Annotated in this window: 47 protein-coding genes, 10 tRNA genes, 1 other RNA gene and 1 riboswitch (2 of these 59 only partly in view); of the genes, 32 read left to right on the forward strand and 26 right to left on the reverse strand. The window is 71.4% G+C overall.

What is annotated here, in order from left to right; translation table 11 throughout:
* The 5 genes from ACWIGU_RS11000 to ACWIGU_RS11020 form a co-directional block, all read left to right on the forward strand.
* Positions 1–49 carry the 3' end of a cupin domain-containing protein gene (locus ACWIGU_RS11000; protein ID WP_356277426.1) on the forward strand. It extends 278 nt beyond the left edge of the window, so only the last 49 of its 327 coding nucleotides appear in the window; the start codon falls outside the window, past its left edge; it ends in the stop codon at positions 47–49.
* A 65-nt stretch (positions 50–114) separates the two neighbouring features.
* Positions 115–273, forward strand: coding sequence for a hypothetical protein (locus ACWIGU_RS11005; RefSeq protein WP_454399543.1), 159 nt, complete (start codon positions 115–117; stop codon positions 271–273).
* Positions 270–1,094, forward strand: a complete 825-nt coding sequence (locus tag ACWIGU_RS11010; protein WP_454399545.1) for an isocitrate lyase/PEP mutase family protein — start codon at positions 270–272, stop codon at positions 1,092–1,094. Before ACWIGU_RS11005 ends, ACWIGU_RS11010 begins: the two co-directional genes overlap by 4 nt.
* Positions 1,095–1,127: 33 nt before the next feature.
* Positions 1,128–1,961: a PP2C family protein-serine/threonine phosphatase gene (locus tag ACWIGU_RS11015; RefSeq protein WP_454399547.1), complete on the forward strand. Its 834-nt coding sequence runs from the start codon at positions 1,128–1,130 to the stop codon at positions 1,959–1,961.
* A gap of 62 nt (positions 1,962–2,023) precedes the next feature.
* Complete coding sequence (locus ACWIGU_RS11020; protein WP_454399549.1) at positions 2,024–2,974, forward strand: MASE1 domain-containing protein; 951 nt, start codon at positions 2,024–2,026, stop codon at positions 2,972–2,974.
* A gap of 19 nt (positions 2,975–2,993) precedes the next feature.
* Here ACWIGU_RS11020 and ACWIGU_RS11025 read toward each other — a convergent pair whose 3' ends face one another.
* Positions 2,994–3,194, reverse strand: coding sequence for a hypothetical protein (locus ACWIGU_RS11025; protein WP_454399551.1), 201 nt, complete (start codon positions 3,192–3,194; stop codon positions 2,994–2,996).
* A gap of 197 nt (positions 3,195–3,391) precedes the next feature.
* Here ACWIGU_RS11025 and ACWIGU_RS11030 point away from each other — a divergent pair, with 197 nt between their 5' ends.
* A complete protein-coding gene (locus ACWIGU_RS11030; RefSeq protein ID WP_454399553.1) occupies positions 3,392–3,865 on the forward strand; it encodes a DUF5994 family protein in 474 nt (157 codons plus the stop codon).
* Between the two features lie 26 nt (positions 3,866–3,891).
* Here ACWIGU_RS11030 and ACWIGU_RS11035 read toward each other — a convergent pair whose 3' ends face one another.
* A complete protein-coding gene (locus ACWIGU_RS11035) occupies positions 3,892–4,278 on the reverse strand; it encodes a VOC family protein (RefSeq protein ID WP_454399555.1) in 387 nt (128 codons plus the stop codon).
* A gap of 102 nt (positions 4,279–4,380) precedes the next feature.
* Positions 4,381–4,468 (reverse strand) — tRNA-Ser (locus tag ACWIGU_RS11040).
* A gap of 109 nt (positions 4,469–4,577) precedes the next feature.
* Between ACWIGU_RS11040 and ffs the strand changes: the two genes are divergently transcribed.
* The 6 genes from ffs (at position 4,578) to ACWIGU_RS11070 (ending at position 13,428) form a co-directional block, all read left to right on the forward strand.
* Positions 4,578–4,672: signal recognition particle sRNA small type (gene ffs, locus ACWIGU_RS11045), an RNA gene on the forward strand.
* A gap of 101 nt (positions 4,673–4,773) precedes the next feature.
* Entirely contained in the window at positions 4,774–7,041 is a 2,268-nt protein-coding gene (locus ACWIGU_RS11050) for a DNA polymerase III subunit gamma and tau (RefSeq protein WP_454399557.1), read from the forward strand.
* A 192-nt stretch (positions 7,042–7,233) separates the two neighbouring features.
* Positions 7,234–8,487, forward strand: coding sequence for a phosphoribosylamine--glycine ligase (gene purD, locus ACWIGU_RS11055; RefSeq protein WP_454399559.1), 1,254 nt, complete (start codon positions 7,234–7,236; stop codon positions 8,485–8,487).
* Positions 8,488–8,761: 274 nt separating this feature from the next.
* Positions 8,762–10,663 carry a hypothetical protein gene (locus tag ACWIGU_RS11060; protein ID WP_454399681.1) on the forward strand — a complete coding sequence of 634 codons (1,902 nt, stop codon included), beginning with the start codon at positions 8,762–8,764 and terminating at the stop codon, positions 10,661–10,663.
* 213 nt (positions 10,664–10,876) lie between these two features.
* Positions 10,877–12,418: a N,N-dimethylformamidase beta subunit family domain-containing protein gene (locus tag ACWIGU_RS11065; protein ID WP_454399561.1), complete on the forward strand. Its 1,542-nt coding sequence runs from the start codon at positions 10,877–10,879 to the stop codon at positions 12,416–12,418.
* A gap of 113 nt (positions 12,419–12,531) precedes the next feature.
* Positions 12,532–13,428 (forward strand): phosphoribosylaminoimidazolesuccinocarboxamide synthase, encoded by an 897-nt coding sequence (locus tag ACWIGU_RS11070; protein ID WP_454399563.1) that lies wholly within the window; start codon positions 12,532–12,534, stop codon positions 13,426–13,428.
* Between the two features lie 57 nt (positions 13,429–13,485).
* On the opposite strand, the gene ACWIGU_RS11075 is transcribed toward ACWIGU_RS11070, so the two are convergent.
* The 8 genes from ACWIGU_RS11075 to ACWIGU_RS11110 all read right to left on the reverse strand — a co-directional run bounded on the left by ACWIGU_RS11075 (position 13,486) and on the right by ACWIGU_RS11110 (position 18,079).
* A tRNA-Gly gene (locus ACWIGU_RS11075) sits at positions 13,486–13,561 on the reverse strand.
* 23 nt (positions 13,562–13,584) lie between these two features.
* The gene (locus ACWIGU_RS11080) at positions 13,585–14,193 is read right to left on the reverse strand and encodes a response regulator (RefSeq protein ID WP_454399565.1); all 609 of its coding nucleotides are present in this window, start codon (positions 14,191–14,193) and stop codon (positions 13,585–13,587) included.
* Positions 14,190–15,449, reverse strand: coding sequence for a sensor histidine kinase (locus ACWIGU_RS11085; RefSeq protein WP_454399567.1), 1,260 nt, complete (start codon positions 15,447–15,449; stop codon positions 14,190–14,192). Before ACWIGU_RS11085 ends, ACWIGU_RS11080 begins: the two co-directional genes overlap by 4 nt.
* 17 nt (positions 15,450–15,466) lie before the next feature.
* Complete coding sequence (locus tag ACWIGU_RS11090) at positions 15,467–16,276, reverse strand: ABC transporter permease (protein ID WP_454399569.1); 810 nt, start codon at positions 16,274–16,276, stop codon at positions 15,467–15,469.
* Positions 16,273–17,244, reverse strand: a complete 972-nt coding sequence (locus ACWIGU_RS11095) for an ABC transporter ATP-binding protein (RefSeq protein WP_454399571.1) — start codon at positions 17,242–17,244, stop codon at positions 16,273–16,275. Before ACWIGU_RS11095 ends, ACWIGU_RS11090 begins: the two co-directional genes overlap by 4 nt.
* 155 nt (positions 17,245–17,399) lie before the next feature.
* Positions 17,400–17,475, reverse strand: a tRNA-Gly gene (locus ACWIGU_RS11100).
* Positions 17,476–17,554: 79 nt separating this feature from the next.
* A tRNA-Gly gene (locus tag ACWIGU_RS11105) sits at positions 17,555–17,626 on the reverse strand.
* 111 nt (positions 17,627–17,737) lie between these two features.
* Positions 17,738–18,079 carry a histone-like nucleoid-structuring protein Lsr2 gene (locus tag ACWIGU_RS11110; RefSeq protein ID WP_326775047.1) on the reverse strand — a complete coding sequence of 114 codons (342 nt, stop codon included), beginning with the start codon at positions 18,077–18,079 and terminating at the stop codon, positions 17,738–17,740.
* A gap of 329 nt (positions 18,080–18,408) precedes the next feature.
* Between ACWIGU_RS11110 and purS the strand changes: the two genes are divergently transcribed.
* From purS to purM, 8 genes are all read left to right on the forward strand, one after another.
* Positions 18,409–18,675 (forward strand): phosphoribosylformylglycinamidine synthase subunit PurS, encoded by a 267-nt coding sequence (gene purS / locus ACWIGU_RS11115; protein WP_100598945.1) that lies wholly within the window; start codon positions 18,409–18,411, stop codon positions 18,673–18,675.
* Complete coding sequence (gene purQ / locus ACWIGU_RS11120) at positions 18,672–19,355, forward strand: phosphoribosylformylglycinamidine synthase subunit PurQ (RefSeq protein WP_454399574.1); 684 nt, start codon at positions 18,672–18,674, stop codon at positions 19,353–19,355. Before purS ends, purQ begins: the two co-directional genes overlap by 4 nt.
* Positions 19,352–21,601, forward strand: a complete 2,250-nt coding sequence (purL, locus tag ACWIGU_RS11125) for a phosphoribosylformylglycinamidine synthase subunit PurL (protein WP_454399576.1) — start codon at positions 19,352–19,354, stop codon at positions 21,599–21,601. Before purQ ends, purL begins: the two co-directional genes overlap by 4 nt.
* 185 nt (positions 21,602–21,786) lie before the next feature.
* A complete protein-coding gene (locus ACWIGU_RS11130; protein WP_454399578.1) occupies positions 21,787–23,037 on the forward strand; it encodes a hypothetical protein in 1,251 nt (416 codons plus the stop codon).
* Positions 23,038–23,122: 85 nt separating this feature from the next.
* A complete protein-coding gene (locus ACWIGU_RS11135) occupies positions 23,123–23,917 on the forward strand; it encodes a sterol carrier family protein (protein ID WP_454399580.1) in 795 nt (264 codons plus the stop codon).
* A 53-nt stretch (positions 23,918–23,970) separates the two neighbouring features.
* Positions 23,971–24,762: an META domain-containing protein gene (locus tag ACWIGU_RS11140; RefSeq protein ID WP_454399581.1), complete on the forward strand. Its 792-nt coding sequence runs from the start codon at positions 23,971–23,973 to the stop codon at positions 24,760–24,762.
* A 310-nt stretch (positions 24,763–25,072) separates the two neighbouring features.
* Positions 25,073–26,599, forward strand: a complete 1,527-nt coding sequence (purF, locus tag ACWIGU_RS11145) for an amidophosphoribosyltransferase (RefSeq protein WP_454399583.1) — start codon at positions 25,073–25,075, stop codon at positions 26,597–26,599.
* 34 nt (positions 26,600–26,633) lie between these two features.
* Complete coding sequence (purM, locus tag ACWIGU_RS11150; protein ID WP_454399585.1) at positions 26,634–27,707, forward strand: phosphoribosylformylglycinamidine cyclo-ligase; 1,074 nt, start codon at positions 26,634–26,636, stop codon at positions 27,705–27,707.
* A 126-nt stretch (positions 27,708–27,833) separates the two neighbouring features.
* Here the strand turns inward: purM and ACWIGU_RS11155 are convergent, their stop codons facing one another.
* Positions 27,834–28,091: a DUF3073 domain-containing protein gene (locus tag ACWIGU_RS11155; RefSeq protein ID WP_116512208.1), complete on the reverse strand. Its 258-nt coding sequence runs from the start codon at positions 28,089–28,091 to the stop codon at positions 27,834–27,836.
* A 289-nt stretch (positions 28,092–28,380) separates the two neighbouring features.
* Positions 28,381–29,472, reverse strand: a complete 1,092-nt coding sequence (locus tag ACWIGU_RS11160) for a Leu/Phe/Val dehydrogenase (protein ID WP_454399588.1) — start codon at positions 29,470–29,472, stop codon at positions 28,381–28,383.
* Between the two features lie 222 nt (positions 29,473–29,694).
* On the opposite strand from ACWIGU_RS11160, the gene ACWIGU_RS11165 reads away from it, so the two are divergent.
* Both ACWIGU_RS11165 and bldC read left to right on the forward strand, forming a co-directional pair.
* Positions 29,695–30,549 (forward strand): hypothetical protein, encoded by an 855-nt coding sequence (locus ACWIGU_RS11165; RefSeq protein WP_454399590.1) that lies wholly within the window; start codon positions 29,695–29,697, stop codon positions 30,547–30,549.
* A gap of 468 nt (positions 30,550–31,017) precedes the next feature.
* Positions 31,018–31,224: a developmental transcriptional regulator BldC gene (bldC, locus tag ACWIGU_RS11170; protein ID WP_003949541.1), complete on the forward strand. Its 207-nt coding sequence runs from the start codon at positions 31,018–31,020 to the stop codon at positions 31,222–31,224.
* A gap of 558 nt (positions 31,225–31,782) precedes the next feature.
* Here the strand turns inward: bldC and ACWIGU_RS11175 are convergent.
* The 3 genes from ACWIGU_RS11175 to hrpA form a co-directional block, all read right to left on the reverse strand.
* The gene (locus ACWIGU_RS11175; RefSeq protein ID WP_454399592.1) at positions 31,783–31,983 is read right to left on the reverse strand and encodes a DUF6274 family protein; all 201 of its coding nucleotides are present in this window, start codon (positions 31,981–31,983) and stop codon (positions 31,783–31,785) included.
* Between the two features lie 175 nt (positions 31,984–32,158).
* A tRNA-Asp gene (locus ACWIGU_RS11180) sits at positions 32,159–32,233 on the reverse strand.
* Positions 32,234–32,327: 94 nt separating this feature from the next.
* Entirely contained in the window at positions 32,328–36,311 is a 3,984-nt protein-coding gene (gene hrpA, locus ACWIGU_RS11185) for an ATP-dependent RNA helicase HrpA (protein WP_454399593.1), read from the reverse strand.
* 121 nt (positions 36,312–36,432) lie between these two features.
* On the opposite strand from hrpA, the gene ACWIGU_RS11190 reads away from it, so the two are divergent.
* On the forward strand, positions 36,433–37,563 hold the full coding sequence (locus ACWIGU_RS11190; RefSeq protein ID WP_454399595.1) for an ABC transporter permease: 1,131 nt from the start codon (positions 36,433–36,435) through the stop codon (positions 37,561–37,563).
* A 137-nt stretch (positions 37,564–37,700) separates the two neighbouring features.
* On the opposite strand, the gene ACWIGU_RS11195 is transcribed toward ACWIGU_RS11190, so the two are convergent.
* The 4 genes from ACWIGU_RS11195 to ACWIGU_RS11210 all read right to left on the reverse strand — a co-directional run bounded on the left by ACWIGU_RS11195 (position 37,701) and on the right by ACWIGU_RS11210 (position 39,632).
* Positions 37,701–37,774 (reverse strand) — tRNA-Phe (locus ACWIGU_RS11195).
* Between the two features lie 24 nt (positions 37,775–37,798).
* A tRNA-Asp gene (locus ACWIGU_RS11200) sits at positions 37,799–37,873 on the reverse strand.
* 39 nt (positions 37,874–37,912) lie between these two features.
* Positions 37,913–37,985, reverse strand: a tRNA-Glu gene (locus ACWIGU_RS11205).
* An 81-nt stretch (positions 37,986–38,066) separates the two neighbouring features.
* Positions 38,067–39,632, reverse strand: coding sequence for a metallophosphoesterase family protein (locus ACWIGU_RS11210; protein ID WP_454399597.1), 1,566 nt, complete (start codon positions 39,630–39,632; stop codon positions 38,067–38,069).
* An 81-nt stretch (positions 39,633–39,713) separates the two neighbouring features.
* Here ACWIGU_RS11210 and ACWIGU_RS11215 point away from each other — a divergent pair, with 81 nt between their 5' ends.
* From ACWIGU_RS11215 to ACWIGU_RS11235, 5 genes are all read left to right on the forward strand, one after another.
* Complete coding sequence (locus tag ACWIGU_RS11215) at positions 39,714–40,064, forward strand: metallopeptidase family protein (RefSeq protein ID WP_454399599.1); 351 nt, start codon at positions 39,714–39,716, stop codon at positions 40,062–40,064.
* Positions 40,065–40,190: 126 nt separating this feature from the next.
* Positions 40,191–40,715: a hypothetical protein gene (locus ACWIGU_RS11220; protein ID WP_454399601.1), complete on the forward strand. Its 525-nt coding sequence runs from the start codon at positions 40,191–40,193 to the stop codon at positions 40,713–40,715.
* A gap of 226 nt (positions 40,716–40,941) precedes the next feature.
* Positions 40,942–43,194, forward strand: coding sequence for a DEAD/DEAH box helicase (locus ACWIGU_RS11225; RefSeq protein WP_454399603.1), 2,253 nt, complete (start codon positions 40,942–40,944; stop codon positions 43,192–43,194).
* A 185-nt stretch (positions 43,195–43,379) separates the two neighbouring features.
* Entirely contained in the window at positions 43,380–44,927 is a 1,548-nt protein-coding gene (locus tag ACWIGU_RS11230; RefSeq protein WP_454399605.1) for an amino acid permease, read from the forward strand.
* Between the two features lie 121 nt (positions 44,928–45,048).
* Positions 45,049–45,121 (forward strand) — tRNA-Lys (locus ACWIGU_RS11235).
* A gap of 102 nt (positions 45,122–45,223) precedes the next feature.
* Here the strand turns inward: ACWIGU_RS11235 and mgtA are convergent.
* Positions 45,224–47,782 carry a magnesium-translocating P-type ATPase gene (gene mgtA / locus ACWIGU_RS11240; protein WP_454399607.1) on the reverse strand — a complete coding sequence of 853 codons (2,559 nt, stop codon included), beginning with the start codon at positions 47,780–47,782 and terminating at the stop codon, positions 45,224–45,226.
* Positions 47,783–47,960: 178 nt separating this feature from the next.
* Between mgtA and ACWIGU_RS11245 the strand changes: the two genes are divergently transcribed.
* Positions 47,961–48,416, forward strand: coding sequence for a tellurite resistance TerB family protein (locus ACWIGU_RS11245; RefSeq protein ID WP_100598964.1), 456 nt, complete (start codon positions 47,961–47,963; stop codon positions 48,414–48,416).
* A gap of 51 nt (positions 48,417–48,467) precedes the next feature.
* Here ACWIGU_RS11245 and ACWIGU_RS11250 read toward each other — a convergent pair.
* A tRNA-Met gene (locus tag ACWIGU_RS11250) sits at positions 48,468–48,541 on the reverse strand.
* Positions 48,542–48,740: 199 nt separating this feature from the next.
* Between ACWIGU_RS11250 and ACWIGU_RS11255 the strand changes: the two genes are divergently transcribed.
* From ACWIGU_RS11255 to ACWIGU_RS11265, 3 genes are all read left to right on the forward strand, one after another.
* Positions 48,741–49,847, forward strand: a complete 1,107-nt coding sequence (locus tag ACWIGU_RS11255; RefSeq protein WP_454399609.1) for a PP2C family protein-serine/threonine phosphatase — start codon at positions 48,741–48,743, stop codon at positions 49,845–49,847.
* Positions 49,848–50,106: 259 nt separating this feature from the next.
* Positions 50,107–50,252: riboswitch (cyclic di-AMP (ydaO/yuaA leader) on the forward strand.
* 11 nt (positions 50,253–50,263) lie between these two features.
* On the forward strand, positions 50,264–51,316 hold the full coding sequence (locus tag ACWIGU_RS11260) for a M23 family metallopeptidase (protein WP_454399611.1): 1,053 nt from the start codon (positions 50,264–50,266) through the stop codon (positions 51,314–51,316).
* Positions 51,317–51,426: 110 nt separating this feature from the next.
* Entirely contained in the window at positions 51,427–52,371 is a 945-nt protein-coding gene (locus ACWIGU_RS11265) for an aldo/keto reductase (protein ID WP_454399613.1), read from the forward strand.
* A gap of 7 nt (positions 52,372–52,378) precedes the next feature.
* Here ACWIGU_RS11265 and ACWIGU_RS11270 read toward each other — a convergent pair whose 3' ends face one another.
* The 4 genes from ACWIGU_RS11270 to ACWIGU_RS11285 all read right to left on the reverse strand — a co-directional run.
* A complete protein-coding gene (locus ACWIGU_RS11270) occupies positions 52,379–53,725 on the reverse strand; it encodes a PrsW family intramembrane metalloprotease (RefSeq protein WP_454399615.1) in 1,347 nt (448 codons plus the stop codon).
* 43 nt (positions 53,726–53,768) lie between these two features.
* Positions 53,769–54,632, reverse strand: a complete 864-nt coding sequence (trmB, locus tag ACWIGU_RS11275; RefSeq protein WP_454399617.1) for a tRNA (guanosine(46)-N7)-methyltransferase TrmB — start codon at positions 54,630–54,632, stop codon at positions 53,769–53,771.
* A 42-nt stretch (positions 54,633–54,674) separates the two neighbouring features.
* The gene (gene lhgO, locus ACWIGU_RS11280; RefSeq protein ID WP_454399619.1) at positions 54,675–55,877 is read right to left on the reverse strand and encodes an L-2-hydroxyglutarate oxidase; all 1,203 of its coding nucleotides are present in this window, start codon (positions 55,875–55,877) and stop codon (positions 54,675–54,677) included.
* A 105-nt stretch (positions 55,878–55,982) separates the two neighbouring features.
* On the reverse strand, positions 55,983–57,358 hold the 3' portion of the coding sequence (locus tag ACWIGU_RS11285) for an MFS transporter (RefSeq protein WP_454399621.1). Its footprint extends 52 nt past the window's final position; 1,376 of the gene's 1,428 nt are visible here — the last part of the coding sequence; its start codon lies off the right edge, out of view; the stop codon is at positions 55,983–55,985.

The raw sequence follows: 57,358 nt of genomic DNA on the forward strand, positions 1-57,358 counted from the left end.
GCGCGCGGTCACGGACGCGGCGGTGCTCCTTACCGCGGTCAACGACTGAGGGGCGCCCGCCGCTCCCGGACGCTTCGGCCGGCACCGAACGGTTCCGCGCCTAACGTGCGCCGCATGACACAGCGATACCGGTCCAACCGGTACGAGGACGTGCGCCGGGCGCCGGCGGACCCCTGCCTCGCTCCGGTCCCGGTCCCGGCCGTCGCGCCCACGGCGCCCGCCGGAGGCACGGCCCTCGCGGCCGGCCCCCTCGAAGGGACGACCCCCCGATGAACCAGCCCGCCTGCCAAGCCTTCAAAGCCCTGCACCACGACCCCGGCGGTCCCCTCCTTCTCCCCAATGCCTGGGACCACGCCTCCGCCGCCGCGCTCGCCGGGCAGGGATTCACCGCGATCGGCACGACGAGCCTCGGCGTGGCCGCCGCGGCCGGGCTGCCCGACGGCGCCGCGGCCACCCGCGAGGAGACCCTGCGCCTGGCCCGCCGCCTGGGCGGGGGCGCGTTCCTGCTGTCCGTGGACGCGGAGGGCGGGTTCGGCGACGACCCGGCCGAGGTCGCCGGCCTCGCCCGTGAGCTGGCGCGGGCGGGCGCGGTGGGGATCAATCTGGAGGACGGCAGGGCCGACGGCACCCTCACCCCGGCCCCCGTCCACGCGGCGAAGATCGCCGCGGTGAAGGCCGCCGTACCGGACCTGTTCGTCAACGCCCGCACGGACACGTACTGGCTCCCGGACCCGCGGACCGCGCCGGAGCCGGAGACCCGCCGGCGGCTCGACGCCTACGGGCAGGCGGGCGCCGACGGAGTCTTCGTACCGGGCCTGACCGACCCGGCCGCGATCACCGCACTGGTGGCGCACCTGCGCCCGTCCGGCATCCCCCTCAACATCCTCTACTCCCCCACGGGCCCCACCGTCCCCGAGCTCGCCGCCCTGGGCGTCCGCCGCGTCAGCCTCGGCTCGCTCCTGTTCCGCGCGGCCCTGGGCGCCGCGGTCACGGCGGCGCTCGACGTAGGGGCCGGCCGGGACGTGGCCGCCGCGGTCCCGACCTACGGCGAGGTCCAGGAGCTGAGCGGCGGTGGAGGCGCCACGCAAATATGATGAAGCCGGGGTTTTCCGTATCCGGAGCGGTCCATGACGCAGCGTGGTCCCAGCCAGCCCGAGAGCGCCGACGACCTGCTGACCAGGCTCGGCCGCCTTGCCGCACAGGCACGCGCCGGGGCGGAAGTCCAGCACGCCCGGGTCGAACTGGCGGAAGCCCTCCAGCGCGAAATGCTCCCCACCTCGCTGCCCGCCCTGCCGGGACTGCGGACCGCCGCCTGCTACTCGCCCGCCCGCCACGGCCTGGACATCGGCGGGGACTGGTACGACGGGTTCGCCACCCCTGACGGCACCCTCGGGTTCTCCATCGGCGATGTCCAGGGCCACGACGTCGAGGCCGCCGCCTTCATGGGGCAGATCCGCATCGCCCTGCGCGCCGTGGCCGCCTTCGCCCCGGACCCGGGAGAGGCGCTCGCCCAGGCCAACGACCTGCTGCTGTCGATGCGCCACGAACTCTTCGCCACCTGCAGCTTCCTCCGCTTCGACCCGACGACCTGGGTCCTCGAGTCCGCCCGCGCGGGCCACGTCCCCGCCATCTGGGCCACGGTCGACGGCCGGTACGGCGTCTCGGCGGACGAGGGCGGACTGCCGCTCGGCATGCTGCCCGGGTCCGAGTACCCGGTCACCCGGCACCGCCTCTCGACGGCGGGGGCGTACGTCCTGGTCACCGACGGCGTGGTCGAAGGGCCCTCGTTCCCGATCGAGGCGGGCCTGGAGCGCGTGGCCCGGGTCGTCGCGGGCGGGGCGGGCGCCGACGCCGCGGAACTTGCCGCCGCGGTGATGGAGGTCGCCGACTGCACCGGCCACCAGGACGACTCCGCGGTACTCGTCCTGTGCCACGACCCGCCACCCGTCCTGCCCGGGTGACAGCGGGCCACCGGCAGCGCGTGTCACGCTCCGCCACCGGACGGGAGTGATTATGTGATCCAGTGGTGCGCACCGAGGAACTCCGACGCCTCTCCGAGGCCCTGCTGAGGATCCTCGCCGTCGCCGCCGCCTACTACGCGACCGGACGGCTCGGCCTGTGGCAGCGGATCGCCCTCGACGGCGCGGTCGTCACCCCGCTCTGGCTCCCGACGGGCGTCGCCGTCACCTGCCTGCTCTGGATGGGCCTGCGGATCTGGCCGGGCATCGCGCTCGGCGCCTTCTTGCTCATCGACTCGATCAACCCGTTCCGCCTGTCCGACCTCGCGATCGTCGCCGCGAACACCCTCGCCCCGATGTGCGCCTGCCTGCTGCTGCGCAAGGCGGGCTTCCGCCTCGCGCTGGACCGGCTGCGGGACGGGGTCGCCCTGGTCTTCCTGGGCGGACTGCTGCCGATACTGCTGAGCGCCACCGTGGGCACGTGCGTGCTGGTGCTCAGCGGCAGTCTGCAGTGGAGCGCGTTCTGGCCGGTGTGGGCGGCGTGGTGGGCCGGCGACGCCATGGGCGTACTCGTCGGCACCCCGCTGCTGATCGCGCTGAGCAGGGCCCGGCCCCCCTGGAACACCCGCCGGTGGCCGGAGGCGGCGGCCCTGCTGGTCACCGCCGCCGTCATCACACCCCTGGCCACGAGAAGCCCGCTCGCCCTGCTCTTCCTCGTCTTCCCGCTGCTGACGTGGGCGGCGCTGCGCTTCCAGCTCGCGGGGGCGGCGCCGTGCGTGCTGTTCGTGTCCGTACTGGGGATCTCCGCGGCCACCGACCACGTCGGCCCGTTCGCCGACCACAGCCTCTTCGAGGTCATGTTCAACCTCCAGGCACTCAACGGCTCGGCCGCGCTCACCGGCCTCCTGCTCGCGGCGATCGTCACCGAGCAGAAGAGCATCCGCCAGAAGATCGAACAGGCGGTCAGCGACCTCACCGAAGTGGTGGGACACCTGGCGCCACAGCAGGACGAATGACGGACGCGCGCCGTCCCCGTCAGCTGCGGTCGGCCGGGCCGGACGCGTCTTCGGGGATCCGCCGGTGATTCTTGCGGCTCCGTCTGCCGACACCCGGCATGGGATCGCTGAAGGTGTGCGTGGCGATGCGTGCGTCGTGCCGGGCGTTGATCCGGTGGATCAGGCGCATTCCCATGAGGGTCACGAGGACGATGGCGCCGATGAGGATGATCGCCTCCATGGCCGTCACCTCCCGCTTTCCACTGCTCCAACCGTAACTCCGGCCGCGGCAGCCCGCGGCCCGCCGCGACGAGCGTGGGCGCGGCCCCCGGGGTTACCGTAAAGCTACGACGGCATCGCGCCGGTCGACGCACCCCCCCGACATCGGCACGGCCGCTCGGCGGGCGTCGGCCGTACGACCGAGGCGGGCGAACCACCATGGCTGAATCCGACACCCCCCACCAGCCCCCAGTGCTTCTGCCGGAAGCCCCCTGTCAGGAGGCGGAACCCGCAACGGCCCTGCTGAGGCTGGAGATCACCCAGTCCCGCGAAGGGCTCCTGGACGGCGCGTGGTGGCCCCGGTCCCATGACATCACGGCCGAACTGCCCGCCCTGGTCGCGGAGCTGACCTCGCACTTCGGCCCCATCATGCGCGTCGGCCTCGACTCAGCCGCCTGGGAAGCGCTGCCGACCCGCCTGATCATCGACGACCGGGTCGTGCATCTCGACGCCCACGAGGTCGGCGACGGCACCGCCCTCGTCACCCGCGGCGACGAGGAGCTCTTCGTCCTCCTGGTCGTGCCTCCCGAATCGGAGCCCGCAGCGGCCCGCGCCGCGATGGCCCGCGCCGTACGCCAGGACGACAACGCCGACGCCGCACAACTCATCGTCGCCAACCCCGACGAAACCTGAGCCGGGGAACGACGCGCGCGCTGCGGTCAGGGGCGGCGGCCCGCAAGGACGCAGAACTCGTTCCCCTCCGGGTCGGCGAGTGGGACCCAGCTCACATCGCCCTGCCCGACGTCGACGTGCCGGGCACCCAGGCCGAGCAGGCGGCGGACCTCTTCGTCCTGCTCCCTGTCGGTCGGGTTGACGTCGATGTGGAGCCTGTTCTTGACGGCCTTGCCCTCGGGCACGCGCGCGAAGGTGAGCGCCGGCGGTACCGGGCCGAGGCGGTCCTTGCCCTCGGGCACCTCGGGGGAGCCGATGATGACAAGCCCGTCCTCCCGGTCGTGCACCTCGTAGCCGAGGACGGAACACCAGAACCGGGCGAGAGCGTCAGGATCGGCACAGTCGATCGCAAGCTCGGTGAACTTACTGGTCATGTGAGAACCTCCCAGTCGCGTAGCCGGCTACGCAATCACAGAACGTCGAAGGGCCCCACCGCAAGCGGTGGGGCCCTTCGACGTATTGCCCGGTGAGAGCAATGGCGGAGGATACGAGATTCGAACTCGTGAGGGGTTGCCCCCAACACGCTTTCCAAGCGTGCGCCCTAGGCCACTAGGCGAATCCTCCGCCGCAAACAATACAAGACGTTGGGGGGTGCTCGCGAACATGATCCGGGGCGGAGATCGGGCCGGGGACCGGGCTCGTGATTCCGGCCCGGCATCCGCTACTGTGGAGCTCAGCCCCTCACGTGGCGCTATCTGACTGAACTCCCCCAGGGCCGGAAGGCAGCAAGGGTAGGTCGGCTCTGGCGGGTGCGTGGGGGGCGTCTTGCGTTCCGGGGCGGCTCGCCCCCGGCGGCCGCGGTCGTCAGCGGCGGCCATGGTTGTCAGTGGCGGCCATGGTTGTCAGTGGGCGCCTATAACCTCGTATACGTGTCGTCTCTCGCGCTCTACCGCCGCTATCGCCCGGAGTCGTTCGCCGAGGTCATCGGGCAGGAACATGTGACCGACCCGCTGCAGCAGGCGCTGCGGAACAACCGGGTCAATCACGCGTACCTGTTCAGTGGCCCGCGCGGCTGCGGCAAGACGACGAGCGCGCGCATCCTCGCGCGGTGTCTGAACTGCGAGCAGGGGCCCACGCCGACGCCGTGCGGCGAGTGCCAGTCCTGCCGCGACCTGGCGAGGAACGGGCCGGGTTCGATCGACGTCATCGAGATCGACGCCGCTTCGCACGGTGGTGTCGACGACGCCCGTGACCTGCGAGAAAAGGCCTTCTTCGGGCCCGCGAGCAGCCGCTACAAGATCTACATCATCGACGAGGCCCACATGGTCACGTCGGCGGGGTTCAACGCCCTTCTGAAGGTCGTCGAGGAGCCCCCGGAGCACCTCAAGTTCATCTTCGCCACCACGGAGCCCGAGAAGGTCATCGGGACCATCCGGTCGCGTACGCACCACTACCCCTTCCGCCTCGTGCCGCCCGGGACGCTCCGGGACTACCTCGGAGAGGTCTGCGGCAAGGAGGACATCCCCGTCGCGGAGGGCGTCCTGCCGCTGGTCGTGCGGGCCGGCGCCGGTTCCGTGCGTGACTCCATGTCCGTCATGGACCAGCTGCTCGCCGCCGCGGCCGAGGACGGTGTGACGTATGCCATGGCGACGTCCCTCCTCGGGTACACGGACGGTTCGCTGCTCGACTCCGTCGTCGAGGCCTTCGCCTCGGGTGACGGCGCCGCCGCCTTCGAGGTCGTCGACCGCGTCATCGAGGGGGGCAACGACCCGCGCCGGTTCGTCGCCGACCTTCTGGAGCGACTGCGGGACCTGGTGATCCTGGCCGCCGTTCCGGACGCGGCCGAGAAGGGCCTCATCGACGCTCCGGTCGACGTCGTCGAGCGGATGCAGGCCCAGGCCGGAGTCTTCGGCGGCGCCGAGCTCAGCCGCGCCGCCGACCTGGTCAACGAGGGGCTCACGGAGATGCGGGGCGCCACCTCACCCCGCCTCCAGCTCGAGCTGATCTGCGCGCGCGTGCTGCTGCCCGCCGCGTACGACGACGCCCGCTCCGTGATGGCCAGGCTCGACCGCCTGGAGCGCGGCGGCCACTTCGTACCCGCGGGACAGGGCTCCGGCCCGGCCATGGGATACGTGCCGTCGCCGGACGCCCACCCCGGTGCGGCCGCGCAGGTCCCTGCGGGGGGCGGTCCCGCCGCTGCCCGGGCCGCGGTGCGGGGGCCGGGACCGGGCGGGGAAGCGGCGCCCGCGCCTGCTGCGCCGGCGCCGACTCCTGCCCCGGCTCCTGCTCCGGCACCGGCACCGGCTCCTCAGGTATCCGCGCCGCCGGCCGCCCCCGTTGCTCCGGCGGAATCCGCGCCCGCGGCGCCGCCCGCCGGGGCCGCACCCGGCGCATGGCCCACGGCCGCCCCCGCCGGTGGCGGCAGGCGCCCCGGCGGGTGGCCCACGGCCGCGCCCGCCGGCGGAGGCACCGGTGGAGGCACCGGTGGGGGCCAGCCCTCCGCCGCGGCGCCCACGCCGCCCCCCGCCCAGCCCCAGCCGCAGGCCCCCGCTCAGCCCCCCGCCGCGGCACCGCCCGCCGCCGGTGGGCTCGACCCGCGCAGTCTGTGGCCGAACATCCTCGAAGTGGTCAAGAACAAGCGGCGCTTCACCTGGATCCTGCTCAGCCAGAACGCGCAGGTGACCGGCTTCGACGGCACGACCCTCCAGCTCGGCTTCCTGAACGCCGGAGCGCGGGACAACTTCGCGAGCAGCGGCAGCGAAGAGGTCCTGCGGACGGCGCTGGCCGAGCAGTTCGGCGTCCACTGGAAGGTCGAGGCGGTCGTCGACCCCTCGGGCGGCGGCGGTGGCGGCCAGGCTCCGCCCCCCGCTCCGGGAGGCGGCTACCCGGGCCAGGGCGGTGGCTACGCGGGTCAGAGCGGCGGTGGCGCCCCCGCGGCGCCCACTCCGCCGCGCCCGCCTGCCCCGCAGGCCCCGGCCGCGCCGCGCCCCGCGGACCGGTCCGCGCCGCAGGCATCGGCCCCCGCCCCCGCCCCCGCGCCGAGACCGGCGGCCCCGGAGCCGCCCCCGGTCTCCATCGAGGACGACATCCCGGCCGACGACGACGCCGACCTCGACGAGTCGGGGATCCTCTCCGGCCACGACCTGATCGTCCGCGAGCTCGGGGCGACGGTCGTCGAGGAATTCACGAACGAGTAGACGGCCTCGTAACGGGGACCGGACAGCACGGGCCACGCAGCACAGGCCGGTGCCCAGGCGGCTCAGCCCCCGCAAAGCCCCCCGGACCGGCCCCCGGCACCCCGTTCCATGGAGAAACACACGAACCCCCGCCGCCCCCGCTCTCGGCGGCCCGTACAAGAGCACACCGGCCCGCCGCCTATGCTGGCTGGCGTGAAGGTCCTCGTCATCGGCAGCGGCGCCCGCGAACACGCCCTGTGCCGCTCACTGTCCCTCGACCCCGACGTCACCGCGCTGCACTGCGCGCCCGGCAACGCAGGAATCGCCGAGGTCGCCGAGCTGCTCCCGGTCGACGCCCTCGACGGCGCTGCCGTGGCCCGGCTGGCCGGTGAGCTGGCCGCGGACCTCGTCGTGGTCGGCCCGGAGGCACCCCTTGTCGCGGGGGTCGCCGACGCCGTACGCGCCGCGGGCATCCCCTGCTTCGGTCCCTCCGGGGAAGCCGCACAGCTGGAGGGCTCGAAGGCGTTCGCCAAGGACGTGATGGCGGGGGCCGGCGTGCCGACCGCCCGCTCGTACGTCTGCACCACCCCGGCCGAGGTCGACGAGGCGCTCGATGCCTTCGGCGCCCCGTACGTCGTCAAGGACGACGGGCTCGCGGCCGGCAAGGGAGTCGTCGTGACGGGCGACCTCGAGGCCGCCCGCGCGCATGCCAACGCCTGCGACCGCGTCGTCATCGAGGAGTTCCTCGACGGCCCCGAGGTCTCGCTCTTCGCGATCACCGACGGCGTGACCGTCGTCCCGCTCCAGCCCGCGCAGGACTTCAAGCGCGCGCTCGACGGCGACGCGGGCCCCAACACCGGTGGCATGGGAGCCTATTCGCCGCTCCCGTGGGCCGACCCGAAGCTCGTCGACGAGGTCATGGAGACGGTCCTCCAGCCGACGGTCGACGAATTGCGCCGCCGCGGCACGGCCTTCTCCGGCCTGCTGTACGCGGGGCTCGCGATCACCTCGCGCGGTGTGCGGGTCATCGAGTTCAACGCCCGGTTCGGCGACCCGGAGACCCAGGTCGTCCTGGCCCGCCTGAAGACCCCGCTCGCGGGCATCCTCCTCGCCTCGGCCAACGGCACGCTCGCGGACCTGCCGCCCCTGCGCTGGAGCGACGAGGCGGCCGTGACCGTCGTCGTGGCCTCCCACAACTATCCGGAGACGCCGCGCACCGGCGACCCCATCACCGGGCTCGCCGACGTGGCCGCGCAGGACGCGCCCCACGCGTACGTCCTGCACGCCGGGACGAAGCGGGACGGGGACGCCGTCGTCAGCGCCGGTGGCCGTGTGCTCTCCGTGACCGCGACGGGCTCGGACCTCACACAGGCCCGCGAGCGCGCCTACGCGGCGGTCTCGCGGATCGGACTCGACGGTTCGCAGCACCGCACCGACATCGCGGCGAAGGCGGCCGCGGAGGCCTGACCGTAAGCCTCACCTGCGTGAACCTCAGGCCCTTGATCCGAAGCGGATCAGGGGCCTGAATGTCATCCACCTCTACCCAAAGCCATTCCATCGAGTGACCGCTCGCCCATCCGGCTGACGATGCCCTGAGCCCCAACTAGGGTGCGGCGAAAGCGTTCCGGCACTTGGCCCACCGGCATTGCGATGTCAGTGACGGGTGCCACAGTGGGGGAGTGGACAACGCCATGGGTGCAGGAAACATAGGCAGCAGGGGGTGACATCGGTCGTGTCCGGTATGGGTGCGGAGATGGGCGCGCAGGCCGCGCGCTCCCGGGCTCTCGCGGTGCTGCGCATCCGCGGCAGAGCGCTGGCCGTCGCCCTGCTGCCGGCGGCCTTCGCGGTCGTGCTGGCCGCGGGCGCCGCCACCGGGCACATGGCCGGCGGCGGCTGGCGGACGGCGCGGTGGATCGTGACGGTCCTCGCCCTGGTCGTCCTGGCGTGCGCGGCGGGCATCGCCCTCGTGGTGGCCCGCGCCCGCCCGGCCGTCAGCCCGACGGTGCCGATCGCCGAGGAGCGGGCCCCCGATCTCTACCGGCTGGTACGCGATCTCGCCGACCGGCTCGACGTCCCGGCCCCCTCCGCCATAGCGCTCACCCCGGACTGCGACAGCTGGCTGGAGGACCGTACGCATCCCGCGCACGGACCGCCCAGACCCAAGGACGACGAGGGCCGGATCCCGCGTGACGCCGACGACCCGGGCATCCGGGGCGGCGGCGCCGGCAGAGGCCGGGTGCCGGCCGCGCCCGTCCTGGTCATCGGCTCCCCCTTCCTGTGGTGGATGCGCGTGGGCGAGCTGCGCGCCGTACTCGCCCCCGTCGTCGCCGGTACGGGGCCGTCGGCGCACCCGGACATAGCGGCCGCGCGCCGCTTCGTGCGCGGCCTGGACGCCGCGGTCGCCGTCGCGGCGGCGCCCGGCCGCGGGCCGCTGGGGCGACTGGTACTCGGCGGCGTCGGCTGGGTCGCGCGCCTGCTGCTGCGCAGTTGCCGGGGCCACGCGGGCGAGATGGAGCGCGGGGTCGCCGCGGCCGCCGCCGAGCGCGCACAGACGGTGGACTACGGCGTGCGGATCGTCGCCCAGGAGCAGGTCGGCCTGGCCTACGCGGGCTGGGACCGGCTGCTCACCCGGGTCGCGCTGCCCGCCTGGCGCATGGGGCGCTGGCCCTCCCGCCTGGACGCGGGCGTCGTCGCCGCCCTCACCGAACTGTCCCGGCGCGACCGCCTCGCCGAGGGGTTCGCCTCCCGGCTCGGGGAGCGGCCCGCCTGCGATCTGCTGGAGGAGCCGGGCACGGTGGACGAGGCGGCGTCGCTGCTCGCCGCCCGGCTGTTCCACGGAGGCCCCGCCGAGCAGAGCCCCGACTGGGCGCCGGTCGACTGGCAGGAGTATCCGGACGAGGTCGTGGACCGTAAGTGGCGCATGGACGCGGCGCGCCTGCACCGCGTTCTCGACGCCCTCGGCGTCCACGGCTCCGCGAACCCCGCGTCCCCCGACCGGGAGGGCCCGACACTCGCCCGGGTGATGGACCACCTCGCGACGGCGACGCGCGCCGGGGACTCCGCGGAGCCCGTATCCCCGGCAGACACCACAGCGCCCGTGGACTCCGCGGCCCCCGTGGACCCCGCACACTCCGTCGCCCCGGAAGACCACACCACCCCCCATGACCCCGAGGACGCCTCCGAAATCGCCGAGAACGTCTCCGAGGACTCCGAGGACTCCGGGGACGGCGAAGACCGCGAGGACACCCCCACCGCTCTGCTCGCCGCCGGCCTCAGTGCCGAGTCGGCCCGGGAGGAGAGCGAGCGTCCTGCCCCGCCCGTGCCCGCCGCCGGACAGGGGCCGGACGAAGCGCTGTGGGACGAGGGCATGCTCCCGCTCTTCCCTCTCCAACCACCCCGTACGGGACGGGAGTTGGTGGCCGACCACGTCACGGCGATGGTGTGCTGCGCCGCCGTGGACACGGCCGGAGCCGCCCCCGGCCTCGACTGGCTGGACGGCCCCTCGCTCCTCGTCGGCGGCGAGCGCGCCAAGGACCTGACCCCGCGCGTCCTGAGCCTCGTGGAGGAGGGCGACCCGGAACCCCTGCGCGCCTGGCTCACCCGCCTCGGCATCCGCCCCGAGAAGCCGGTCCGCCTGGTCTAGGGCCTGCGCCACGACGGAAATCGCGGCACACGCGCACCCCCCCCGTCCCTCGCATCCGCACCGCTCAAACCCCCCACCGCTGGAGGCTCACGTTCCGTTCACGTCAATTCGCGACGAACGGTGACGGAGTGCGTGCGTAATGTGATGTGCTGGGGTCGGTCGCTGACAGACGGAGCGTACGAGGGCTCGGGGGAGCGAGGGAGGGGAGCGGGCATGGGGCCGGAACGGGAGGGGCAGAAGGCCGGACGGCCGGAACACGTGCGGTCACCCCGCACCATCCGCCGCTGGGAGTCCGGCGCGCTCGCCCACGCCGTGAGCGACCCCTTCGGCCAGGGCCCCCTGCCGTGGCTGCGCGGCAGCGAGCACTACTTCGACGACACGGGCCAGGTCGTCCCCTGGTACGTCGACCACGCCCCCCAGCCCGGCGCGAGCACCATCGCGACCAGCATCCCCAGCCCCCGCACCGGCGGCCCCCGCATGGCCGACGACGTGCACCGCCAGATCAAGGGCTTCACGTCGACCGGAGCGGCCGCGCCCGGCGAGGCGATCGACTTCCACATCACGGTGGACCCGCCCCAGCAGTTCAGCGTCGACATCTACCGCATCGGTCACTACGGCGGCGACGGCGCCAGCAAGATCATCACCAGCCCGAGGCTCTCCGGCATCGTCCAGCCGGCCCCGCTCACCGCGGACCGTACGGTCTCCTGCCACCACTGGTGGCTGTCCTGGCGCCTGCAGATCCCGTCGTTCTGGAACGTGGGCGCGTACGTGGCCGTCCTCACCACCGTCGACGGCTACCGCTCGCACATCCCCTTCACGGTCCGCGACAGCCGGCCCGCCGATCTCCTCCTGCTCCTGCCGGACGTGACCTGGCAGGCGTACAACCTCTATCCGGAGGACGGGCACACGGGCGCGAGCCTCTACCACGCGTGGGACGAGGAGGGGCGGCTGCTCGGCGAGGGCGACGCGGCGACGACGGTCTCCTTCGACCGCCCGTACGCCGGCGCTGGCCTCCCCCTGCACGTCGGCCACGCCTACGACTTCATCCGCTGGGCCGAGCGGTACGGCTACGACCTCGCGTACGCCGACGCCCGCGACCTGCACGCGGGCCGCATCGACCCGACCCGCTACCGGGGTCTCGTCTTCCCCGGCCACGACGAGTACTGGTCGACACCGATGCGCCGCACCACCGAAGTGGCCCGCGAGCACGGCACGTCACTCGTCTTCCTCTCCGCCAACACCATGTACTGGCAGGTGGAGCTGGGTCCGTCCCCGTCCGGCGTGCCGGACCGGCTGCTCACCTGCCACAAGCGCAGGGCGCCCGGGAAGTCCGCCCTGTGGCGCGAGATCGACCGCCCCGAGCAGCAGCTCATGGGCATCCAGTACGCGGGCCGGGTCCCGGAGCCGCACCCCCTCGTCGTGCGGAACGCGGACCACTGGCTGTGGGAGGCCACCGGGGCGCACGAGGGCGACGAGATCGACGGCCTGGTCGCGGGCGAGGCCGACCGCTACTTTCCGCGCACCGCGCTGCCCGAGCACGAGGACCGCATCCTGCTCGCCCACTCGCCCTACCGCGACAGCGAGCGGGCGCCGCGCCACCAGGAGACGTCCCTGTACCGGGCGCCGTCCGGATCGCTGGTCTTCGCGTCCGGCACGTTCGCCTGGTCCCCGGCCCTCGACCGCCCCGGCCATGTCGACCCGCGGATCCAGCGCGCGACGGCCAACCTCCTCGACCGGATCTGCAAACGCGACTGACCAGCCGCGCCCCGACCCGTCCCCGCCGCTGCCGCCCGCCGGACCCGTGGCCAAAACTCGTCCCCGTATGAGCGAGAATCAGGTGCACTCGTACATATCCACGGGGAGGAACCGTGTCCGGATTCGTCGAAAAGCCCGAACCCCAGCAGGTGCCGGGCCTGGTACACCTCCACACCGGCAAGGTGCGGGACCTGTACCGGAACGAGGCGGGCGACCTCGTGATGGTCGCCTCAGACCGCATGTCCGCCTACGACTGGGTGCTGCCCACCCCCATCCCCGACAAGGGCCGCGTGCTCACGCAGCTGTCGCTGTGGTGGTTCGACCAGCTCGCCGACCTGGTCCCCAACCACGTCCTGTCGACCGAGCTGCCGCCCGGCGCCCCCGCCGACTGGCAGGGCCGCACCCTCATCTGCAAGTCGCTGCGCATGGTCCCCGTCGAGTGCGTGGCCCGCGGCTATCTGACGGGCTCCGGCCTCGTCGAGTACAACGCCTCGCGCACCGTCTGCGGCCTCGCGCTGCCCGAGGGCCTGACCGACGGCTCCGAGCTGCCCGCCCCGATCTTCACGCCCGCCACGAAGGCCGAGGTCGGCGAGCACGACGAGAACGTGTCGTACGAGGAGGTGGCCCGCCAGGTCGGCGCGGAGACCGCCGCCCAGCTGCGCCAGATGACGCTCGCCGTCTACGGCCGGGCCCGGGACATCGCGCGGGAGCGCGGCGTGATCCTCGCGGACACCAAGTTCGAGTTCGGCTTCGACGGCGAGGCGCTGATCCTCGGCGACGAGGTCCTCACCCCGGACTCGTCCCGCTTCTGGCCCGCCGCCGAGTGGGAGCCGGGCCACGCCCAGCCGTCGTTCGACAAGCAGTTCGTGCGGGACTGGCTGACGGGCCCCGAGTCGGGCTGGGACCGGGGGAGCGAGCAGCCGCCGCCGGCGCTTGCGCAGCAGGTCGTGGACGCGACGCGCGCCAAGTACATCGAGGCGTACGAGCGCCTGACCGGCGTCAGCTGGTAACCACGGCGCCGCGGATACGCGAAAGCCCCCGGCACCTGAGGTGCCGGGGGCTTTCTGTGGAGCGAACGACGAGGTTCGAACTCGCGACCTCAACCTTGGCAAGGTTGCGCTCTACCAACTGAGCTACGTTCGCACTGCGCCGTGGCGCGAGAGCAACTATACCCAACCCCGCTCCCGCGCGAGCCGCACCGCCGAGTGCCGGTTCTCGGCCCCGAGCTTCGAGACGGCGGACGACAGATAGTTCCGCACGGTCCCCTGCGAGAGCGCGGCGCGCTCCGCGATCTCCGCCACGGGCGCCCCGTCGGCGGCGAATTCGAGCACCTCGGCCTCGCGTGCGGTCAGCGGGGAGTCGCCCGCGGCGATCGCGTCGGCCGCCAACTCCGGGTCCACATAACGGTTTCCCGCGTGCACGGTCCGAATGATCTCGGCGAGCCGCTGGGCGCTCACGGTCTTCGGCACGAAGGCGCGCACCCCGGCGGCGAGGGCCCGTTTCAGATGCCCGGGACGCCCATGACCGGTCACGATCATGACCCGGCACGCGGGCAGTTCACCGCGCAGCGCTGTGGCGACCTTCACACCGTCGGCGCCCGGCATCTCCAGATCGAGCACGGCCACATCGGGCCGGTGTGCCCGCGCCATGGCGAGCGCCTCGGGCCCGGTGGCGGCCTCGGCGACGACGACCAGATCGTCCTCGAGCCCGAGCAGCGCGGCGAGCGCCCCGCGGATGAGGTGCTCGTCATCGGCGAGCAGCACGCGCACGGTCACCCGGCGCTCCTTTCGTAGGCGGCGTCGCGCCGCTGTTCCACGGTGGGCCCGGCGAGCGGCACCTCGGTCACCACCCGGAACATCCCGTCCGCATCCGGCACCACACCGGCCTCAAGGGTCCCGGCGACCTCGGCAAGGCGCTCCCGCAGCCCCGCGAGCCCCGACCCGCCGCTCAGGGACCCGGGCGTTCCGGCCCCGTCGTTCTCCACGCTCAGGACCACCGCGTCCGGCCCCACCCGTACGCCGATGTGGCAGCGCCGGGCGTCCCCGTGCCGCAGGACGTTCGTCGTGGCCTCGCGGACGACCCAGCCGAGGGCGGACTGCACGGGGCCGGGCAGCCCGGTGGCCGGACCCGTCACCTCGCAGGAGATCCCTGCGGCGGTCAACACGCCCTGCGCGCCCGCCAGTTCTGCCGACAGGTCGGCTTCGCGATAGCCGCGCACGACCTCCCGTACTTCCTTCTGCGACTCCTGGGCGATGCGCTGCACCTCGGTCATCTGGTCCACGGCCTCGGGCCGCCCGCGCAGGGTGAGCTGGACCGCGAGCTCGCTCTTGAGCGCGATCACGGCGAGATTGCGGCCCATCACGTCATGGAGATCGCGCCCGAACCGCAGCCGCTCCTCGGCGACGGCGAGCCGCGCCCTCGTCTCGCGGGCCTCGTCGAGTTCGTGGACGGCGTTCAGCAGCCAGACGGAGAATCCGGCGGTCAGCGCGAAGATCGCGGTGGTGAACAGCACGGTGGCCGCCGTGATGAGGGCGGCGGGCGCCGGCAGCCCGGACGGCACGGACGCCGCCCCGGCACCGAGGGACGCGCCGAGCGCCGCGCCGATCACCCGCCTGCGGGTGCGCAGCCCGGGCGTGGCACAGCCCACGCCGACCATGAGGATGCCGACGAAGAGGACGAGCGCCGTGCGGGTGCCGGCCTCCTCGTCCGCGGGCACCCGCAGCATCACGCCGAGCGTCCCGACGGAGATCACGGCGGTGACGACGCCGTACGCGATGACGAGGCGGACCGGCTGCTCGCGCCGGCCGCGCGTCCAGTCGAGCGCCCTGGACGTGGTCACCGCGCCGAACACGGCATGCGCACAGAGAGCGAGGAACAGGGTCCACGCGAGCGCGGCCGGCACCTCACCGAAGGCGAGCGGCCCGAGCCAGCAGATCTCGACGAGCCCGAAGGAGTGCAGAGACCACCGTGTGTACGTCTCCACCTTCGCCGGGGTGCTCTTCCCCCGCCACCACGCGCCAGGCCGCCTCATGTCCCCGCTCCGTCGGATCACCGCCGCGGTTCCCAGCGGAACCACCGGCGTACAGCAAACACGGCGAGGACGGTCCAGGCCACCGCGACGGCGGCCGCGGTGACGGCGTCGTACGCGGAGAGGTCCCCGGTCCAGCCGCCCCGTACGAGGGTGATCACCGGCGTGAGGGGCAGCAGTTCGCACACCGACGCGAGACGGTCCGGCATGACTTCGAGCGGCACCACGGTGCCGGAGCCGAGCATCGAGAGGAGCAGCAGCGGCATGGCCGCGACCTGCGCGCTCTCGACGCTCTTGCTGAAACTCGCGGTGACGGCGGCGAGCGCGGGCCACATCACCAGCCCCAGCAGCAGCCCGAGTACGGCGTAATAGGGCGCCCGCGGAGCCCCCACGTCGAGGAACGCGGTGGAGGCGGCGGCGAGGACGAGGCTCTGCGCGAGGCCGATGGCGACGGAGGGCACCGCGGCGCCCGCGAGGATCTCCCCGTCCCGCAGCTCACCGGTACGCAGCCGCTTGAGGACGAGTTCCTCGCGCCGCGCCGCGTACACGCCGACCAGCGCGCTGTAGACGGCGAAGAGGAGGGAGAAGCCGATCGCGGACGGCAGCAGCACCGAGCCGACGGTGAGCCCCGCACCCTTCAGGTCCATGCTGTCGATCGACGAGCGCACGCTGAACGGCAGCACCAGCGGCACGAACACCGCGGTGAAGAGCGTGCCCTTGCTGCGTCCGATCAGCGTCAGCTCCGCGCGGGCGAGGGCCCGCATCCGCCCTGCGGCCGTCGTGCCGCCCGTGACCGCGGGCTTCGTCCTGTCCGTCACGACCGCGCTCATCGCGCCGCCACCTCGTCCCTGTTCTCCGTACCGGCCATGGTGTCCGTACGCGCGTCCTGCGCGATCCGCAGGAACGCCTCTTCCAGCGACGCGCTGCGCACGTCGAGCCCCCGCAGCTCGACCCGGGCGTCCCTGGCCCACAACAGGAGCCCGGTGGCGGCCCGTTGGAGCTCGCCGGTCCGCAGCCGGATGGTGCGGCCGTCGGTCTCGTGGCCGCTGACGCCGAGCTCGGCGAGCGGCGGGAGGTCGCCGGGGAAGTAGCCCTCGGGAAGTTCGAAGGAGATGTGCGAGGGCTGGGCGGCGACGACCTCGTCGACGCGGCCCTCAGCGGCGATCCGCCCCTCGTGCAGGATGGCGAGCCGGTCGGCGAGCTCCTCGGCCTCTTCGAGGTAGTGGGTGGTCAGCAGCACGGTGGTGCCCTCGGCGCGCAGCTCGCGCACCAGTTCCCAGGTGGCGCGCCGCCCCTCGGCGTCGAGGCCGGTGGTCGGCTCGTCGAGGAAGAGGACCTCGGGCCGGCCGAGCAGGGCGAGCGCCAGGTCCAGGCGCCGCTTCTCGCCGCCGGACAGCTGCTTCACGCGGACCCGGGACCGCCGTTCGAGCCCGACGAGCTCAAGGGCCTCACCGGCGGGCCGGGCACCGCTCGTGCATCCGCCCCACATCCGGACGGCCTCGGCGACGGTCAGCTCGGACGGAAAGCCGCCTTCCTGGAGCATGACCCCGACGCGCGGCCTGACCAGGTCGCGTTCCGTGTACGGGTCGTACCCGAGGACCCGGACACGGCCGCCGGCCGGGACGGCGAGTCCTTCGAGGAGCTCGACGGTGGAGGTCTTGCCCGCGCCGTTGGTGCCGAGGAGGGCGAAGAGTTCGCCGCGGGCGACGGAGAAGGTCACTCCGCGCACCGCCTCGTACGAGCCCCCGTACACGCGTCGCAGATCGGTGACGTCGATCACGCGCTCGTTCGTTTCCATGCCCCGAGCCTTTCCCGGCGCCGGGGCGAGGAGCAGTGCGCGCTGTCACCGAACCGCATGACAAATGTCAGAGCGGGTCGCGGGCGTGCGCCGCGGGAGACGAGAGAGGGGCGGACATGCAGAAGGCCCCGGTCCGATGGACCGGGGCCTTCAACTGGAGCGAACGACGAGGTTCGAACTCGCGACCTCAACCTTGGCAAGGTTGCGCTCTACCAACTGAGCTACGTTCGCACTGCCGCCGATCGACTCTCATCGATCGGTGCGAGCACCAGCCTACCGCACTCCGGAGAGTGGTCGGTACGCGATGCAGAGCGGGTGACAGGAATTGCACACTGCGCCTTCCCCCTGGAAGGGGGATGTTCTACTACTGAACTACACCCGCAAGACTCCGTGAGGTCCGGCCTTTCGGCCTCGCCCCTCGGCGTGCTCCAGACTTTAGCTGATCAACAGGGGTGCAGCGCAAGTCGGCTGCTCTGCGGGCTGCCGGAGGGGGTCAGTTGGCCGCCTCGAACGCCTCGTAGACCCGCTTGGGGATGCGGCCGCGTGGCGGGACGTCCATCTTGTGCGAGCGCGCCCAGGCGCGGACGGCCGCCGGGTCGGCGGACACCGCGGTGTGCTTGAAGCTCCTGACGGTCTTCCCCGACGCCGCACGGCCCGAGCCGGTCTGCTTGCGGCCGGCCTGGAGGAAGGGGGCCAGGGCCTTGCGCAGTTTCTTGGCATTGGCTGGATTCAGGTCGATCTCGTACGACTTGCCGTCGAGACCGAACACGACCGTTTCTGCGGCTTCTCCGCCGTCGATGTCGTCGGAGAGAGTGACCACGACACGCTGCGCCACGAATATCGGTCCCTTCGTGCGACATCTGCACCTTGACGTGCGCCGATGTCGACTGTCCGGCTGTTATGGGGCAAAGCAGAGGCGAACTGCCCGCTTTCGCCATTTCCTTTTTACCCTGCATGGCATTGCATTGTGAAGACCGACTAAATCCCCCCGCGTGTCCGGAGGCAATGGGTCTCCGAAATCTTTCCCCGGATTTTCCTCGGGGGTCACCGGGGCTGTTGCAGTAACGTGATCCGGCTCTCGTAGCTTCCTACGGTCTACGCGAGTAGAAATTTTGTCCGGGTAGTCTGAAGGGACCTGCTCAGCACCACACACCGGGAGTGCCAGTGGCACGCGTCGTAGTCGACGTCATGCTCAAGCCGGAGATCCTCGACCCCCAGGGCCAGGCGGTGCAGCGTGCACTGCCGCGCCTCGGTTTCGAGGGCATCTCCGACGTACGTCAGGGAAAGCGATTCGAACTCGAGGTTGACGGGCCCGTTGACGATGCCGTCCTCGCCCGTATCCATGAGTTGGCCGACACGTTCCTCGCCAACACCGTGATCGAGAACTTCACCGTGAAGGTGGAAGAACCCGCGGTGGGGGCAGAAAAGTGACCGCTCGTATTGGAGTCGTCACCTTTCCCGGATCCCTCGACGACCGGGACACGCAGCGCGCCATCCGGCTTGCCGGCGCTGAGCCCGTAGCCCTCTGGCACAAGGACAAGGATCTGAAGCAGGTCGACGCTGTCGTCCTGCCCGGTGGATTCTCCTACGGCGACTATCTGCGGGCCGGTGCCATCTCCCGGTTCTCGCCGGTGATGCAGACCGTCATCGAGCAGGCCAAGGCCGGTATGCCGGTACTCGGTATCTGCAACGGCTTCCAGGTTCTGACCGAGGCGCACCTGCTGCCCGGCGGGATGCTCGGAAACGACCACCTCCACTTCATCTGCCGTGACCAGAAGCTGCGGGTGGAGAACGCGGACACCGCCTGGACCGCCGACTACGCGTCCGGCCAGGAGATCCACATCCCGCTGAAGAACATGGACGGCCGCTACGTCGCCGACGAGCGCACGCTGGACATGCTGGAGGCCGAGGGCCGGGTCGTCTTCCGCTACCTGGACTTCAACCCGAACGGCTCGCTCCGCGACATCGCCGGCATCACGAACGAGGCGGGCAACGTCGTCGGTCTGATGCCGCACCCGGAGCACGCCGTCGAGCCGCTCGTCGGCTCCGGTCGCACCGACGGCCTCCCCTTCTTCACCTCGATCCTCAAGAAGCTGGTCGCCGCCTCATGAGCCTCGACACCGTTGAGAACGCCGCACAGACCCCCGACGTCGAGCTCCCCTGGGCCGAACTCGGCCTGAAGAAGGACGAGTACGAGCGCGTCGTGGAGATCCTCGGCCGCCGCCCGACCGGCGCCGAGCTCGCCATGTACTCCGTGATGTGGTCCGAGCACTGCTCGTACAAGTCGTCCAAGATCCACCTGCGCCAGTTCGGCGAGAAGGCGCCGCAGTCCGACGCGCTGCTCGTCGGCATCGGTGAGAACGCCGGTGTCGTGGACGTCGGCCAGGGCTACGCCGTCACCTTCAAGGTCGAGTCGCACAACCACCCGTCGTACGTCGAGCCCTACCAGGGCGCGGCCACCGGCGTCGGGGGCATCGTGCGCGACATCATCGCGATGGGCGCGCGCCCGGTCGCCGTCGTGGACCCGCTGCGCTTCGGCGCCGCCGACCACCCCGACACCAAGCGTGTCCTGCCGGGTGTCGTCGCCGGCATCGGCGGCTACGGCAACTGCCTGGGCCTGCCGAACATCGGCGGCGAGGTCGTCTTCGACGCCTGCTACCAGGGCAACCCGCTGGTCAACGCGGGCGCCATCGGCGTCATGCGCCACGAGGACATCCACCTCGCGAAGGCGTCGGGCCCGGGCAACAAGGTCATCATGTACGGGGCCCGGACGGGCGGCGACGGCATCGGCGGCGCCTCGATCCTGGCCTCCGAGACCTTCGACGACGCGAAGCCCTCGAAGCGTCCCGCCGTGCAGGTCGGTGACCCCTTCCAGGAGAAGCTCCTCATCGAGTGCACCCTGGAGGCGTTCGCCGAGAAGCTCGTCGTCGGCATCCAGGACCTCGGAGCCGCCGGCATCTCCTGCGCCACCAGCGAGCTGGCGTCCAACGGCTCGGGCGGCATGCGCGTCGAGCTGGACGACGTACCGCTGCGCGACTCCACGCTCTCACCCGAGGAAATCCTCATGAGCGAGTCGCAGGAACGCATGTGCGCGGTCGTCGAGCCGGAGAAGGTCGCCCGCTTCCTCGAGATCTGCGAGAAGTGGGACGTCATCGCGACCGTCATCGGTGAGGTCACCGACGGCGACCGCCTGGAGATCTTCTGGCACGGCGAGAAGATCGTCGACGTCGACCCGCGCACGGTCGCCCACGAGGGCCCGACCTACGAGCGCCCGTACGCCCGCCCCGCGTGGCAGGACGCGCTCCAGGCCGACGACGCGAACAAGCTGCCGCGGCCGTCCTCCAAGGAGGAGCTGAAGGCCCAGGTCCTGAAGCTGGTCGCGTCGCCCAACCAGGCGTCGAAGAAGTGGATCACCTCGCAGTACGACCACTTCGTGCAGGGCAACACCGTCCTCGCGCAGCCCGAGGACTCGGGCATGATCCGCATCGACGAGGAGTCGGGGCTCGGCGTCGCCATCGCGACCGACGGCAACGGCCGCTTCGCGAAGCTCGACCCGTACCACGGCGCGCAGCTCGCCCTCGCCGAGGCGTACCGGAACGTCGCGACGACCGGCGCCAAGCCGCTCGCGATCTCCGACTGCCTGAACTTCGGTTCGCCCGAGGACCCGGACGTCATGTGGCAGTTCGTCGAGGCCATCCGCGGTCTCGCCGACGCCTGCCAGATCCTCGGCACCCCGGTGACCGGCGGAAACGTCTCGCTGTACAACCAGACGGGCGAGGCGGCGATCCACCCGACGCCGGTCGTGGCCGTGCTCGGTGTCATCGACGATGTCGCCCGCCGCACGCCGGTCGCCTTCAGGGAAGAGGGCCAGCTCCTCTACCTGCTCGGCGACACCCGCGAGGAGTTCGGCGGCTCGGCCTGGTCGCAGGTCGTCCACGACCACCTCGGCGGTCTGCCGCCGCAGGTCGACCTGGAGCGGGAGCGGCTGCTCGCCGACATCCTGATCTCGGCGTCCCGCGACGGCATGATCGACGCCGCGCACGACCTGTCCGACGGCGGTCTGATCCAGGCCGTGGTCGAGTCGGCGATGCTCGGCGACAAGGGCGCGCGGCTCATCGTGCCCGACGGCCTGGACGCGTTCACGTTCCTGTTCTCCGAGTCGGCGGGCCGCGCGGTCGTCGCCGTCCCGCGGAGCGAGGAGCTGCGCTTCACCGACATGTGCGGTGCGCGCGGCCTCCCGGCCACCCGCATCGGCGTGGTCGACGGCGACGCGGTCGACGTCCAGGGCGAGTTCGCCCTCTCCCTCGCGGAACTCCGCGAGGCGCACGAGGCGACGATCCCGGCGCTGCTGGCGTAAGTTCCGCCGGCCGTACGTACGGTCGTGAAGTCCCCGTCTGCTGCGGCAGGCGGGGACTTTTCGTTCACCGATGATCGGGCGTCGGGCGTCGGGCGTCCGTGAGGATCCTGTGGCTGTACGGCCGGGTTGTCAGTGGCGGTTGGTAGCTTCGGCAGTGCTGGGAGTCACAGGGGGCGGGGGAAGCGGTGCGAGTACCGGAGCGGGTGCAGAAGACCGTCAATGTGCTGCTGTGTCTGGTTGCCATCGGCGGCATCGGCTGGGGCGGCAAGGAGATCTGGCAGGTCCTGAGCAGCCGGCATCAGATCAACGAGGCCTGCGCGGGCCTCGTACCGGCCGGTCGTGTACTCGCGCTTTCGCCGGCGGGCGGCAACGTCACACACCGGGTCGCCGACGAGGGAACCATCCAGCTCGACAGTCTGGCCTCGGGCGAGGACTGCGAGATATTCAGTACCGAGGCCGGCGAGAAGCAGGGCACGAGCAGCGGCGAGCGCTGGTTCTTCACCGGAGCGATGGGGTCTGTGGCCCAGGAGACGGCGTACACCCCCGAGGATCCCTGGGACAACCCGATCGACCCCGTCGGTCCCTACAGCGCTCACGTCTACCCCGAGCAGCCGCTCGGCGGCGGCATCGCGGGCACCGTCAGCGACACCGGGGTGACCGTTCATCTGCCGTGTGCCGAGGGCCGGTTGGGCGGGCAGCCGGTGGGGACGCTGTGGGCGTGGGCCGGCCTCACGGAGTCCGATTCGCCGTTCACCGAGCAGGGTCAGCTGACCGACCACGACCGGGACATCCTCGCGGACACAGCCGTGATCACCGCCAACCGCCTCGCCGATCGCGCGGGCTGCGCCGACAGGCTGCCCGACGCCCCGGACGACGTCCCCGCGCTCACCGAGGGCCCGACGTCCGCCGCCAAGGCCGATGGCACCTGCGCCTGGTACCGAAGCTCGGGCCTGGCACAGCGGGGCAAGTACGGCGACCAGGTCCTGCAGAGCCGCAGCGATTCCAGGGCGTGGGACGAGCGGTGCGCCCTCATCCTCTCCCCGCAGCGGGCGAACGCCGTGTGGGAGGCCCAGGGCGACGGCCTGGACAGCGTCTACTCCCCGGACCGCCCCGGCAAGTACTTCGCGTCCTTCCACACCTACTCCGGCGATGCCGCCCGAAACGTCCAACTGCGCAGATCCACCGCCTCGGACACCCCGGTCGACGCCGAGCCGGGCGAGGCGGGCCGCGACACCGAGGAGCCGGTCTGGTGGGCCTCCTCGGTCTGCGCGGGGAAGCCCCGGATCCACACCATGACCATGTCTTTCGCGTACGGGAGGGTGGCAGCGCCCGAGTACGAGCGGATCTTCCGGATCTACGTCGACGACCAGGCCCGCCGCCATGGCTGCACCGACATCACCTTCCCGGCTGCCTCGTCCTTCCGGGAGGGCGGGTGACGTGACGGGCGCCGACGCCTTCTCCGGCTCCGGTGACCGCCGTTGCCGTGTCTGCGAAGACGCCGTCAAGGCATAGGCTCGCCCCATGTCACCGGCCAAGAAGCGTGCACGCTCCTATGACTCCGCCAGGATCCGGACGGCGGTGCTCGCTCAGTTCGCCCACGTACGGGAAGCGGTGGCGGGCCTCTCGGAAGAGCAGCTGAGCGCGCCGACGCGGCTCGGGGACTGGACCGTACGGGAGCTGGCGGCGCACTTCACGATGGCGGTCGGCGCGGTGGCCAGGGGACTGGAGATGCCGGAGCCGCCCAAGCACGAAGTCCCGCTCCTGGACTGGCCGTTCGGGACGGTGACCGAGTCCGCTGCCATCGCCGACGGCACCAGGGAACTCGCCGCGAGCGCCCCGCCCGCCGAACTCTTCGCGCGCACGACGGCCCGTATCGAGGCGGCTCTGAACACGGCTGCTGACACCCGCCTCGTACCCACCCGGTTCGGTGCCATGACCCTCGCCGACTTCCTGGTAACCCGGACCGTCGAACTCGTCGTCCACACCGACGACCTGAACGACGCGCTGCCCGGCCTCGACGTCCCGTACGACCGCCAGGCGCTCGCTGCCTGCACCCGGCTGCTCGCCGACACCCTCGCCGTGAAGGCGCCCGGCGCGTCGACCGAGGTGCGGATCCCGCCGTTCGCCGTCGTCCAGTGTGTCGAGGGCCCCCGCCACACCCGCGGCACCCCGCCGAACGTCGTCGAGACGGACCCGCTCACCTGGATCCGCCTCGCCACCGGACGCGTCGAGTGGCGCGCCGCCCTGGACGACGCGAAGGTCAGCGCGAGCGGCGAACGGGCGGACCTCAGCAAGCTGCTGCCCCTCATGGGCTGACTCCGACGGCGGACCGGGGGAACCGATCCGACCGCCCCGCCCGTCCAACCTCCATGCACAGGCAATCCCGGAACCTCACCGTCCTGGCCGCGCTCCTGCCCCTCGCGGCCGTCGCGGCGTGCGGATCACAGACCGTGTCCGTCGGAGGCACGCCCGTCACCGGAGTCCGCTGGAACGTGGAGAGCGTCACCGTCGACGGCACGAAGACGCGGGCGCCGGAGAGCGCCTACGTGGAGTTCCCCTCGGCGGACCGGGCACGCGGCAACTACGGCTGCAACAACTTCGACGTGGAGGCCGAGCTCGACGGCGACACCATCCACCTCGGCAAAGGCATCGCGACGCTCATGCTGTGCACGGACAAGAAGCAGCGGGCCTTCGAGAAGACCTTCGCCCGCGCCATCGGCGGCAGCAACCACGCCAGGACCGACGGCGACCACCTCACCCTCACCACCGAAGACGGCGACACGATCGCCCTGGTCAAGGAGCGTCCGGCCCCGCTGATAGGCACCGAGTGGACCGTCACGAGCCTGCTCTCGGACGACGTGGCGACCTCGCTCCCCGGCGAAGCTGTGGGCAAGGCAAAGCTGAGGTTCGGCAAGGACGGCGCCGCGACCGGCAGCCTCGGCTGCAACCGCTTCCGCGCGAAGGCCGAATTCCGCGACGGCCACCTCACCCTCGGCAGGCCCGTCACCACCCGCATGCTCTGCCAGGGCCCGCGCATGGACACCGAACACGCCCTGCTGAAGCTCTTCGCCCAGAAGCTGTCGTACGAGGTCCAGGGCCGCACCCTCACGCTGAAGGCTCCCGACGGAACCGGCGCCGTGGCGGGCGCGGGCCGCGGCTGACCAGGCGGCCCGCAGCGAATTCCGTCACACCCGGCGGCGCCCGCGCGCCCGGCGCCGCCCCCACCGAAGCCCACCACCCCGCACCGCACGCCGCCGCCGCTCGCGAGTCCGCCCAGAGACGGCTGTAGCACACGAAGAGCCAGGTCAGCGCCGTGATCGCGGCGAAGGGGCGGGGCGGGCGGAAGGGGGTCGGTGGCGGTCGGCGCGCCCTCGGGCAAGGGCCTCAAAGGCGGGCCCGACCGGCTCGACCAGGCGCGGGATCACGTTCGCCAATTCGGACCAGTGGTCGATCTCGCCTACACTCGGTGGCGTGCCACGTGGTGACGGTCGACTCAATCATGATCTGCTCCCCGGCGAGAAAGGCCCCCAGGACGCTTGCGGCGTCTTCGGTGTCTGGGCTCCCGGTGAAGAGGTCGCCAAGCTGACTTACTTCGGGCTCTACGCCCTCCAGCATCGAGGTCAGGAATCCGCGGGAATCGCGGTGAGCAACGGCTCCCAGATTCTCGTCTTCAAGGACATGGGCCTCGTGTCCCAGGTCTTCGACGAGACCTCTCTCAGCTCCCTCCAAGGTCATATCGCGGTCGGTCACGCCCGCTACTCGACCACCGGTGCCTCCGTGTGGGAGAACGCCCAGCCGACGTTCCGTGCCACCGCGCACGGCTCGATCGCGCTCGGCCACAACGGCAACCTGGTCAACACGGCGCAGCTCGCCGAGATGGTCGCGGCCCTCCCCAAGGAGAACGGCCGCAACACCCAGCTCGCGGCGACCAACGACACCGACCTCGTCACCGCGCTCCTCGCGGGCCAGGTCGACGACGACGGCAAGCCACTGACCATCGAAGATGCCGCCGCCAAGATCCTTCCGGATGTCAAGGGCGCCTTCTCCCTCGTCTTCATGGACGAGCACACCCTCTACGCGGCCCGCGACCCGCAGGGCATCCGCCCGCTGGTCCTCGGCCGGCTCGAGCGCGGCTGGGTCGTCGCCTCCGAGTCCGCCGCCCTCGACATCTGCGGCGCCAGCTACGTGCGCGAGATCGAGCCGGGCGAGTTCGTCGCCATCGACGAGAACGGCCTGCGCACCTCCCGATTCGCAGAAGCGAAGCCCAAGGGCTGTGTCTTCGAGTACGTGTACCTGGCCCGCCCCGACACCGACATCGCCGGGCGGAACGTGTACCTCTCCCGCGTGGAGATGGGCCGCAAACTCGCCAAGGAAGCACCGGTCGAGGCCGACCTGGTCATAGCAACGCCGGAATCGGGCACTCCCGCCGCGATCGGCTACGCGGAGGCCTCCGGCATTCCGTTCGGCGCGGGACTGGTCAAGAACGCGTACGTCGGCCGGACCTTCATCCAGCCCTCGCAGACCATCCGGCAGCTCGGTATCCGGCTGAAGCTGAACCCGCTCAAGGAAGTCATCAAGGGCAAGCGCCTGGTCGTCGTCGACGACTCGATCGTGCGCGGCAACACCCAGCGCGCCCTGGTCCGCATGCTCCGCGAAGCGGGCGCGGCCGAGATCCACATCCGGATCTCCTCTCCCCCCGTGAAGTGGCCGTGCTTCTTCGGCATCGACTTCGCGACGCGCGCCGAGCTGATCGCCAACGGCATGTCGATCGACGAGATCGGCAAGTCCCTGGGCGCCGACTCCCTCTCCTACATCTCCATCGACGGCATGATCGAGGCCACGACCATCGACAAGCCGAACCTCTGCCGCGCCTGCTTCGACGGCGAGTACCCGATGGACCTTCCCGACCCCGAGCTGCTCGGCAAGCAGCTCCTGGAGACCGAGCTCGCGGCAGGACCGGCGAACACCGCCGCCGCCGACGCCCTCCGTCGCCCGTAAGACCCCCGTCGTACGACACGAAAGTTCTCAAGCCATGTCTGAGACACCTGGTGCCAGCTATGCGTCCGCGGGCGTCGACATCGAAGCGGGCGACCGCGCCGTCGAACTGATGAAGGAGTGGGTGAAGAAGACGCAGCGCCCCGAGGTCGCCGGCCTCGGCGGTCTCGGCGGATTCGCCGGCCTCTTCGACGCCTCCGCCTTCAAGCGTTACGAGCGTCCGCTGCTCGCCTCCGCCACGGACGGAGTCGGCACGAAGGTCGACATCGCCCGCCGCCTCGGCGTGTACGACACCATCGGTCACGACCTCGTCGCGATGGTCATGGACGACATCGTGGTGTGCGGCGCCGAGCCGCTGTTCATGACCGACTACATCTGCGTCGGCAAGGTGCACCCCGAGCGTGTCGCCGCGATCGTGAAGGGCATCGCCGAAGGCTGTGTCCTCGCCGGCTGCTCCCTCGTCGGCGGCGAGACCGCGGAGCACCCGGGCCTGCTCGGCGCGGACGACTTCGACGTCGCGGGCGCCGGCACCGGCGTCGTGGAGGCCGACCGGCTGCTCGGCCCGGATCGTATCCGTACGGGTGACGCGGTGATCGCCATGGCGTCCTCCGGTCTTCACTCGAACGGGTACTCGCTGGTCCGCCACGTCCTCTTCGACCGTGCGGGCCTGAAGCTCGACCAGCACATCGAGGAGCTCGGCCGCACGCTCGGCGAGGAGCTTCTGGAGCCCACCAAGATCTACTCGCTGGACTGCCTGGCGCTGACCCGCACCACGGACGTCCACGCGTACAGCCACATCACGGGCGGCGGCCTCGCGGCCAACCTGGCCCGGGTCATCCCGGACGGCCTGCACGCCACCGTGGACCGCTCCACGTGGGCGCCCGGCGCGATCTTCGACCTCGTCGGCAAGGCCGGCGCGGTGGAGCGCCTGGAGCTCGAGAAGACGCTGAACATGGGCGTCGGCATGATGGCGATCGTCCCCCAGGACGCGGTGGACTCGGCGCTCGCGACGCTCGCCGACCGCGGCGTGGACTCGTGGGTCGCCGGTGAGATCACCGAGCGCGGCGAGCACACCACGGGCGCGGCGCTCACGGGTGACTACAGCAAGTAAGGCCCGCAGGGCAGCACAAAACCCGGTCCGGCGGTGTGACCACCCCGGACCGGGTGAAGTGCAGTTGCTACGCAAACGAGAACTGCGAAGAACTACTGCTGGACTGCAGACTGCAGGACTGCGAGGTCAAGCGCCGCGGCGCTGCGACGAGGGACCGGACTCGTCTGAGTCCTCGTCGTCCTCGTCGTCGTTATACAGATCCGCGTACTGGGCGTACGGGTCGTCTTCCTCGTCGTCGTCCTCGAACGGCTCGCCATTCGGCGGCTGATTCGAGGTCGAAGCGCCCAGCTCATTGGCCAGACGCGACAGGTCAGTCCCGCCGCTGCTGTACTTCAGCTGGCGGGCGACCTTCGTCTGCTTGGCCTTTGCCCGGCCGCGCCCCATGGCTCGACCCCCTCGGTGACGGGGCTCGACGGCCCCAGAGTCTTGACACGCGTTCATGATCTCGAACGGGCTCTCCGCAGAGAGACCCGTCCTTAGGGCTTCCACGGTACCTGCTCCCGCGGCCATACGGTACGTCGCCCGCAGGACGCGCCTGGGCGCAGGACCAGCAAGGTGCCCTGTCCTCGCTGGTCAACTGCGATTTTAACCTCTTCTTGGCGGGCGACCCGCCGACGGGCGTGAGTCTTGTCTCCCGCATCCGCCGCCGGGCCGCTCCCGGGCACCCCGAACGTCAGCGGCGGCGGGCCTCCGCCATGCGCTGCTCGGCGATCCGGTCGGCCGCGGCGGCCGGCGGAATCCCGTCCGTCTTCGCACGAGCGAATATGGCCAGCGTCGTGTCGAAGATCTTCGCCGCCTTGGCCTTGCACCGGTCGAAGTCGAAGCCGTGCAGCTCGTCGGCGACCTGGATCACTCCGCCGGCGTTCACGACGTAGTCGGGCGCGTAGAGGATCCCGCGGTCGGCGAGGTCCTTCTCCACGCCCGGGTGGGCGAGCTGGTTGTTGGCCGCGCCGCAGACGATCTTCGCGGTGAGGACCGGGACGGAGTGGTCGTTGAGCGCGCCGCCCAGGGCGCACGGGGCGTAGATGTCGAGACCCTCGGTGCGGATGAGCGCCTCGGTGTCCGCCACGGCCCGGACGGACGGGTGCTTGTCCTGAATCCGCCGTACGGACTCCTCGCGCACGTCCGTGATCACGACTTCGGCGCCGTCCGACAGGAGGTGCTCCACGAGGTGGTGGCCGACCTTGCCGACGCCCGCGACGCCGACCTTGCGGCCGCGCAGCGTCGGGTCGCCCCACAGGTGCTGGGCGGAGGCCCGCATGCCCTGGAAGACACCGAAGGCGGTGAGCACGGACGAGTCGCCGGCGCCGCCGTTCTCCGGGGAGCGCCCGGTCGTCCAGCGGCACTCGCGCGCGACGACGTCCATGTCGGCGACGTAGGTGCCGACGTCGCACGCCGTGACGTAGCGCCCGCCGAGGGAGGCGACGAAGCGGCCGTAGGCGAGCAGCAGTTCCTCGCTCTTGATCGTCTCGGGGTCACCGATGATCACTGCCTTGCCGCCGCCGTGGTCGAGGCCGGCCATGGCGTTCTTGTACGACATCCCGCGCGAGAGGTTCAGGGCGTCTGCGACGGCCTCCGCCTCGCTCGCGTACGGGTAGAAGCGGGTGCCGCCGAGGGCGGGGCCCAGGGCGGTGCTGTGGAGGGCGATGACGGCCTTGAGGCCACTGGCGCGGTCCTGGCAGAGCACGACTTGCTCATGGCCGCCCTGTTCCGACCGGAACAGGGTGTGCAGAACATCGGCAGGGGCGCCGGATACGTCGGTCACTGTGGTGACTCCCGGTCAAGTAGCGGCGGTTGGAGAGACGGTGCCCGTACGGGTGGCGGGCCCCGTTGGGCAAGAGACTAGAGCCTGCGCCGAGCCGCCAGATGCGCAGTGCCGGAGATCACCCTCTCCCGGAGTACGCGCGTGTCCGGCCAGGTGCGTTCAGCTTCGGCCATGGGACGATTTGCAGTGTTTTCCAGGCGCAGGCCGGGGGAGGGAGCAGCCGTGCCCAAGGTGTCTTCGGTGACCGTGCCCTACGCGTCGTATCTGCGCGTGTACGAACCCCTCGCGGCGTTCCCCGAGCCCGAGCGGAGCCACTGGGAGCGCTACGCGCAGCGCCGCGAGCGCCCTTCCTACCAGGACGAACTGCGCCGCTCGCTGGCCGACTTGCTGCCCACGCCGCCGGTGCCCGTGCCGGTCCACGAGAGCGACGACGCCTTCGTCATCGAGACGGACGGTGTGGTGTGCGTGTGTCCCTGGCGCACGCGGCTGCGCGGCTGGCAGGCGCTGGACGAGCTGCCGGGGCGGCTGCCGACACCCGTGCTGGACGCCGTGCTCCCGCCGGTGGTCCGCCGGCAGTCCGCCGCGGACTACGAGCGCTGGCTGGCCCGCAACCCCGACGCCCGCCCCTGGATCCGCACGTCCACCTGGCAGATCCCGCTGAACTGGTTCGTGCTCGTCGCGGACGAGGAGCGCGAGTACGGCAAGGGGGCCGCGGACGGCGCGCACGGGGAGGCGCCGGTGCTGCGCTACCGCACGCCGATGGTGCAGGCGCGCCGCCGGGTCGCGCGGGGGCTTCGCACGCTGCGGGACACGATGGACGAGGGGCCTCTGATCGACGGCCTGGTGGATGTGGGGCGCTGGCTCGAAGAGTTCCACCCGCGTTCATTCGTCGAGCTCGACTACGGCGGCCTGGTGCACGCTTTGTCCGCGGAGGATCTGGATGATGATCATTCCGCTGCGGACGTGGCGGAGGGGATCGAGGCGCTGCGGCGCGGTGACAGTGACGGCGCCGAAGCGGCATACGCGCGGCTGATGGAACGTTGGCGTGCGGTGCGGGACCGGCAGTTCGCGAACTGACCGGACAGGCGTGTGGGGACGTAGGTCCCGATCCGGTCTTTTGCCTCAAGCGTGATGGACCGCACTTACTTCGCCCTTGCGTCCATCGCCCCTCCTCGTGCCAAAATAGGACAAGGAGTCCGGGGAGGACTCCTTCCGGCTGCTTTCGTCCGCGTTCAGCCGGAATCTCAGCATTGCACGCTATGGGGGGTCTCGTGACTCCTGGCGCCACTGTGACTGATCGTCACAGTGGCGTGACTGTCCGCTATGGCATGGTCCATCGGCTTCCGTCGCTGATGAACACCTGGGAGGGCAATTCCATCGGTTTGGCCGACGCGGCTGGACGGATGGTGTAGTTGTAGTGCCGAGGACAAGCCGTTCGTCCTATAACCGACTCGACTCGCGTCCGCCATTTCGGGCAACGCGGGTCAAGGTGCAGAATTTAGAGGAATGAACCGAGAAGGTTCGGTTCTCCCGAGGAGGCCGCTCATGACCGCTCGCACCCCTGATGCCGAGCCGCTGCTGACCCCGGCTGAGGTCGCCACGATGTTCCGCGTCGACCCGAAGACGGTGACGCGCTGGGCAAAGGCTGGCAAGCTCACGTCGATTCGCACGCTCGGCGGGCACCGCCGCTACCGCGAGGCGGAGGTCCGCGCACTGCTTGCGGGCATTCCGCAGCAGCGCAGCGAGGCCTGAACAACTGAATAAAACGGGCGTTCCGGGCCCCCCAGCCCTTTTCGCGCCCAACCTATAGCTCCACACGACGCGGGTCTGCCCCAACGGGCCCACGCCTGCTCATGCTTCAAGGGTGCGTCGTCGATCGCGCTGGACTCCGCCGGGTCCAGCGCGATTTTTTTATGCGCGGATCCGTGCGGGCCGGGCGGTCTGTGGGGTGCCTGTGCGTGGCTTTGTGGGCGCCCCTGTGGGTCCCTGATGGAGTGCCGGTGACGGCCTGCCGGGGGGCGCCGGCGGGCGCTCGGCGGGTCGTCGGGGGAGGTCCGCCGGAGGGGTCGCGGGGTGGGCCTTCGGGAGTGCCTCGGCGGGCCCTGGGAGTGGTGCAATTGCACATATTAAATTGAGGTGTTGTAGGACGGGTGTAAGAAACGGTGTTTCCAAAACTGGTCCCGTGATGCCCGTCACACGCTCGAACACTTGTTGCTGGCGAGGCCCTTGGGTTAGAGGGGATTCGCGTGGCGGTGTCCGTCGTTCTCCCCCAGGCTCCCACCGGTCGGGGCCGCCGTCCGGCGCCTTTGGTCATGCGGTGGGGGGACTTTCGTCCTCCGCGGCCCCACGGCCCCTCTCGCGGGCCCCTGCGGGCTCTCTGCCCGGCTCCAGGGCGAGGCGCAGGAGTTGGTGGCAGACGGGGCAGTGCCGGGTCAGATGGCGATAGCCGGAGGCGGCGGAGAGGTGGGCGCGCAGCAGGGCGCGCGTCTCGTGCCGGGCGGATGCCGCCATGCGTCACCTCCGGGTCGGGAGTCCCTGTTGTCTGAGTACCGGGGGAGCGGGACGCAGTCAAGACGCCCGGGGGCGGGGCGCAGGGGCACGGACGCGCGGGGCCGGGCCGCACGGGCGGGTGCGCACACGACTGAGGCCCGCACCCCTTGCGGGATGCGGGCCTCAGTCTTCTGTGCGGTCCTGACGGGATTTGAACCCGCGGCCTCCACCTTGACAGGGTGGCGAGCACTCCAAACTGCTCCACAGGACCTTGCTCGCGGCACTTGGTGTTGCTCTGTGCTGCGAGATGAGACTGTACAGCAGCGCAGGCCCGGCGGTCGAACTCACTTAACGTGCCCGGACCGTTACGGCGCTGCCGCGTCGATCGCCTTCACGATCCGCTTGTCCGAGACGGGGTACGCGGTGCCGAGCGCGTGGGCGAAGTAGCTGACCCGTAGCTCCTCCAGCATCCAGCGGATGTCCAGGACTTCCTGCGGCACGGGCCGCCCCTGCGGCATCTGTTCGAGCAGCCACGCGTACTCGTCCTGCATCTCGTGGACCTTCTCCATGCGCGACGTGTCCCGCTGGACGTTCGTCGGCATCTGCGTCAGGCGCCGGTCGGCCGCGACCAGGTAGCGCACCAGGTCGGGCAGGCGCCGCAGTCCGGTGTCCGTGACGAAGCCGGGGCGGATCAGGGCCGTCAACTGGGTCCGCACGTCCGTGAGGTTGGCGAGCAGCGTCGGGCTCTTCGTGGACTTCAGGCGGCGCTCGCAGGCCTGCCAGGCGGCGAGCACCTGCTGTACCTGGCTCACCGTCCGTACGGTCGTGTCGACGATCTCGGCGCGCACCTTGTCGTAGAGCTTCCGGTACGACTCCTCGTCCCAGGCGGGGCCGCCGAAGTCCGCGATGAGCTTGTCGCAGGAGGCCATGGCGCAGTCGTCGAAGAGCGCCTGGACCGTGCCGTGCGGGTTCGCGGACAGGGCGAGCTTCTGGGGGTTGGTCAGCTTGTCCGAGGCGAACTTGCCCGGATTGACCGGGATGTTGCGCAGGATCAGCCGGCGCGTGCCCTTCCACATCGCCTGCTGCTGCTCGGCCTCCGTGTCGAAGAGGCGCACCGAGACCGTGTCCCCGTCGTCGACCAACGCCGGGTACGCCTTCACGGGCTGGCCGGCGCGCCGGGTCTCGAAGACGCGGCTGAGCGTGCCGATCGTCCAGTCCGTGAGGCCCGACCGCTCCAGGGACTCCCCGCCCGAGCGCTCGGCCGTGGCCGCTGCCGCCTGCGAGATCGCCTTGCGGGCCTTCGGCTTGAGGCGGAGCTTGAGCGACTCCAGGTCCTTGTCCTCGGCGAGGGTCCTGCGCCGCTCGTCGACGATCCTGAACGTGATCTTCAAGTGGTCGGGTACGCGGGACAGGTCGAAGTCGTCCGGGGTGACGGGGACGCCGACCATGCGCTGGAGCTCGCGGGCGAGTGTGGTCGGCAGCGGCTCCTGGAGGGGCACGGCCCGCTCCAGGAACGCCTTCGCGTAGTTCGGCGCCGGGACGTAGTGCCGGCGGACCGGCTTGGGCAGGGAGCGGATCAGCTCCGTGACCACGTCCTCGCGCAGGCCCGGGATCTGCCAGTCGAAGCCCTCGGACGTGACCTGGTTGAGCACCTGGAGCGGTACGTGGACGGTCACACCGTCCGCGTCCGCACCCGGCTCGAACTGGTACGTCACCCGGAACTTCAGCGGACCCTGGCGCCACGAGTCCGGATAGTCGTCCTTGGTGATGGCCTCCGCCGACTCGCGGATGAGCATCGAGCGCTCGAAGTCGAGGAGTTCGGGCTCGTCCCGCTTCTTGTGCTTCCACCAGCTGTCGAAGTGGGCGCCCGAGACGACATGGTCCGGGACCCGCTGGTCGTAGAAGTCGAAGAGCGTCTCGTCGTCGACGACGATGTCGCGGCGGCGGGCGCGGTGCTCCAGCTCCTCGACCTCGGTGAGCAGCCTGCGGTTGTCCGAGAAGAACTTGTGGTGCGTGCGCCAGTCCCCCTCGACGAGCGCGTTCCTGATGAACAGCTCGCGGCTCACTTGGGGGTCGATCCGCCCGTAGTTCACCTTGCGCTGGGCGACGAGCGGGACGCCGTACAGCGTCACCTTCTCGTACGCCATCACGGCCGCCTGGTCCTTCTCCCAGTGCGGCTCGCTGTACGTGCGCTTGAGGAGGTGCTCGGCGAGGGGCTCGACCCACTCCGGCTCGATCCTCGCGTTGACGCGGGCCCACAGCCGCGACGTCTCGACGAGCTCGGCGGACATGATGAAGCGCGGGGGCTTCTTGAAGAGGGCGGAGCCGGGGAAGACGGCGAACTTGGCGCTGCGCGCGCCCAGGTACTCGTTCCGCCCGCCGCGCTGCTTGGGGTCCTTGTCCGTGGACTCCTTCACGTCCTTCATCCCGATGTGGGAGAGGAGACCGGCGAGGAGGGAGATGTGGACCTGCTGCTCCGGAGCGTCGTCCTCGTTCAGATGGATGCCCATCTGCTTCGCGACCGTACGCAGCTGCGTGTAGATGTCCTGCCACTCGCGGATGCGCAGGAAGTTCAGGTACTCCGACTTGCACATGCGGCGGAACGCGGACGAGCCGAGCGTCTTCTGCTGCTCGCGCACATAGCGCCAGAGATTGAGGAACGCCAGGAAGTCGGACGTCTCGTCCTTGAAGCGGGCGTGCTGCTGGTCCGCCTGCGCCTGCTTCTCGCTGGGGCGTTCGCGCGGGTCCTGGATGGACAGCGCGGCCGCGATCACCATGACCTCGCGCACACAGCCGTTCTTGTCGGCCTCCAGGACCATCCGGGCCAGGCGCGGGTCCACCGGCAGCTGGGCGAGCTTGCGGCCCTGCTCGGTGAGGCGCTTACGGACGTCCTTCTCCGCCGGGTTCAGCGCACCCAGCTCCTGGAGGAGCTGCACGCCGTCGCGGATGTTGCGGTGGTCCGGCGGGTCGATGAAGGGGAACTTCTCGATGTCGCCGAGCCCGGCCGCGGTCATCTGGAGGATGACGGAGGCGAGATTCGTACGGAGGATCTCCGCGTCCGTGAACTCGGGGCGGGCGGCGAAGTCGTCCTCCGAGTACAGGCGGATGCAGATGCCGTCCGACGTACGGCCGCAGCGGCCCTTGCGCTGGTTGGCGCTCGCCTGGCTGATCGCCTCGATGGGCAGGCGCTGCACCTTCGTGCGGTGCGAGTACCGCGAGATGCGGGCGGTGCCCGGGTCGATCACGTACTTGATGCCGGGGACGGTCAGCGAGGTCTCCGCGACGTTCGTCGCGAGGACGATGCGGCGGAGCGAGCCCGAGGGGCGCTGGAAGACGCGGTGCTGCTCCGCGTGCGACAGGCGCGCGTACAGCGGCAGGACCTCGGTGAACCGGAGCTTCTTCTTCTCCAGCGCGTCCGCCGTGTCGCGGATCTCGCGCTCTCCAGAGAGGAAGACGAGGATGTCGCCCTTGCCCTCGCCCTGGAGTTCCTCGACGGCGTCCGTGATCGCGGTGATCTGATCCCGGTCGGCGTCGTCCGAATCCTCTTCGAGCAGGGGTCTGTAGCGCACCTCGACCGGGTACGTACGGCCGCTGACCTCGACGATCGGGGCGTCACCGAAGTGGCGGGAGAAGCGCTCGGGGTCGATCGTCGCCGACGTGATGACGACCTTCAGGTCCGGGCGCCTGGGCAGCAGCTGCGCCAGATAACCGAGCAGGAAGTCGATGTTCAGGGACCGCTCGTGGGCCTCGTCGATGATGATCGTGTCGTACGCGCGCAGCTCGCGGTCCGTCTGGATCTCGGCGAGCAGGATGCCGTCCGTCATCAGCTTCACGAACGTGGCGTCCGGGTCGACCTGGTCCGTGAAGCGGACCTTCCAGCCGATGGCCTCGCCGAGCGGCGTGTCCATCTCGTCCGCGATGCGCTCGGCGACGGTGCGGGCCGCGAGCCGGCGGGGCTGGGTGTGGCCGATCATGCCGCGCAGGCCGCGGCCGAGCTCGAGACAGATCTTGGGGATCTGGGTCGTCTTGCCGGAGCCGGTCTCGCCCGCGACGATCACGACCTGGTGGTCGCGGATCGCGTCGGCGATCTCGTCCTTCTTCTGGCTGACGGGAAGTTGCTCGGGATACGTGACGTCGAGCGCGTCGAAGCGGCCGCGGCGCAGCGCGGTCCTGGCCTCGGCCTTCTCGGCCTCCGCTTCGATCTCGGCGAGCACGGCGGCCCGGGCTTCGGGCTTGCGGATGCGGCGCGCGCCTTCGAGCCTGCGGCCGAGCCGGTGCGCATCGCGCAGGGACAGCTCGGACAGGCGCTGGGCGAGGGTGCCGAGGACGGGGGCAGGCTGCGTAGACATACGTCCTCCAGGATCTCACCTCCGGGAAACGGGTGGCGAATGGTTTTGACGTGGGCCGGTATCGGCGGAGACGGGGGTATTTGGCGCTGAAGGTCCGATATAGGTGTTTTAACGTGTCCATATGTCTGAGCCGAGCGACGACGACCACGATCACGGCGCACACGACCAAGGCGCGCATGACCAAGGCGCGCATGACCACGGCGCGCACGGGCGCGTGCCGACGCGTGGGGAGCGCTGGGAGGACTTCAAGAAGTCGCCGTTCCTGCCGGCGACCGTCCTGGTGTTCATCCTGGCGGCCGCCGCAGGCCTCTTCGCGGGCTCGTACACGTACACGATGGCGAACCCGACGCCGCACCGGATTCCCACGGCCGTGGTCGGCGCGGCGAACGCGAAGCACGGCGGGGCGGCGTTCCTGGCCGGCATGGAGAAGGCGCTGAACGCGTCCCTCGAAGTGCACCTGTACGACAACATCGCGGCGGCCGTCGAAGGCGTGGACCAGCAGAAGGTCTTCGCGATCCTCGACGTGCGGCAGGGCGACCGTGTCGCGCTCCAGGTCTCGGGAGCCTCCGGCGCCTCGGTCGCGCAGGTCCTCGCCGAGACCGCACCGCAGGTCGGCGCCGCACTCGGGGTCCCGGTCACCGTGACCGACGTCAAGCCGCTCCAGAAGGGCGACCCGCGCGGCCTCGCGATCTTCTACGTCTCGCTGGCCGCGGTCATCATCGGCTTCGTCGGCGCCATCCAGCTGAGCGTGCACGCACGCGCCCTCAATCCGCTGGAACGCATCGCGTACACGGTGGCGTACGCGCTGCTCGGGGCGTTCGTGATCGCGGCGGTCGTGGACTGGTGGCTGGGCGCGCTCGATCTGCCGTTCGCCGAGTCCTGGGCGATCCTCGCGCTGACGATGTTCACGTCGGGGATGGTCTTCACGATGTTCAACACGCTGGTCGGCCGCTGGGCGATGATCCCGACCTGGGGGCTGATGGTGCTCCTCGGCAACCCGTCGTCGGGCGGCGCGGTGTCGTGGCCGCTGCTGCCGTCGGTGCTCGGCCGCATCGGCCAGTGGCTGCCGCCGGGTGCCTCGGTGAACGCGCAGCACACGGCCGTGTACTTCGGCGGACACCAGCACGTGTTCCCGTTCCTGGTCCTCACGGCATGGGCCCTGCTGTCGAGTACGGTCTTCTGGGTCTGGCGCCACCGCCACCCGGGCGGCCGAACGACGGAACCGGCCCATGCGGGGGCGCCGGGGGCGTGATCCGCCGGGGACACCGCGGTTCGCTGTGCCCGGAAACGACGAAAGCCCCGTCCGGGACGGGGCTTTCGGGGGCCGGGCCGGAGGGGCCGGCGGGGGAAACGCAACAGGCCCCGTCCGGGGACGGGGCCTGAATCTTGTGGCTGGGGCCGGGATCGAACCGGCGACCTATCGCTTTTCAGGCGATCGCTCGTACCAACTGAGCTACCCAGCCACGCGGTTCGCGAACGAATCGCAGCGGTCCTGACGGGATTTGAACCCGCGGCCTCCACCTTGACAGGGTGGCGAGCACTCCAAACTGCTCCACAGGACCAAGCTGTTGTGCGACACAAGTGTCGCACAGTGTGTTGCGTGCCCCCAACGGGATTCGAACCCGTGCTACCGCCTTGAAAGGGCGGCGTCCTGGGCCACTAGACGATGAGGGCTAATTGGCCCGCCTGGGCGCTTCGCAGCGCGTCGGGGACGTGAGAAGCATATGGGATGCGGGGAGGGATCGCCAAAACGGTTTAGGGAGAGGGTGCGGGCGAGCCCGTGGGCGGCGTCGGCGAGGGGCTCGCGCCCGGCTGGTTCTCCTTGGGCAGATGGCGGCTGACCTGTGCCGTCGTCAGGCCGAGGCCGCCCAGTTCGATCTCGTCCCAGGCCTGCAGGCGGCGCGTGTCGCGGTCCAGATAGAGGACCGACGCCTGCACCGGGTCGGGCGAGCCGTCGTCGACGGCGCGCAGGCCGCTGCCGCCGGTCGAGCCCTCGATGCGCAGCCGCGTGCCCAGCTTCATCACCTCGGTCGCTTCGTGGTGGATGTGGCCCGCGAGGACCAGCGGGACCGTGCCGTCCGTCTCGCGGGCGGCCACGGGGTTGTGGGCTATCGCGATGTCCACCGGCGTGCCCGCCTCCCGCTGGTCGCGCAGCGCGGAGGCGAGCCGGATGCCCGCCATGCGTTCGGCCGGGTCGCCCTGCGCCTTGACCGCGCGGTCCGGCGTGTACTGGGGGTCCCCGGTGCCGGCGAAGCGCAGCCCGGCGACGGTGACCGCCTTGCCGTTGTCGAGTACGCGGACGTTCCTCATGCGTGAGAGGTAGCGCTGGGTGGTCGCCGAGTCATGGTTGCCGCGGACCCAGATGTACGGGGCGCCGAGGTCCTTGACCGGGTCGAGGAAGGGGTTCTCGGCCGCCGAGCCGTGGTCCATCGTGTCGCCGGAGTCGACGATCACCGAGATGTCGTACTGCTCGACGAGCGAGGAGATGATCTTCCAGCTGGCCGGGTTCAGATGGATGTCCGAGACGTGCAGGACGCGGATCGTGGACGGGTCCGGCCGGTACGCGGGGAGCGTCGACGTCACGTCGTAGAGCTTGGTCACATTGGTCACCAGGCGCGCCAACTCCTTTTGGTAGACGTCGAATTCGGTGACGATCGAGCGCGCGTTGCCGACGACCGAGGGGGCCGAGGAGAGCAGGCCCGAGAACTTCGGCTCCAGGACCGACTTGGGGTTCCAGGTCGCGTACGCCGCCCCTCCCGAGGCCGCCAGGAGGGCGAGCGCGAGGCCGCCGGCGCCGAGCGCGCGGCGGGGGCGGCGGTAGACGGCGAGGCCGAGCGCGGTGGCGCCGGAGACGACGGCGACGCAGGAGCGCAGGGCGAGGTCGAGGGTGCCGTGCTCGACGTCGCGGGTGACCTCGTCCTGGAGGCCCGAGAGGCGCTCGGGGTGGTCGACCAGGGCCTGGGAGCGGACCGGGTCGAGGCGGTCGACGTCCACGTCGAGGCGGATGGGGGCCGTGTGCGACTTGAGTTCCAGGGAGCCGAGCGGCGAGACGTTGATCTTCGTGCCGCCGGTCAGGGACGGGCGCAGCGTCATCCGGGTGTCCATCGGGCCCACCGGGACGCGGACGTTCCCCACGATGAGCAGGCCGAGCCACGCGCCCATGAGGACGACGGCCGCGAGGCCCAGGGCGCGGAGGTACGGGCGGGGCTGGAGGGTGAGATCGCCGGCGGGGCGGGGGCGGCGGGCGCGATGGTGACGGCCTACCGCGGAGGGGATGTTCCGCAGGGCGGACAGGGCGGCGACAGCGGGGGCGCGGGCCATTGGTCCCGTATGCCCACGCGGATGGTCCCGTATGCCCGGACGGACAGGTCGATCCGGGGGCGAGTGGCCGACAATGGCCGTGTGCTGGAGATGACGCGCGAGGAGTTCGAGGAACTGGTCGCCGAAGCCCTGGACCGGATTCCGCCGGAGCTGACGCGGCTCATGGACAACGTGGCGGTGTTCGTCGAGGACGAGCCCGCCGACGGGGAACGTGAGCTGCTCGGCCTCTACGAAGGGACGCCGCTGACCGACCGGGGTGAGTGGTACGCGGGTGTGCTGCCCGACCGCATCACCATCTACCGGGGACCCACGCTGCGGATGTGCGAGTCCCGCGAAGACGTCGTCGCGGAGACGGAGGTCACCGTGGTCCACGAGATCGCCCACCACTTCGGGATCGACGACGCGCGGCTGCACGCCCTCGGATACGGGTGACGGCCGGGCCGTGAGCGGGCGTGTCCTCTTGCGGGGGACGGGAGTTGGGAACGGTGACGCCGGTCCTTTCGGCGGTTCCCGTATCGCTTCAGCTCCAGCTTTCCAGCGCCCCGGAGGTGCTCGCCCGTGCGCCAGCTGTCCGTACCGCCTCGTCTGGTCCGACTGGCCGCGGCGGTGGTGGCCGTCACGGCGGCGACCACCGGCTGCATGAGCGTCGCCCACGAGGGGGGCGGGCCCGCCCCGTCGCACTCGGCGGGGCGGCACGGCGGGCGGGCGGCGCCGGACGGCGGGGCGGTGGTCCCCGGGGGCGGCGAGGAGCAGGCCGGGGGCCGGGAAGGCGCGAAGGGGTCGCCGTCGCCGGGCGGCACCGCGTCCGACGCGGCCTCGGATGCCGCCTCGCCCTCCGCGAGCCCCTCCAAGGGTGAGGTGGGTCCGGCGAAGCCCTCGGCGAGCGGGCGCACCACGCCACCGTCCCGGCCGACCCCGACGCGCACCGCTCCGGACACGCCCACGCCGACCCCGGACACCCCCACGCCGACGCCGGACCCGACCACCGCGGAGCCCTCGTCGTCGGCGCACGAGCAGGCGTCGGCCCGGGTGCAGGCCGACCGGGAGCCGGCGCCGCGGGCGGGCACGCCTGTGCAGGCCTGACCTCGGGGGAGGGTGTGAGCGGGGTCTCAAGGGATCGGTTTGCGCTGGGGGGTGGTGGGTGACTATGGTGGTAGATCGTTTGATCCCATTTGCCCGGCGCCGTTAAGAGAGCGCCGCGTGGCGCGTTCTCTCCCCAGCCGTGGCTGGACCGCATTGAGGCGGTCGATTGCGAAATTCACGGAGTTGACGGGCGCGTGCCGAGACTCCGGAAGGTTTCGCATTTCGCATGTCCATTTCCAGTTCTGACCACACCGTCATGCCCGAGAACGACGAGGCCGTGCAGGTTCTCGCCGTCGACGAGGACGTGACTGCCGTCGCCGTCGGAGAGGCCGCCGACAGTGCCTCTGCCGAGGCCGACACCGACACCCCCGCCGAGCCCACCGTGACCTTCGGCGACCTCGGTCTGCCCGAGGGCATCGTCCGCAAGCTCGCGCAGAACGGCGTGACCGCGCCGTTCCCGATCCAGGCCGCGACCATCCCGGACGCCCTGGCCGGCAAGGACATCCTCGGCCGTGGCCGCACCGGCTCCGGCAAGACCCTCTCCTTCGGTCTGCCGACCCTGGCGCGTCTCGCCGGCGGTCACACCGAGAAGAAGAAGCCCCGCGCGGTCATCCTGACCCCGACCCGCGAGCTGGCGATGCAGGTCGCCGACGCCCTCCAGCCCTACGGCGACGTCCTCGGCCTGAAGATGAAGGTCGTCTGCGGCGGTACGTCCATGGGCAACCAGATCTACGCCCTCGAGCGCGGCGTCGACGTCCTCGTCGCCACCCCGGGCCGTCTGCGCGACATCATCAACCGCGGCGCCTGCTCGCTCGCGAACGTCGAGATCGCCGTTCTCGACGAGGCCGACCAGATGTCCGACCTGGGCTTCCTGCCCGAGGTCACCGAGCTGCTCGACCAGGTCCCGGCCGACGGCCAGCGCATGCTGTTCTCGGCCACGATGGAGAACGAGATCTCCACGCTGGTCAAGCGCTACCTGAACAACCCGGTCACGCACGAGGTCGACGCCGCCCAGGGCGCCGTCACGACCATGACCCACCACATCCTGATCGTGAAGCCCAAGGACAAGGCGCCGGTCACCGCCGCGATCGCCTCCCGCAAGGGCCGCACGATCATCTTCGTCCGCACCCAGCTGGGCGCCGACCGCATCGCCGAGCAGCTCCAGGACGCCGGCGTGAAGGCCGACGCGCTGCACGGCGGCATGACGCAGGGTTCTCGTACCCGCGTCCTCGCCGACTTCAAGGACGGCTACGTCAACACGCTCGTCGCCACCGACGTCGCCGCCCGCGGTATCCACGTCGACGGCATCGACCTGGTCCTGAACGTGGACCCGGCCGGTGACCACAAGGACTACCTGCACCGCTCGGGCCGTACCGCGCGTGCCGGCAAGTCCGGTGTCGTCGTCTCCCTGTCGCTGCCGCACCAGCGCCGCCAGATCTTCCGCCTCATGGAGGACGCGGGCGTCGACGCCTCGCGCCACATCATCCAGGGCGGTGCCGCCTTCGACCCGGAGGTCGCCGAGATCACCGGTGCCCGGTCCATGACCGAGGTCCAGGCCGAGTCCGCGGGCAACGCCGCGCAGCAGGCCGAGCGTGAGGTCACCTCCCTCACCAAGGAGCTGGAGCGGGCCACGCGTCGCGCCGGCGAGCTGCGCGAGGAGGCCGACCGCCTCACCGCGCGTGCCGCCCGTGAGCGCGGCGAGGACGCCGAGGGCGTCGCCGCCGCCGTCGCCGCCGCTGCCGAGAAGGCCGCCGAGGCGTCCGTCCCGGAGCAGGCTGCCGCGCCGGCCGAGCGCCAGGAGCGTTCGTCCTCGTACGAGCAGCGCCCGCAGCGCCGTGACGAGCGGGGCAACTACGAGAAGCGCGACCGTCGCGACGACCGTCCGTCGGGCGGCTTCAACCGTGACCGCCGTGACAACGACCGTGGCGGCTTCCGTCGCGACGACCGTCCCTCCGGTGGCGGCTTCAACCGTGACCGCCGTGACGACAACCGTGGTGGCTTCCGTCGCGACGACCGTCCCTCCGGTGGCGGCTTCAACCGTGACCGCCGTGACGACAACCGTGGCGGCTTCGACCGCGACCGTCGTGACGACCGCGGTGGCCGTTCCTTCGAGCGTCGTGACAACGACCGTCCGTCCGGCGGCTTCCGCCGCGACAACGACCGTCCGTCCGGCGGCTTCAACCGTGACCGTCGCGACGACCGTCCCTCCGGTGGCGGCTTCAACCGCGACCGTCGTGACGAGCGCCCCTCGGGCGGCGGCTTCCGCCGTGACGACCGCCCCTCCGGCGGCCACCGCGGCAGCGACCGTCCGTTCAACCGCGACCGTCGTGACGACCGTCCCGCCGGCGGCGGCTTCCGCTCCGGTGGCCACGACCGTCCGTACGGCCGCCGTGACGACCACCGCGGTGCGGGCTCCGGCTCGACCGGCGGTTCCTCGTTCCGCCGCGACGAGAAGCCGCGCTGGAAGCGCAACGGCTGAAACGGCTGAAGGCCGCAGGGCCTGACCGCCTGACCTGAGAAGGGCCCGGGAGACGATCACGTCTCCTGGGCCCTTCTTTCTTTTCGCGCTCCTGCACCGCCGTTCACCCACCGCCGTTCACTCGCGGGCATTTTTTGGCCAACGGCCGCGCATGGCACGGCCGTTGGACGGGCATCGCTGGGGGCATGACAAGTGACCCAGCGGCGCAGCAGCAGCCGCCGCCATCGACCGACGAAGAGCGCCTCGCGCAACTCGGCTACACCCAGGTCCTCGCCCGCCGCATGTCGGCGTTCTCCAACTACGCCGTCTCCTTCACGATCATCTCGGTGCTCTCCGGGTGCCTGACGATGTATCTGTTCGGGATGAACACCGGCGGCCCCGCCCTGATCACCTGGGGGTGGGTCGGGGTCGGACTGATGACGCTGTTCGTCGGGCTCGCGATGGCGGAGATCTGTTCCGCGTACCCGACCTCCGCCGGCCTCTACTTCTGGGCGCACCGGCTCGCACCCGCGCGGACGGCCGCCGCGTGGGCGTGGTTCACGGGCTGGTTCAACGTCCTCGGTCAGGTCGCGGTGACCGCCGGGATCGACTTCGGCGCCGCGTCCTTCCTCGGCGCGTATCTGAACCTCCAGTTCGACTTCGAGGTGACGCCGGGGCGGACGATCCTGCTGTTCGCGGCGATCCTCGTGCTGCACGGACTCCTCAACACCTTCGGCGTGCGCATCGTCGGGCTGCTCAACAGCGTCAGCGTCTGGTGGCACGTCGTCGGCGTCGCCGTCATCGTCGGCGCCCTCGCCTTCGCGCCGGACAGCCACCAGACCGCGTCCTTCGTCTTCACGAAGTTCGTCAACAACACCGGCTGGGGCAGCGGGTTCTACGTCGTCCTCATCGGACTGCTGATGGCCCAGTACACCTTCACCGGCTACGACGCCTCCGCACACATGACCGAGGAGACCCACGACGCTTCCACCGCGGGGCCGAAGGGCATCGTGCGGTCCATCTGGACGTCCTGGATCGCCGGGTTCGTGCTGCTCCTCGGCTTCACCTTCGCCATCCAGTCGTACCAGGGCGCCCTCGGCTCGGCCACGGGCGCGCCGCCCGCGCAGATCCTGCTCGACGCGCTCGGGGCGACCGCCGGAAAGCTGCTGCTGCTCGTCGTCATCGGCGCGCAGCTCTTCTGCGGCATGGCCTCCGTCACCGCCAACAGCCGTATGATCTACGCCTTCTCGCGTGACGGCGCGCTGCCGTTCTCGCACGTCTGGCACACCGTCAGCCCGCGCACCCGTACCCCCGTCGCCGCGGTGTGGCTTGCGGCGTTCGGCGCGCTCGTGCTCGGACTGCCGTACCTCATCAACGTCACGGCGTACGCGGCCGTGACCTCGATCGCCGTCATCGGTCTCTACATCGCGTACGTCGTCCCGACCCTGCTGCGGCTGCGCAAGGGCGACGCCTTCGAGCGCGGGCCCTGGCACCTGGGCAGGTGGTCGCGGCCGATCGGGATCGTGGCGGTGGTGTGGGTCGCCGTCATCACGGTCCTCTTCATGCTGCCGCAGGTCTCACCGGTCACCTGGGAGACGTTCAACTACGCCCCGATCGCGGTCCTTGTGGTCCTCGGGTTCGCGGGCGTGTGGTGGCTGGTGTCGGCCCGGCACTGGTTCCTCAACCCGGAGCACGCGCGGACCGTGGCGCGTGAGGCGGGGCGCGTGGGAGCGCCGGAACCGGTCGATCCGTGAGCGGCGGGCGCGCCGCGCGGCCGCCCGTGTGACATCCGACAGGCCGTGGAGGCCGATACCCGATCGGCCTCCCGGCCCCGGCGGGCTATGCTCGGGGATGCGTCGGCGCGAGCCGGCGCGTGGACCCTTAGCTCAATTGGCAGAGCAGTGGACTTTTAATCCATTGGTTGTGGGTTCGAGTCCCACAGGGTCTACAGAGAAAGCCCAGGTCGGAGGGCATCCGATCTGGGCTTTCGGCGTGTTCGGGGGTTCCGGGGCCGTCAGCTCGCCCGCCGCTCGCCCGGGGTGTCGGGGCGTCAGCCCTTTCGCAGATACCGCCGCTTCACCGCCGTCAGTGCGACCGCGTACAGGGCGAGGACCGCCGCGAGGAGCGCGTAGTACACGGGCGGCAGGGGAGTCATGCCGAGCTGGCGGGCGGCGGGGGTCAGGGGCAGCAGGATGCCGGCGGCGGTCAGGGACGCGACCGCCCAGCGGACCGGGGCCGGGGTGCGCGGGGCGCGGCCGGTGCGCAGGAGCAGCATCACCAGCGCCTGTGTCAGGAGGTTCTCGGTGAACCAGCCCGAGTGGAACGCCGCCTCGTCGGCCGCGCCCGCCGTGGAGTGCAGGGCGAGCGCGAGGACGCCGAAGGTCGCGAGGTCGGCGGCGGCGTTGAGGACGCCGAACCCGGTGATGAAGCGCAGGAAGTCGCGCGGGCGCAGCGTCGTGGGCCGGCGCAGGGCGCCGGGCGCCGGGCGGTCGAAGGCGAACGAGAGCTGGGCCCCGTCGAAGCACAGGTTCTGCGCGAGCACCTGAGCCGGGAGCATCGGCAGGAACGGCAGCAGGAGGCCCGCCGAGAGCATCGCGATCACGTTGCCGAGGTTCGAGGAGAGCGTGACGCGCAGATACGTGGCGATGTTGCCGCTGCTGTGACGTCCCGCGGTGATCGCGTGGCCGATCGCGGTGAGGTCCTTGCCCGGCCGGTCCGCGGGCTGCGCGAGCACGATGTCCGCCGCGTCGCGCGCCACCGGGACCGCGTCGCGCGGGCAGATCCCGACGTCGGCGGCGCGCAGCGCGGGCAGGTCGTTCACGCCGTCGCCCAGGAAGCCGACGGTCGTCTCCCCGCCGGCGCGCAGGGCGGTGACGATGCGGGCCTTGTGGGTGGGGGTGCAGCGGGCGAAGACGGTGGTGCGGCGGGCGAGGCGGGCCAGTTCCCCGTCCGTGAGCGCGTCGAGGACGTCCGCGGTCTGTACGTCGCCGGCGGCGAGCCCCAGATCGCGCAGGGCGCGCGCGGCGGTGCCGGGGTGGTCGCCGGTGAGCACCTTGACCGTGACGCCGCGCCCTGCGAGATCGCGCAGCGCCTGCGAGGCGGTCGGCACGAGGGCGTCGGTGAAGGCGACGAAGCCGGTGAAGGTGAGGCCGCGTTCGTCGGCGGTGCGGTACGGGCGCTGCCGGGCGGGGCGTTCGGCGGTCGCCACGGCGAGGATCCGGAGCCCGTCGCCGGACAGCGCCGCGGCCCGGGCGAGCAGGCTCGCGCGTTCGGTGTCGTCGAGGGCGCACCGGTCGAGGACGTTCTCCACGGAGCCTTTGACGGCGAGCGTGACCGTGCCGAGGCCGCCGGGCCGCCGGACAACGGCGGTGGCGAGGCGTCGTACGGGGTCGAAGGGCAGGGCGGTGATCCCGTCGTACGCGTCGGTGACGGCCGGGTCTGCCGCGAGGGCCTCGGTGATGACCGCCTCGTCGAGCGCGTCCGGGGCCGGCAGGTCGGCGAGCTGGAGCGTCCACCAGGCGGAGACGGCCGCCCAGTGCAGGGCATCGGGGTCGGTGCGGGCCAGGTCGACGGCAGGGCGGTCCTGGGTGAGGGTGCCCGTCTTGTCGACGCAGAGGATGTCGACGGCGCCGATGTCGTGGAGCGCGGGGAGCCGTTTGACGATGACGCCGTGGGCGCGGGCGAGCAGCGCGGAGCCGCGGGCGAGCGCTGTCGTGACGATGACCGGCAGCATCTCCGGGGTGAGCCCGACGGCCACCGCGACGGCGAACGGCAGGGTCTCCAGGCCCCGGCCGCGCAGCGCGGCGCCCGCCATCAGGACCAGCGGCGGCGTCAGCAGCATGAAGCGGATCAGGGTCCAGGAGATGCCGTGCACGGAGCGCTCGAACGCGCTCGCCCCGCGTGGTACGCCGACCGTGCGGTGGGCGGAGGCGAAGCGGGTGCCGGCGCCTGTCGCGAGCACCACGGCGCTCGCGCTCCCGGAGGCCACGCTGCCGCCCTGGAAGCACAGATGCGCCGACTCGCCGTCCGAGGGCAGGTCCACGGGATGCTTGTCGGCCGGCACGGACTCCCCGGTGAACGCCGCCTGCTGCACGGTCAGGCCCTGCGCCCGCAGGAGGCGCACGTCGGCGGGGACCAGGTCGCCGGGGCCAAGGCGTATCACGTCGCCGGGCACCAACTGGCTTACGGGGACCTCGTGTTCGACAGGTGCGGCGCTCTCGTCGTCGCCGGGGCGCCGCAGCACGGTCGCCGTCGTCGCGACCAGGTCGCGCAGGCCCGCCATGGCGCTGTCCGCGCGGCGCTCGCCGGCGGAGCGCAGGCCGCAGCTGACGGCGACCAGAACGAGGATCACGCAGGCGGTGCCCCAGGCCGCGACGGTCGCCGAGACGAGGCCGAGGCAGAGCAGGACGCCGGTGAACGGGTCGCGCAGGCTGCGGGCGGCCAGGCGGGGCCAGGACAGGGGGCGCGTACCCGGCAGGACGTTCTCACCGTGGCGGGCGAGGCGCCGCTCGGCCTCCGCCTCGGTGAGGCCGCGCGGGCCGCTGTCGAGGGAGCGCAGGAGCTGGAGGGTCGGACGGCCGGGGTCCGTCTGCGGGGCGGTGTCGGTCACTCTCGGGCGCCGTCAGGGATTCTCGGGTGTCGTCACCGTCGTCTTCTCCCGTTCATCGGACCGCGAAAGGCTCCCCGGCAAGGGGTTCGAGCCTTCAGTTTAGGGGCGGAACTTTTGCCGCCCCCCACTAGTTTCTACAGCGCTGTAGAAGATCAGTATGTGCCGATCGAGGAGAGTCATGGCCCTGTGGGATCGCTTCAAGGAGTCCGCGTCGACGATGCAGACGCAGCTCATGGCGAAGAAGAACGACCTGAAGAGCGGCGCCTTCCGTGACGCGAGCATGGCGATGTGCGCGCTGGTCGCCGCGGCGGACCGGAACATCGACCCGGCCGAGCGCAGCCGCGTGGCCCAGCTCATCTCCACGAACGAGGTGCTGCAGAACTTCCCGGCGGACCAGCTCCAGAGCCGCTTCGACGCAAATCTGAACAAGCTGACCGCCGACTTCGACTTCGGCAAGGTCAGCGTCCTCCAGGAGATCGCCAAGGCGAAGAAGAAGCCCGCCGAGGCGCGCGCGGTCATCCAGATCGGCATCGTCATCGGCGGCGCGGACGGTGACTTCGACAAGACCGAGCAGGCCGTCGTCCGCGAGGCCTGCCTGATGCTCGACCTGCCCCCGCACGAGTTCGACCTGTAGGCGGATACACCGAAGGCCCGGAACCATTGGTTCCGGGCCTTCGGCCTTCAGTAGCGGGGACAGGATTTGAACCTGCGACCTCTGGGTTATGAGCCCAGCGAGCTACCGAGCTGCTCCACCCCGCGTCGGTAAACACGACTCTACGCCATTGCGGCGACAGAACGCGAATCGGTTGCCCGGCGTTCCGCGATCCGCCGCCTCGGGCCCCTTTCACCCGGTCGGTCCCGTCAGGTCGCCCGATGCCTGTTCCGGGGGAACCCTGGGGTGGGGTCCGACGACGTGCGCAGGCGCGGGACCGACGCGGACGGTGGCGGGAGACGAGCGGTGGGGCAGCGAGGAGGACACGGTCGAGAGTCGGAGCCGGGCCTGTCCCGCGCCCGGTTCTTCGTGCGTCTGCTGCCCGTGCTGCTCATCGTGGTCGGGGCGATCTACGACTACATGACGCCGTCGACGTTCACCGGCGTGCCCCTCTTCACCGCCGCGCCGCTGGTCGCCGCACCGTTCTTCTCGCCCCGCGGTACTTTCCTGACCGGCCTCGCGACCGTCGCCGTCGTACTCGGGGTGCATCTCAGATACACCCGCAGTTACGACACCGACGCCATCACCGAACTCGTCACGGTCGTCACCGTCGCCGTCCTCGCCTGTGTCATGAACCGCGTCGTGCGGCGGGGCAGTGAGCAGCTCACCTCCGTGCGCCAGATCGCCGAGGCGGCCCAGCTCGCCGTCCTGCCCGAGCCGGCGGAGCGCATCGGCGGCCTGGAGATCGCGGCGCGCTACGAGGCGGCCCAGGCGGGGGCCTTCATCGGGGGCGACCTGTACGCGGTGCAGGACACCCCGCACGGGGTGCGGCTCGTCGTGGGCGACGTACGCGGGAAGGGCATGGGCGCGGTGTCCGCCGTGGCCGTCGTCATCGGCGCCTTCCGGGAGGCGGCCGAGCAGGAGGCGACCCTGGAGGCGGTCGCGCAGCGGCTGGAGCGGGCGCTCGCGCGGGAGGGGCTGCGGCGCAACGGCCTCGACGAGTCCGAGGGTTTCACCACGGCCGTGCTCGCCGAGATCCCGCACGGCAACGGCCTCGTACGGGTCATCAACCGCGGCCACCCGGAACCCCTGATCCTGGGCGGCGACGGGGCGCTCAAGGTCCTGTCGCCGCCGGAGCCCGCGCTGCCGCTCGGGATGGGCAGCCTCGGCAGCTGGCCCGACCGGGCGTCCGAGACGGAGTTCCCGTCCGGGGCGACGCTGCTGCTCTACACCGACGGCCTCTCGGAGGCGCGCGACGCGGAGGGCACCTTCTACGACCCGGCGGCCCGGCTCGCGGGGCGGATGTTCCCGGGGCCCGATCCGCTGCTGGCCGCGCTCGCCGCCGAGGTCCGCCGGCACACCGGGGGCGGCACGACGGACGACATGGCGCTGCTCGCGGTGAGGCGGCCGTGAAGCACCAGTGAAGCAGCCGTGACTGCCGTCTTCACCTTCCTTAGTCGAACGACGTCGCTGCGCATAACATTTGACAAACCGTCAGATGAACCGCCCGCTCCGACGGCCGGTCAACTCGCCCGATTCCGCCCGCTCGTGCCCCGATAAGTCCAGGCCAAAGGCGTTAACGATCAGTCGGAACGGCTTGGAATCGGGCCCCGGTGTCTATTAACGTTCGATAACGCAGCGCGGTCGTCCCAGCCGTCACAAGAGATGGCTCCGTGCGCACGCGCCTAATCCCGCAAGGGAGCCGGGGAACCACCAACTTGGGGTGAATCGGACGTCTTTCCTTGCGGAAGGCGTCGGTAGGAGACCTTCCTGCTCCGAACCCGTCAGCTAACCCGGTAGGCGAGAAGGAAGGAAAGGAGCGCGCCCCAGTGGCGTCCAACCGGCCTGCCCCAGAGTTCTCCTACGCGCCGATCGACGAAGAGTTCGGCGAAGCGGACGAGCGGACCTGGGACGAGTGGAATCCCACCGAGGAGTCCGTCCGCCCCGTACGCGGCCGGCACCGCGTAGCCAAGCAGCGCGGCGGCCTCGCGCGCAGCTCCACCGTTCTCGGGGTCGGCGTGATCGCGGCCGTCGGCGCGGGCGGCATCGCCACCGCGCAGGGCGGCAAGCCCCCCGTACACATCTCGATGCCCGACCTCTCGGCCGTCAAGGACTCGCTGCCGGACGCCAAGTCGCTGCCCGGCGTGGGCGCGCTGATATCCGACGGTTCGGACGACGACTCGTCCGGCGCCGACGCGGCCCCGCTGACCGGCGCCGGCGTCACCACCGCGGACGCCCGCCAGGGCGAGACCGCCGGTGAGGCACTGCGCGCCCGCATCATGCAGCAGGCCGAGCAGCAGCAGGACCAGGCCGCCGACGCCGAGGCCGCGGCCGCCGAGGAGGCCGCCGCCAAGAAGGCCGCCGAGGACGCGGCCAAGGAGCAGGACGCCGCCACGGCCAAGGCCGCCGCCGACAAAAAGGCGGCGGAGGAGGCCGCGAAGAAGAAGGCCGAGGCCGAGCGCCTCGCCGAGCTCGCCAAGAGCTTCACGCTGCCGGTCGCCTCCTACACGATCACCGGCACGTTCGGTCAGCCCGGCTCGATGTGGTCCTCCGGCTACCACACGGGTCTCGACTTCGCCGCTCCCACGGGTACGCCGCTGAAGGCGATCCACTCCGGCACCGTCAAGGAGGCCGGCTGGGCGGGCGCGTACGGCTACCGCACCGTCCTTGAGCTGCCGGACGGCACCGAGCTCTGGTACTGCCACCAGTCGTCCCTCAACGTCAGCGCCGGCCAGAAGGTGACCAGCGGCGACGTCATCGGCCGCGTCGGGGCCACCGGCAACGTGACCGGGCCGCACCTCCACCTGGAGGTCCACCCCGGCGGCCAGGCGACCGGAGTCGACCCCGCGCCGTGGCTGCGTTCCAACGGCCTGACCATCTGAGGCGCCTCACCCTCCGAACCCCGGTGGTCCTGACGGCAACCCCCCGACGTCAGGGCTGCCGGTCGGCCATGCCCGGAATATCTTGCTCCGTATCGGTGTTATGACGGACCATGACTTCTCTTCGCAAGCTCGGCTCGTCCGACCTCGAGGTGTTCCCGCTCTCCCTCGGCGGCAATGTGTTCGGCTGGACCGCCGACGAGGCGCAGTCCTTCGCCGTGCTCGACGCGTACGTCGCCGCCGGCGGCAACTTCGTCGACACGGCCGACGCGTACTCGTCGTGGGTACAGGGCAACAAGGGCGGCGAGTCCGAGACCGTCATCGGCAAGTGGCTGGCCGCGCGCGGCAACCGCTCCGATGTCGTCATCGCCACCAAGGTCGGCGCCCACCCCGACTTCAAGGGGCTGTCCGCGAACACCATCAAGTCCGCCGCAGACGAGTCGCTGCGCCGCCTCGGCACGGACTACATCGACCTCTACTACACGCACTTCGACGACCCGTCCGTGCCGGTCGAGGAGATCATCACCGCCCTCGACGAGCTGGTGAAGTCCGGGAAGGTGCGCGCCATCGCCGCGTCGAACCTGACCCCGGAGCGCCTCCAGGAGTCCCTGGACTTCTCCGACCGCGAGGGCCTCGCCCGCTACGCGGCGCTCCAGCCGCACTACAACCTCGTCTCGCGCGACACCTACGAGGGCGGGCTCCAGGGGGTCGCCTCCCGCGGCGGCCTCGCCGCCGTCCCGTACTACTCCCTGGCGTCCGGGTTCCTGACGGGCAAGTACCGGCCGGGCACCGAGGTCGACAGCCCGCGGGCCGCGGGCGCGGGTCAGCACCTGCAGACCGAGCGTGGCGTGCGCGTCCTCAAGGCCCTCGACGAGGTGGCGCAGGCGCACGGCGCCGAGGTCGCGACGGTCGCCCTCGCCTGGCTCGCCTCCCGCCCGACGGTGGCCGCGCCGATCGCGTCCGCCCGCACCGTGGAGCAGCTGCCGGCGCTGGTGGCCGTGGCCGGCCTGGAGCTGACGGACGCGGAGCTCTCGAAGCTCACGGAGGCGTCCGCCTGAGGCGTCCTCAGTAGCGGTACGGGTTGTACGCGTTGTGGGCGCTGTGCGCGGGGAACGGGGCGACCGGCCCCGCGTACACCGGCCCCGCGTACATCGGCGGCACCCACACGGGCGGCGCGGTGGCCCGGGACGCGTAGGCGAGGGCGGGGCGGGCCGCGTGGCGCCGCGCCCACAGCTCGTCGAGCAGCTCCCGCTCCCGTACGACATAGTCCGCCCCGGCCCGGCCGCGCCGCCCGCGGTGGCGCAGGAGCGCGAGTGAGGTCGCGTACTGCTGGTACTGGGCGACGGCCCTGGCCGTCTCCTTGCCGCCGTGGTGCTGCGCGAACTCGCGGGCCAGGCGGCGGGCGCGCATCGAGCCGAGGGCGAACGGCTCGGCCGGGCCGACCCAGCCGGCCGCCGCGTACGCGGGCAGCTCGGAGCGCACCGTGCGCAGTTCGCGCTGGCGGGTCCCGATCGCGAGCCAGGTCAGCAGCCCGAACGCGGGCATCATGAACAGCGCGTAGACCCCGAAGAACCCGAACCGGCCGAACGCCGACGAGCCGTTCCACGTGGCGTGCATGCCCATCGCGAGCAGCAGCCCGCCGAGGGGCAGGAACACGCGCCGCACCGGCCCGCGGTCGGGCGCGGTCCAGGCCGCGACGCCGAAGCCGATGCCGGTGAGCACCGTGAACAGGGGGTGCGCGAACGGCGACATGACGATGCGTACGAAGAAGGTGGCGGCGGTCACCGAGGCGATGCCGGTGCCGCTGTTGAGCTGGTCGGTGCCGAAGGCGTTGCCCAGATAGAGGATGTTCTCGGTGAACGCGAAGCCGGTGGCGGTGACGCCGGCGATCACCACGCCGTCGACGATCCCGGTGAAGTCCCGTCTGCGGAACAGGAAGATGAGCAGGACGGCGCAGGCCTTCGCGGACTCCTCGACGATGGGCGCTATGACCGTCGCGCCGAGGGTGTCGGCGTGCGCGGGGTCGGCCGAGTTCGTGGCGATCCAGTGGGTCGCGAAGCTGTTGGCGACGATCGCGATGAGCGCGGCGGCGCAGGCGCCCCAGGCGAAGGAGAACAGCAGGTTCCGCCAGGGCCCGGGCGCGACCCGGTCCAGCCAGCGGAACGCGGCGATCAGCAGCGGGACGGGCAGGACCGCGAGGCAGAGCCCGACCAGGAACCCCTTGGTGCCGGTCTGTTCCCGCACGAGGGCGAGGATCACCAGGCCGGAGAGCGTCAGGAGCGAGACGAGCGCCCAGGCGTGCACGGCCTTCCGCTCCCACCAGCGCGGATGCCGCAGCGTGCCGGGCCCCGGAGCGCCTGCTCCGGGCTGCGCGTGCGGAAACGCATTCGGATACGAGGGATAGGTCGCCACAGCGTTGACCCTAACGAGGGACGGGCCCGCCCGCGACGGGGTGTCAGTCCGCGGCGGTGGCCGGTGCGTGCTCGGCGCGCAGGAAGAGCAGGTCGTGGACCACATGGCCCTTGTCCAGGCCCTGGCCCTCGAAGCGCGTGAGGGGGCGGAACGCGGGCCGGGGCGCGTATCCGCCGTCGGCCTGCGTGTTCTCGTAGTCCGGGTGTTCGGTCAGGACTTCGAGCATCTGCTCGGCGTACGGCTCCCAGTCGGTCGCGCAGTGCACCAGGGCGCCCGGCTTGAGGGGGACCTTGGCGAGGCTGAGGAACTCCGGCTGGATCAGGCGCCGCTTGTGGTGGCGCTTCTTGGGCCAGGGGTCGGGGAAGTAGACGCGCAGCCCGTCGAGGGAGGCGGCGGGGAGCATCTCGCGGAGCAGGATGATCGCGTCGCCGTTGGCCACCCGTACGTTCGTCAGGCCGTTCCGCTCGGCGAGGCCCAGGAGGTTGCCCTGGCCCGGGGTGTGCACGTCGACCGCGAGGATGCCGGTGTCGGGGTCGTCGGCGGCCATCTGCGCCGTCGCCTCGCCCATGCCGAAGCCGATCTCCAGGACGACGCGCTTCCTGCCGCCGAACAGCTCGTCGAGGTCGAGGACGCGCTGCCCGTCGATGTCGAGGCCCCACAGGGGCCACAGCCGCTGGAGGGCGTCCGCCTGGCCCGTCGTGACGCGGCTGCGGCGGGGCTGGAAGCTGCGGATGCGCCGCTCGAAGTGCGAACCGGCGGGGTCGGGCGCGGGCCCGTCGGGAAAGCGCGGCTCGCCCTTGGCGCGTGCGGGAGCCGGGGATTCGGAACCGGGGGCTTCGGGACCGGCGGCTTCGGGACCGGCGGCCTCGGGGGTGCGGGCTTCGGGGGTGTGGGGTGACTCAGACACAGTGAGGCGATTTTAGACGCCGGATCCGGCCGGGGCCCAAGCTCAGGAACCGAGCGCGGCCAGGGCCCGCCGGGCGACCTCGCGGCCGATCGGGAGCGAGGCCGTCGCCGCGGGAGACGGCGCGTTCAGCACATGCACCGTGCGCGGGGCCTCGCGGATCAGGAAGTCGTCGACCAGGGTCCCGTCCCGCAGGACCGCCTGCGCCCGGACGCCGGCCGGCGCGGGCACCAGATCGTCCGCGGTCACCGCGGGCAGCAGCCTGCGCACCGCCGCCGTGAACGCGTCCCGGGACACCGAGCGGCGCAGCTCCCCGGCCCCGTACCGCCAGTGCCGGCGCGCTATCCGCCAGGAGCCGGGCCAGGCCAGCGTGGCGCCGAGCTCGCGCGGTCTGACCGTCGACCAGTCGTAGCCCTCGAGGGCCAGCGCGGGCACCGCGTTCGGACCGACGTGCACGCTCTTGTCGATGCCGCGCGTGAGATGGACGCCGAGGAAGGGGAACGCCGGGTCCGGCACCGGATAGACCAGGCCGCGCACGAGCTCGGGGCGGGCCAGCTCGAAGTACTCACCCCGGAAGGGGACGATCCGCATGCCGGGGTCGTCCCCCGCGAGCCGGGCGATCCGGTCGCAGTGCAGCCCCGCGCAGTTCACCAGGGCGCGCCCGCGGACGACGTCCCCGGCGGCCGTGCGCACCGCGACACCACGCTCCGCGCGGCGGTCGATCTGCACCACCTCCGCGCCGTACCGGATGTCCGCGCCCGAGGCCTCGGCGAGATGCCGGGCCACAGACACGTAGTCGGCGACGCCCGTCGTGCCCACGTGGATCGCGGCGAGGCCGCGCACATACGGCTCGTACTCGCCGATCTGGGCGGGGCCGAGTTCCCGCACCGGAATCCCGTTCTCCCGGCCTCGCTGGACCAGGGCGTGCAGGCGGGGCAGCTCGTCGCGCTCGGTGGCCACGATCAGCTTGCCGGTGACCGCGTGCGCGACGCCGTACTCCGCGCAGAACTTGACCATCTCGGCCGCGCCCCGCACCGCGAAGCGGGCCTTGAGCGAGCCGGGGCGGTAGTACACACCGCTGTGGATGACCCCGCTGTTACGCCCCGTCTGGTGTCTGGCGGGGCCGTGCTCCTTCTCCAGGACGGTCACCCGTGTGCCCGGTACCGCGCGCGTGAGGGCGTACGCCGTCGACAGACCGACGATCCCGCCGCCGATCACCAGCACATCGCAGTCGTACCCGCTCGTCATCACCGTGCCTCACCTCCCGCCCCCGATACTGCACTGCGCCACTGACAACGCGTTCAAACCCGGGCGGTGGCCCTTCGGCCGGACCGGTTCCTTCACACCTCTGCCCTACGCCGGTGCCATCAGGAGCGGCCTCGCCCTCTCCCGCAGCTCCACGACGCGCGGCTCGTCCCCGTACGGTTCGAGGCGGTGCAGCAGATCCTTCACGTACTCGGTGGTCCTGGCCGACGAGATCCGCCCCGCCACCTCCAGCGCGCGCGTGCCCTGCTCGCACGCCGCGTCCAGGTTCCCCGACTCCAGCTCGGCGACCGCCGACACCACGAGCCGTAACCCGTGCGAGCGCACGAACTCCTCTGTGGGCTTCGACAGGGCCTGCTCCGTGAAGCGCCGCACCTGGCGGGGCGCCTTGAGGTCGCGGTAGCACTCGGCGGCGTCGGCGGCGAAGCGGTCGTACGAGTAGAAGCCGAGCCACGACGGGTCGTGGTCCCCGTCGCGCGCCCGCTCCAGCCAGCCCTCCGCGGCCCGCAGCGCGGCACCCGCGGCGTGCGCGTCACCGGCGCGCGCGTGTGCGCGTGCTTCCACGAGCCGGAAGAAGCTCATCGTCCTGGCGGTGGCGAGCCCGCGATTGCGCTCCAGGGCTGCCTGCGCCAGGTCCACCCCCTCGTCGCCGAAGCCGCGGTACGTCGCCTGGAGCGACATCGACGCCAGCACGTAGCCCCCCAGGGGCACGTCCGCCGCCGCGCGCGCGAGCCGCAGCGCCTGGATGTAGTAGCGCTGCGCCGCCTCCTGCTGGCCCGTGTCGAACGCCATCCACCCGGCCAGGCGCGTCAGTTCGGCGCTCGCCCCGAACAGGGCACGCCCCACGTCGTCCGAGTAGGCGCCGAGCAGCAGAGGGGCCGCCTCGACGCGCAGGCACTCGGGGACCATCGACGAACGCCAGTCGCCGCCCCCGTACTTGGAGTCCCAGCGCCGCGCGTCCTCGGCCGCCTCGCGCAGCTTCTGGACGTCGCTGTGGCCGACCTTCTGAGACGTGTTGTCCCCGCCGCTCTCCAGCGGTTGCGCGTCGCGTGCGACCGACGAGTCGGCCGGCGTTATCAGCCATCTCGACGCGGGCGTCGCGTACGCGCTCACCGCGAACGATCCGGCCAGCGACTGCCAGATGCCGCCGCCCGTGCGGCGGCCCGCGAGGTCGAGGCGGTACAGCTCGGTCGCCGACTTCACCGCCGCCCCCACGTCGCGCGGGAAGGCGAGGCCCACTTCGGGCGCGGGGTCCGCGTCCGCCAGGCCGATCTCGTGCAGCGGCACGGGCCGGCCCAGCTTCTGGCCGATGGCGGCGGCGATGAGGTGCGGCGCAGCGCCCTGCGGCACCATGCCCTTGGAGACCCAGCGGGCCACCGAGGTCTTGTCGTAGCGAAGCGTCAGACCGCGTTGCGAGCCGAGGTCGTTGACCCGCCGCGCCAGGCCTGCGTTGCTGATTCCCGCGA

The organism is Streptomyces sp. NPDC055400 (assembly GCF_053644375.1).

Excerpts from the sequence above, each read along its gene's own strand:
- ACWIGU_RS11005 (WP_454399543.1), top strand. The coding sequence starts at position 115 with ATGACACAGCGATACCGGTCCAACCGGTACGAGGACGTGCGCCGGGCG.
- ACWIGU_RS11010 (WP_454399545.1), top strand. The coding sequence starts at position 270 with ATGAACCAGCCCGCCTGCCAAGCCTTCAAAGCCCTGCACCACGACCCC.
- ACWIGU_RS11015 (WP_454399547.1), top strand. The coding sequence starts at position 1,128 with ATGACGCAGCGTGGTCCCAGCCAGCCCGAGAGCGCCGACGACCTGCTG.
- ACWIGU_RS11025 (WP_454399551.1), bottom strand. The coding sequence starts at position 3,194 with ATGGAGGCGATCATCCTCATCGGCGCCATCGTCCTCGTGACCCTCATG.
- ACWIGU_RS11030 (WP_454399553.1), top strand. The coding sequence starts at position 3,392 with ATGGCTGAATCCGACACCCCCCACCAGCCCCCAGTGCTTCTGCCGGAA.
- ACWIGU_RS11035 (WP_454399555.1), bottom strand. The coding sequence starts at position 4,278 with ATGACCAGTAAGTTCACCGAGCTTGCGATCGACTGTGCCGATCCTGAC.
- ACWIGU_RS11060 (WP_454399681.1), top strand. The coding sequence starts at position 8,762 with ATGGGTGCGGAGATGGGCGCGCAGGCCGCGCGCTCCCGGGCTCTCGCG.
- ACWIGU_RS11065 (WP_454399561.1), top strand. The coding sequence starts at position 10,877 with ATGGGGCCGGAACGGGAGGGGCAGAAGGCCGGACGGCCGGAACACGTG.
- ACWIGU_RS11085 (WP_454399567.1), bottom strand. The coding sequence starts at position 15,449 with ATGAGGCGGCCTGGCGCGTGGTGGCGGGGGAAGAGCACCCCGGCGAAG.
- ACWIGU_RS11090 (WP_454399569.1), bottom strand. The coding sequence starts at position 16,276 with ATGAGCGCGGTCGTGACGGACAGGACGAAGCCCGCGGTCACGGGCGGC.
- ACWIGU_RS11095 (WP_454399571.1), bottom strand. The coding sequence starts at position 17,244 with ATGGAAACGAACGAGCGCGTGATCGACGTCACCGATCTGCGACGCGTG.
- purL (WP_454399576.1), top strand. The coding sequence starts at position 19,352 with ATGAGCCTCGACACCGTTGAGAACGCCGCACAGACCCCCGACGTCGAG.
- ACWIGU_RS11135 (WP_454399580.1), top strand. The coding sequence starts at position 23,123 with ATGTCACCGGCCAAGAAGCGTGCACGCTCCTATGACTCCGCCAGGATC.
- ACWIGU_RS11140 (WP_454399581.1), top strand. The coding sequence starts at position 23,971 with ATGCACAGGCAATCCCGGAACCTCACCGTCCTGGCCGCGCTCCTGCCC.
- purM (WP_454399585.1), top strand. The coding sequence starts at position 26,634 with ATGTCTGAGACACCTGGTGCCAGCTATGCGTCCGCGGGCGTCGACATC.
- ACWIGU_RS11155 (WP_116512208.1), bottom strand. The coding sequence starts at position 28,091 with ATGGGGCGCGGCCGGGCAAAGGCCAAGCAGACGAAGGTCGCCCGCCAG.
- bldC (WP_003949541.1), top strand. The coding sequence starts at position 31,018 with ATGACCGCTCGCACCCCTGATGCCGAGCCGCTGCTGACCCCGGCTGAG.
- ACWIGU_RS11175 (WP_454399592.1), bottom strand. The coding sequence starts at position 31,983 with ATGGCGGCATCCGCCCGGCACGAGACGCGCGCCCTGCTGCGCGCCCAC.
- hrpA (WP_454399593.1), bottom strand. The coding sequence starts at position 36,311 with ATGTCTACGCAGCCTGCCCCCGTCCTCGGCACCCTCGCCCAGCGCCTG.
- ACWIGU_RS11190 (WP_454399595.1), top strand. The coding sequence starts at position 36,433 with ATGTCTGAGCCGAGCGACGACGACCACGATCACGGCGCACACGACCAA.
- ACWIGU_RS11210 (WP_454399597.1), bottom strand. The coding sequence starts at position 39,632 with ATGGCCCGCGCCCCCGCTGTCGCCGCCCTGTCCGCCCTGCGGAACATC.
- ACWIGU_RS11225 (WP_454399603.1), top strand. The coding sequence starts at position 40,942 with ATGTCCATTTCCAGTTCTGACCACACCGTCATGCCCGAGAACGACGAG.
- ACWIGU_RS11230 (WP_454399605.1), top strand. The coding sequence starts at position 43,380 with ATGACAAGTGACCCAGCGGCGCAGCAGCAGCCGCCGCCATCGACCGAC.
- ACWIGU_RS11245 (WP_100598964.1), top strand. The coding sequence starts at position 47,961 with ATGGCCCTGTGGGATCGCTTCAAGGAGTCCGCGTCGACGATGCAGACG.
- ACWIGU_RS11265 (WP_454399613.1), top strand. The coding sequence starts at position 51,427 with ATGACTTCTCTTCGCAAGCTCGGCTCGTCCGACCTCGAGGTGTTCCCG.
- lhgO (WP_454399619.1), bottom strand. The coding sequence starts at position 55,877 with ATGACGAGCGGGTACGACTGCGATGTGCTGGTGATCGGCGGCGGGATC.